This is a genomic window from Pseudomonas sp. GL-RE-29 (genome assembly GCF_019947275.1).
GTDB lineage: Bacteria > Pseudomonadota > Gammaproteobacteria > Pseudomonadales > Pseudomonadaceae > Aquipseudomonas > Aquipseudomonas fluorescens_A.
Map to the genome: position 1 here is coordinate 51,330 of NZ_JAGYGD010000005.1, position 57,671 is coordinate 109,000.

Consider the following 57,671-nt stretch of genomic DNA (forward strand, 5'->3'; position numbering starts at 1 on the left):
CGACGAAATGCTGCTGGTGATGCGCGCCTACGTCGAAAAACCCCGCACCACTGTCGGCTGGAAAGGCCTCGCCTACGATCCGCACCTGGACGGAAGCGACGACATGGCCGGCGGCCTGACCCTGTCCCGCGAGTTGATGCGCCAAATGCTAATGCTGGGCTTGCCGGTTGCGACCGAACTGCTACAGCCCATGGCTGCCGGCTACTTCGACGATCTGTTGAGCTGGGTGGCCATCGGTGCTCGCACCACCGAATCACAGATCCATCGCGAGATGGCCAGCGGCCTGAGCATGCCGGTCGGCTTCAAGAACGGCACCGATGGTGGTGTCGCTGTTGCTTGTGACGCCATGCGCTCTGCCGCCCATCCACATCGCCATTTCGGTGTCGACAGCCAGGGGCATCCCGCCATTATTCAAACTCAGGGCAATGCGGACACCCACCTGGTGCTGCGCGGTGGGCACAACGGACCGAACTACGACCGCACGAGCGTTGCCAAGGTGCATGGCGACCTGACCAGACTGAAGATCCCGGCACGAATCATGGTCGACTGCAGCCACGCCAACAGCGGTAAAGATCCGTTGCGCCAACCAGCGGTGTTCAATGACGTCCTTGAACAACGCCTGCAAGGTGACCGCTCGCTCATCGGCATGATGATCGAAAGTCATTTGTTCGAAGGTTGCCAACCGTTGAGTCAATCTCTGAAATACGGCGTGTCGATCACCGATGGTTGCCTGGGCTGGAGTGGGACGGAACATCTGCTGCGTCAGGCAGCGGAACGTCTGCGTGCGCAAGGCGGCAATTGACTTCGGATGACCTTCACCCGCCAAGCCGTCCTCATTCGGGAACGGCTTGGCAGTCAGCCATGTTAAGAACGCACCTGCACCACCGTCACATCGGATAGCTGACTGACATCATCCAGTCGCTCAACGGAATAAGAGACACGCACCGGCAAATCCCGGTGCTCCCTCCAGAATCGGTAGGGCACGATAAAGACCAGCGGCTGACCGGCCATGTCCCTGGAGATGTCCCGATCATCGCGATGACTGAAATACTCGCCATCGCATTTCAGGTAGACCAGTTCGCCCTCCTCTGTCTGCGCATCTTCGATCACCACCGTGACGCCATCCATCGCGTCTTGCAGGTCCAGCCAACCTTCGTCGGCCTCCAGCACGATAGGCGGTATAAGCGGTTCTCGTGTCAACGTCCCGATGACCAGCTGTGTCGGCTCCGAATACCGTGGAGATTGCCCTTCGTGATAGACGCAATAGCTAAGCGCCACAGTCGCGCCGAGGTTGGGAGCGATGCAGTCCGGTGGCACCCAGAATGACAGCTCACTACCCACCGCAAAGGGCTCAATCTTTAGCGTGTCATTGAAGCTCGCTTCAGGCGTCGAGCCTGCCCAGGCCAGCAGAACACGGTCCCCCGCAACCATTCGCGAATAGGGTCTGATTGAAACCAGCGTTCCCTCTGATACCCGCTCCGGGTCGAGCGTGCCGCCTACGGCATCGTTCGCAATCACTGGCAGCAGGTCTTGCTTGATATCGCCAACACTCAACTGCAAGCGCGGCGAATGCACCGGCTCAGGCCGGCCTGCACTGACCAATGTGTAATAGATCTCAAGCGAGCCGCCATCAAGCGCCGCAATGTGTACCGCCGACACGGTAAAAACCATCGCCATGCCCACCTGTGCTTCGCTGATGAAACGTGTCGCTTCGTGTCGGTAGACCAGGCCTTCGACATCCAGGCCAACCCAGGACAACCGCAATTTGTCGCCACAGGTCATGCCCGCATAAGGTTCTACCTTGATCACTGCCTTTCTATCAGAGGGGTCCAGCATGGCGTTTTCAGCCTGATCCACCACCGGCTTCGGTAGCTCGTGTTCGGTTTCATACCTGTTCATTTATAGGCTCCAGTCCTTGGAATAAATGCCGCCTGCTGGCTGGCATCAAACGAACCCTATTGAACCGCACAGGCCTGAATTCCGATGTCGGGAGATCCCTTCGCAAAGCACGGACAAATGACCTGCGCCGGGTAGGCCAATGACTGAAAACGCCCGCGACCCGCTGAAAGGATGGCGCAACATTCCGACCGGGACCTCATGCACATCTGATTTTTCACCGCTGTTCTATTCCGTTTTCGCCTGTTTACCGCGGCTTTTTCATACATCGCGCCATCGTCCGAGTGTTTTAGAGTGCAACGCAAGGCAACTCCCTGAACCCTGAAAAAGGTAAAACCCATGCAACGGAATGCAAGCACTCAACACCCAATCCTGCTGGTCCACGGGCTCTTCGGCTTCGACCGGATCGGCACCGTTGAACTCTTTCATGACGTCAAACAGGCCCTCAGAAGCGCAGGCGCGAGGGTTTTCGTCCCGCACCTGTCAGCAACCCACAGCAATGAAGCGCGGGGCGAGCAGTTGCTGGCGCAGATCGAACGAGTTCTGGAAGGCACAGGTGCGAGCAAAGTCAACCTGATCGGTCACAGTCAGGGCGCGCTGGCCGCACGATATGCGGCAGCGTTAGCGCCACACTTGGTTGCTTCGGTGACATCGGTCAGTGGGCCGAACCATGGATCGGAGCTGGCAGACTTCCTGCGCAAGGCGCTGAAGCCCGGACAATTGCCGGAGCATGTCGCCGAGGCCGTGGCGACGCTTTTCGCTAACTTCCTTTCATTAATCAGTGGCAACCCCGGCCTCCCGCAAAACGCCATTGCGGCACTGAATGCCCTGACCACAGAAGGTGTCGGCGCATTCAACGACAAATACCCTCAAGGGCTGCCGAAAACGTGGGGTGGCAAGGGCCGCGAACTGGTCAATGGCGTTCGCTACTACTCTTGGAGTGGTGTCTTGCCGGGGAATATTCTGGATGAAGGACTTCACGCGCTTGATCCGCTACACGGCTTGCTGCATGCCTTTTCCAAATACTTCGTCACCGAAGCGGAGCAGAACGATGGCATGGTCGGTCGCTACAGCTCTCATTTGGGCACAATCATTCGTTCGGACTACCCGCTGGATCATCTGGGCACCCTGCGCCAGACCACCAGTCTGCTCGCAAACAGCTTCGACCCCATCGACCTCTATGTGCAGCACGCAGAACGCCTGAAAAAAGCCGGCCTTTGATCCGCCCCCTGCCGCCCAGGCCGCATGGAACGGAACTTTGAGAAGAAATAGCTCACTGAATCCGGTAGGCTCAGCACTTTAACGAACATTGAAAAGGAGTATTTCCCATGGCTAAAGCCACTGCCCGTCACATCCTGGTTGCCAGCGAAGCCAAGTGCAACGAACTCAAGACCCAAATCGAGGGCGGCGCAGACTTCGCCGAAGTCGCCAAAGCCAACTCCACGTGCCCTTCCAGCCGCCAGGGCGGTGATCTGGGTTCGTTCGGTCCAGGCCAGATGGTCAAGGAATTCGACACCGTGGTCTTCAGCGCACCGCTCAACGTGGTACAGGGTCCGGTCAAGACCCAGTTCGGTTATCACCTGCTGGAAGTGACCAGCCGTCAGGACTGATTGTCGCCTGATCGCTCTACATAACGGCCCGCCTTTTGGTGGGCCGTTGTGCTTCGGATACGTAATTCGGCTGGCGAGGGACGCGCCGCTAGCGTACAAATTGTCGTTAACGACCACCCGGCTCTAAGGCTGACAATGCGACTGGCTTTCCCTACTTTGTTGTTCACTGCCGTGGCCCTGCTGCTGGGCGCCGCCGGTGTGAATGCCGCACCGCAACATGCGTTGACCGTCTACGGCGAACCGGCCAAGTACCCTGCCGGTTTCAGTCATTTTGCCTACACCAATCCGCAGGCACCCAAGGGGGGCACGATGCGGCGCTCGGCGATCGAAATCGGTCATTTCGATCATGTGCTGCCGTACATCGACAAAGGCATAGGCGTTACGCAGATCGACGGCCTGCTCTACTCGCCCCTGGCCCAGCGTTCGCTGGACGAGCCTTACACCGTCTATGGCCTGGTGGCGCAGAAAATGGAGCGTTCCGATGACGGCCTGTCCCTGCGCTTCTATCTGAACCCCAAGGCACGTTTTGCCGACGGCAAGTCGATCACCGCCGAAGACGTGCGCTACACCTTTGATTTGCTGATGACCCAGGGCAGCCTGCGTTATCGCACGCAATTCGCCGACGTCAAAGGCGTCGAAGTGGAGTCGCCGCTGACCGTGCGCTTCGATTTCAAGAACAACGAAAACCGCACCCTGCCGCTGGACATCGCGACCTTGCCAGTGTTTCCCGAACACTGGTGGAAAACCCGTGATTTTGCCGGCGGTGGCGGTTACGAGCCGCCGCTGGGCAGCGGGCCGTACAAGGTAGGCAAGGTCGACTCCGGGCGCAGCATCACCTTCGAGCGCAACCCCGACTGGTGGGGCAAGGATCTTCCGGTCAGCCGCGGCCTCTACAACTTCGATCATTTCAGCATCGAGTACTTCGGCGATACCGACGTGGCCCGCCAGGTCCTGCGCGGCGGTGCCTACGACTACAACCGCGAATTTTCCGCCACCGGTTACTCCATCGGCTACGAAAGCCCGGCCCTGAGTGACGGTCGCCTGCAAAAGGCGCATCTGGCAACCGAAGCCCCGCAACCAAGCCAAGGCTTTGTGTTCAACCTGCAAAAACCGATGTTTCAGGATCGCCGGGTGCGCCAGGCGCTGGCCATGCTCTGGGATTTCGAATGGAGCAACCGGCAGATGATGCGCAACATGTACATTCGCCAGCAGAGCTTCTTTTCCAACACTGACCTCTCCGCCCGACAACTGCCGGATGCAGGCGAATTGGCGATTCTCGAACCCTTGCGCGGGCAGATCCCCGACGAAGTCTTCACTAAAGTCTTCGAGCCGCCGAAAACCGATGGCAGTGGCGTCATCCGTGACAAACAGCTCCAGGCATTGGACTTGTTGGAACAGGCCGGCTGGAAACCGAAGGGAGATCAACTGGTGAACGCCGATGGTGAGCCGCTGAGCTTCACCTTCCTGGTCAGCCAGAACGGCATGGACCGCTTGCTGTTGCCGTACAAGCGCACCCTGAAACAGATCGGTATCGACCTGAACATCCGTCGCATCGACTCGTCCCAGTACGTCAATCGCTTGATGAGCCGCGATTACGACATGATCGTCACCGGCTACCCGGTCACCACCTCTCCCGGCGGTGAGCTGCTCAACTATTTCGGCTCGGCCGCGGCTACCGATCCTGGCTCGAACAACTACATGGTGCTGAAGAATCCAGCGGTGGACACCCTGCTCACCGGACTGGTGCGCGCCAATACTCAGGCGGACATGTTGCGCTACGCCCATGCGCTCGACCGGGTGCTGCAATGGAACTACTACTGGATTCCCAACTACTACCCGCCAGGTACTTCCACCGTGTGGTGGAATCGCTTCGGCATCCCGAACGTGCAAGCCAGCAATGACGAAGCCATCGAGAGCTGGTGGGAAATTAGCACCACGCCATTGACCAACCAGGAAATGACCGCCGAGCGCATTCGCCGCGGCAAACCCGGAGGACCGCATTGATGTGGGCTTACATTCTGCGGCGCCTGCTGCTGATCATCCCAACGCTGGTGATCATTCTTCTGGTCAACTTTGTGATCGTCCAGGCTGCGCCGGGCGGGCCGGTGGAACAGGCCATCGCGCATCTGCAAGGCATCGGCGGGGCCAGTGTCGGCGGCGGATCCGGCGAGACCATGAATGGCAGCTCCCGGGCCAGTCGCGGCCTCGATCCGCAACTGATCAAGGACATCGAAAAACAATACGGCTTCGACAAACCGGCCCATGAACGTCTCTGGCTGATGCTCACCAGCTACGCACGCCTGGACTTCGGCAAGAGCTTCTTTCGCGGCGCCACGGTCACCGACTTGATCCTGGAAAAAATGCCGGTGACCATTTCCCTCGGGCTCTGGGCAACATTGATTACCTATCTGGTGTCGATCCCGTTGGGCATCCGCAAGGCCATGCATCACGGCAGCCATTTCGATATCTGGAGCAGCACCGCGATCATCATTGGCTACGCCATGCCGGCGTTCCTGTTCGCCATGTTCCTGATCGTGGTGTTCGCCGGGGGGACTTCGCTGAACTGGTTCCCGGTACGCGGCCTGGTTTCGGATAACTTCGAGTCGCTGTCCACCGTGGGCAAGATCGCCGATTACTTCTGGCACCTCGTGCTGCCGGTGACGGCGCTGGTGATCGGTGGTTTTGCAACCCTGACCATCCTGACCAAAAACTCGTTCCTCAATGAAATCACCCGCCAGTACGTAGTCACCGCCCGCGCCAAGGGGCTGAGTGAACGTCGGGTGCTGTACGGCCATGTATTTCGCAACGCCATGCTCTTGGTGGTATCGGGAATTCCCCAGGCGTTTATCAGTGTGTTTTTTGCCGGTTCATTGCTTATCGAAGTGATCTTCTCCCTCGATGGCCTGGGGCGCATGAGTTACGAAGCCGCAGTTTCGCGGGACTATCCGGTAGTGTTTGGTTCGCTGTTCATCTTCACGCTGTTTGGCCTGCTGATAAAACTGGTCGGCGACCTCTGCTACACCCTGGTCGACCCGCGTATCGACTTCGCCGCGAGGAATGCCTGATGTTCAAGCTCTCGCCGCTGGGCCGTCGCCGCTTCGAACGCTTCAAGAAAAACCGCCGTGGCTGGTGGTCGCTGTGGTTGTTTATCGGTTTGTTCACGCTGACGCTGGGCGGAGAACTGATCGCCAACGACAAGCCGCTGATCGTCAGTTACCAGGGCTCGTTGTATTTTCCGGCTATCAAGCGCTACACCGAGCAGGAATTTGGTGGGCAGCTGCCATTCCAGGCCGACTACCGAAGTGAGTACGTACAGAACCTGATCAAGAAGGACGGCGGCTGGCTGCTGTTCCCGCCGATCCCCTTCAGCGATGACACGCCGAACTACGACCTGAACAAACCTGCACCGAGCCCGCCTTCGAGCGTGAACTGGCTCGGCACCGACGACCAGGCGCGCGACGTGATGGCGCGGGTGATTTTCGGCGCACGGGTGTCGATTCTGTTCGCCTTGATGCTGACCTTCGTTAGCGCACTGATCGGCATCGCTGCTGGCGCCCTGCAAGGCTATTACGGTGGTTGGGTCGATCTGCTTGGTCAGCGACTGCTGGAAGTCTGGTCCGGGTTGCCGGTGTTGTACCTGCTGATCATTTTGTCGGGGTTTGTCGAACCGAATTTCTGGTGGCTGCTGGGGATCATGGCGCTGTTTTCATGGCTGGCGCTGGTGGACGTGGTGCGTGCGGAGTTCTTGCGCGGACGCAATCTGGAATACGTCAAAGCCGCCCGGGCGCTGGGGCTCAGCGATCGCAAGGTGATTGTGCGACACATCCTGCCCAACGCCATGAACGCGACCTTGAGCTATCTGCCGTTCATTCTGACCGGGGCGATCTCGACGCTCACGGCGCTGGATTTCCTCGGTTTCGGCATGCCCGCCGGTAGTGCATCACTCGGTGAGTTGATCGGTCAGGGCAAGCAGAACCTTCAGGCGCCATGGCTGGGGCTGACGGCGTTTTTTACCCTGGCGTTGATTCTTTCTTTATTGGTATTCATTGGCGAAGCGTTACGCGACGCCTTTGATCCCCGGTCGTAAGGCGGACTGTTGACATGACCAACCTGATCGAAATCCGTGACCTCAGCGTGGCCTTCAGTGGCCAGATCGTGGTGCGCAACCTGTGCCTGGATATCCGCCCCGGCGAATGCCTGGCGCTGGTCGGCGAGTCGGGATCGGGCAAATCGGTAACTGCCCACTCGATCCTGCAACTGCTGCCCGAATGCGGGACCGAAACCAGCGGCAGCATCCGCTATCGCGGCCAGGAACTGGTCGGCGCCGATGCGAAAAAACTGCGCGAGCTTCGGGGCAACCGGATCGCGATGATTTTCCAGGAGCCAATGACGTCCCTCAATCCGTTGCACAGCATTGAAAAACAGATTGGCGAAACCTTGTTGGTGCACAAAGGCATGGCCGGCAAAGCGGCGCAGGCGCGGATTCTGGAATTGCTGCATCTGGTGGGCATTCAGAAACCCAAGGAGCGGCTCAAGGCCTACCCTCATCAATTGTCCGGCGGCCAGCGCCAACGGGTGATGATTGCCATGGCCCTCGCCTGTGAGCCCGAATTGCTGATCGCCGACGAACCCACGACCGCGCTGGACGTCACCGTGCAGCGCAAGATTCTACTGCTGCTCAAATCGCTGCAACGACGGCTGGGCATGTCGTTGCTGTTGATCAGCCACGACCTCAATCTGGTGCGCAGCATTGCCCAGCGCGTCTGCGTGATGAAGGCCGGGGAAATCGTCGAGCAGGCCACGTGCGAAACCATCTTCACCGAACCCAAGCATCCGTACAGCTGCATACTGCTGAACGCCGAGCCGGAAGGCGAAGCCTTGCCCCGGGACGAGCGCGAAAATGTGCTGGAGGTGGACAATCTGCGAGTGCAGTTCGCGGTCAGCGGCGGGCTGTTCCAGCGCAAGACTTATCTGAACGCCGTGGATGGCATCAGCCTGAATATCCAGCGCGGCAAGACGCTGGGCATTGTCGGCGAATCCGGTTCCGGCAAGTCCACCCTCGGCCAGGCGATCCTGCGCCTGCTGGATTCCGAGGGCAGTATTCGCTTCCAGGGTCAGGCGCTGGATGGCCTGACGCAGAAGCAACTACGCCCATGGCGCAAGACAATGCAGGTGGTGTTCCAGGACCCGTTTGGCAGCCTCAGTCCGCGTATGTCCGTGGCGCAGATCATCAGCGAAGGCCTGGAAGTTCACAGTCAGTTGAACCCTGAAGAATGCAATGCCGAGGTGATTCGGGCACTGCAGGAAGTCGGCCTCGACCCGCAAAGCCGCCATCGTTATCCCCACGAGTTTTCCGGCGGCCAACGCCAGCGCATCGCCATCGCTCGGGCGCTGGTGCTGAAACCAGCGCTGATCCTGCTGGACGAACCGACCTCGGCGCTGGACCGCACGGTGCAAAAGCAAGTGGTCGCCCTGCTCCGCCAGCTTCAGGAAAAACATGGCCTGACCTATCTGTTCATCAGTCATGACCTGGCGGTGGTGCGCGCTCTCGCTCACGACATGATCGTGATCAAGGACGGCAAAGTGGTGGAAAGCGGCGCCAGCCACGACGTGTTCGATTCGCCGCAGCATCCGTACACCAAAGAGCTGTTGGCGGCGGCGCAGGTAGCGCAGGCATAATTTCCCAAAAAAATCGCAGGACCGCATTCCCCTGTAGGAGCTGCCGCAGGCTGCGATCTTTTGATCCTGATTCCAAAATGGATGCACACCATGAACACCACCGAAAGCCTCAAGGACTACCAGCGCGTCCGCCTGCTGGCGATCCGTTCGCTGTTCGAGATCATCGAGCAGTCGAGTGAAGGCACGGTGATCGTCGACCGCGACGCCAATATCGTCTGGATGAACGAACGCTATGCCAAGCGCTTCGGCTTGCCATCGGCCGAAGGCGCCATTGGCAAGGCCTGCGAAAGCGTGATTCCCGGCAGTCTGCTGCGTGAGGTGGTGCGCACTGGTCGGCCGATTCTGCTCGACATGCAGGACACTCCGAAAGAGCCGCTGGTGGTCATGCGCCTGCCAATTCACGACGATGCTGGCGAGGTGATCGGCGCCATCGGCTTTGCCCTGTTCGACGAATTGCGCAGCCTGTCGCCAATGCTCAAGCGCTACATGAGCATGCAGGAAGAGCTGGCTTCCACGCGCTCGCTGCTGCGTTCGCGGCAGACCAAATACAACTTCGCGCATTTCATCGGCACCAGTGCCGCCAGCCTGGAAGTCAAACGCCGCGCCCGGCGCAGTGCCAGCACCGATTCGCCGGTGTTGCTGCTCGGCGAAACCGGAACCGGCAAGGAATTGCTCGCGCAGGCGATCCACAATGCATCGCCGCGCGCGCATAAGGCGTTTGTCAGCATCAACAGCGCAGCGATCCCCGAATCACTGCTGGAAGCCGAATTCTTCGGCACCGCCCCCGGCGCCTTTACCGGTGCGGACCGCAAGGGTCGCGCCGGCAAGTTGCAGATTGCCCAAGGCGGGACGTTGTTCCTCGATGAAATCGGCGACATGCCTCTACCGCTACAAAGCAAATTGCTGCGGGTGTTGCAGGAAAAGGAATTCGAACCGGTAGGCTCAAATGACGTGATCCAGAGCGATGTGCGGGTGATCGCCGCGACGTCTACAGACCTGGAAGCGGCAATCAAACGCGGCGAGTTCCGTGCCGATTTGTATTACCGTCTCAATGTCTTGCCGATCCAGGTGCCACCGCTGCGCGACCGTCTCGACGATCTGCCAGCCCTCAGCGAGGCGATTCTTGAAGAGTTGCGCAGCCAACACGAATTGAACAGCGAAGCGCTGGCGCTGCTGGGGCAGCATGCCTGGCCGGGGAATATTCGCGAACTGCGTAACGTGCTGGAACGGGCAGCGCTGCTCAGTGATGATTTGCGACTCACGGTTGCGGACATCCGTGCGGCGATCGGGACGTTTACGCCGGTTGAGCGTGTGGCGCCGTTGACCATCGAACCGGTGGAGCATGAGACGTTCAGCGCTGCGCGGGAGCGGTTTGACCGACAGTTAATTGAAAACACCCTGGCGCAATGCGGGGGCAAGGTGATTGAAGCGGCGGCGCGATTGGGGCTGGGGCGGTCTACTTTGTACAAGAAGATGGTGGTGCTGGGGATTGCCGAGTCTCTATAAAGAGACTTTTTTCTCTATTTATAGATAAATTTTCAAGATCAAAAGATCGCAGCCTTCGGCAGCTCCTATAGAGGTTTTCGCGTTTCCCTGTAGGAGCTGCCGAAGGCTGCGATCTTTTCGGCTCACTAAAATTCTCAAACTAGAGACATAACGAAATCGATCTTATACCGAAAACAAATTAATTCCTTATATTTCAACAACATACGTTTATGGCACAGAACTCGCTATAGGGTTTCCTTACCCAAGCTTCATCACAAAAATAACAATCCAGGAGACACACCATGAGTGTGATCATCGCTTTGGCAGCCCTCGCGCTGCTGATGCTGGCTGCTTACCGTGGCTATAGCGTTATCCTTTTTGCCCCCATTGCCGCCCTCGGCGCCGTGCTGCTCACCGATCCTTCGGCCGTTGCGCCCGCCTTCACCGGCGTGTTCATGGAGAAAATGGTCGGCTTCATCAAACTGTATTTCCCGGTGTTCCTGCTCGGTGCGGTGTTCGGCAAGCTGATCGAATTGTCGGGTTTCTCGCGCTCCATCGTCGCTGCGGCCATTCGCCTGTTGGGCACCCGCCAGGCAATGCTGGTGATCGTGCTGGTTTGCGCCCTGCTCACCTACGGCGGCGTTTCGTTGTTTGTGGTGGTGTTCGCGGTCTATCCGTTTGCCGCTGAAATGTTCCGCCAGAGCAATATCCCCAAGCGTTTGATTCCAGCAACCATCGCACTCGGCGCGTTCTCGTTCACCATGGACGCCCTGCCCGGCACCCCGCAGATCCAGAACATCATCCCCAGCACCTTCTTCAACACCACGGCCTGGGCCGCGCCATGGCTGGGTCTGATCGGCTCGATCTTCGTGGTCTGTGCCGGCATGCTGTTTCTCCAGCGCCAGCGCAACAAGGCTCAGCTTCGCGGTGAAGGCTATGGCACCGAGCTGCGCAACGAGCCGGAAACCGCTGCCGACATCAAACTCCCCAATCCGTGGATCGCACTGTCGCCGCTGTTGGCCGTCGGCATCATGAACCTGTTGTTTACCCAGTGGATTCCGCAGTGGTACGGCAAGACCCACAGCCTCGCGTTGCCGGGCATGGCTGCGCCGGTGACCACCGAAATCGCCAAGCTCACCGCGATCTGGGCAGTTCAGGCGGCGTTGCTGGTCGGCATCATCATGGTGCTGGCGTTCGGCTTCCAGGCGATTCGCGGCAAGTTGGCCGAAGGCAGCAGAAGTGCGGTCAGCGGTTCATTGCTGGCAGCGATGAACACCGCGTCGGAATACGGTTTCGGTGCGGTGATTGCGTCGTTGCCGGGCTTTCTGGTTCTGGCCGACTGGCTCAAAAGCATCCCTAACCCGCTGGTCAACGAAGCGATCACCGTAACCCTGCTGGCGGGCATCACAGGTTCGGCGTCCGGCGGCATGAGTATTGCGCTGGCGGCCATGGCCAATGACTTCATCGCAGCGGCCCACGCCGCCAACATCCCGTTGGAAGTGCTGCACCGTGTGGCCGCGATGGCCAGTGGCGGCATGGACACACTGCCGCACAACGGGGCGGTAATTACCTTGCTGGCGGTCACCGGCCTGACTCACCGCGAGGCTTACAAAGACATTTTCTGTATTACGCTGATCAAGACCCTGGCGGTTTTTGTGGTGATCGGTACTTTCTACGCCACTGGCATTGTGTGAGGTATTCATGACGACTCTTTCGGGCAAGACCGCACTGGTCACCGGTTCCACCAGTGGTATCGGCCTGGGCATCGCCCTCAGCCTGGCCAAGGCCGGGGCCAATCTGATCCTCAATGGTTTCGGCGATGCGTCCAAAGTGATTGCCGAAGTCGAGCAATTCGGCGGCAAGGTCGGCCATCACCCGGCCGACGTCAGCGATCCGGCGCAGATCGCCGACATGATCGCCTACGCCGAGCGTGAGTTCGGTGGTGTCGACATTCTGATCAACAACGCCGGCATCCAGCACGTGGCACCGGTGGACGAGTTTCCGGTGGAACGCTGGGATTCGATCATCGCCATCAATTTGTCGTCGGTGTTTCACGGCACCCGCTTGAGCCTGCCGGGCATGCGCGCCAAGGGCTGGGGCCGGGTGATCAATATTGCTTCGGTGCATGGTTTGGTTGGTTCGGTGGGCAAAGCGGCTTATGTCGCGGCCAAGCACGGGGTGATTGGCTTGACCAAAGTGGTCGCCCTGGAAACCGCTACCACCAACGTCACTTGCAATGCGATTTGCCCAGGTTGGGTGCTGACGCCGTTGGTGCAAAAGCAGATCGACGATCGCGCCGCCACCGGCATTGATCCGCAGCAGGCGCAGCATGATTTGCTGGCCGAGAAGCAGCCGTCGCTGGAGTTCGTGACACCGCCGCAATTAGGTGAACTGGTGCTGTTCCTGTGCAGCGAAGCCGGTAGCCAGGTGCGTGGCGCGGCGTGGAATATTGATGGCGGGTGGCTGGCGCAGTAATTCACCGCGTTCCCTGTGGCGAGGGAGCTTGCTCCCGCTGGGTGGCGAAGCCGCCCCAAGAGGTTCCCAGCCACAACCCGCTGCCTGCATTTGCGACTGCTGCCAGCCGAGCGGGAGCAAGCTCCGTCGCCACAACAGCGTGCTCGACCATAGCCTTGTGTCTACAAAAGAACAAAGAGGCAGACCATGTCCGACATCCTTTGGCAACCCACCGCCGAGCGAATCAGCAAAACCCGCATGGAGGCCTTTCGGCGCTTCATCAATCAGCGTCACCACCTGACTATCGACGACTACCCCGCCCTGCATCAATGGTCCATCGACCAGCGTCCGGACTTCTGGCAGGCCATCGTCGATTTCTTTGACATTCGCTTTCATCAGCAACCTGACGCGGTGCTGGTGGAAGGCCCGCAGATGCCAAGCGCCCAGTGGTTTCCAGGCGCGACCCTGAACTTCGCGGAACACCTGCTAAGCCGACGCGACGATGCCGTGGCGGTAATCGCCGTGAGCGAAAACGGTCAGCGCGAACAGCTGACCTGGGCCGAACTGGCCGAGCATATCGCCGGTTTTCAGAACGGCTTGATTGCCGCCGGTGTCGGACTCGGCGACCGCGTGGCCGCATGCATGCCCAACACTTGGCAGACCCTGGTGGCGATGCTGGCGACCACCAGCCTTGGGGCGATCTGGTCCTGTTCTTCGCCGGACTTCGGCACCCAAGGCGTGATCGACCGTTTCGGCCAGATCGAACCGAAAGTGCTGATCACCTGCGCCGGCTACCGTTATGCCGGTAAGGAAATCGACCAAACGATCAAGGTTAACGAAATTCTCGAACGCCTGCCTTCGTTGCAACAGCTGGTCATCGTGCCGTACGCACGGCCCGAAACGCACATCGAAAACTTCCACACCCAGGCCAACGTCACGCTGTGGGACGACTTTTATGTCCCCGGCGGCGAGCCGGATTTCGTCCCGGTGCCGTTCGCCCATCCGCTGTACATCCTCTATTCCAGCGGCACCACCGGCGTGCCCAAATGCATCATCCACAGCACCGGCGGTACGCTGTTGCAACACGTCAAGGAACACGGCTTGCATTCGGACCTCGGCCCCGGCGAGCGTCTGTTTTACTACACCACGTGCGGCTGGATGATGTGGAACTGGCTGGTCTCGGCCCTCGCGGTGGGCAGTGCGGTGGTGCTGTACGACGGTTCGCCGTTCCAACCCGATCCGGAGCGCTTGATCGACCTGATCGACGACGAGCGCATCAGCGTGTTCGGCACCAGCCCCAAGTACCTCGCCACGCTTGAAAGCAGCGGCGTGAAACCCAAGCAAAGTCACGACTTGAGCAGCCTGAAAACCTTGCTCTGCACCGGTTCCGCGCTATCGCCGCAAAGTTACGATTACGTTTATCGCGACCTCAAGGCTGATGTGTGCCTGGCCTCGATGTCCGGCGGCACCGATATCGTCTCCTGCTTCGTCAACGGCAACCCTATGTCGCCAGTACGTCGCGGTGAAAACATGGGCAAGAGCCTGGGCATGGCCGTCGAAGTGTGGAACGACGCGGGTCAACCGGTGATGGGTGAAAAAGGCGAATTGGTGTGCGCCCGGCACTTCCCGGCGATGCCCATTGGCCTGTGGAACGACCCTGACGGCGACAAGCTGCGGGCCTCGTATTTCAGCCAGTTTCCCGGCGTCTGGGCGCAAGGGGATTACGCCGAACAGTTGCCCCACGGCGGGATGATGATCCACGGTCGCTCTGATGCAGTGCTCAATCCCGGCGGCGTGCGCATCGGCACGGCGGAAATCTATCGTCAGGTGGAAAAAGTCCCGCAGGTGCTCGACAGCGTCGCCATCGGCCAGCAGTGGCTGGACGACGTTCGAGTGGTGCTGTTCGTGCGCTTGCGCGATGGCGTTGAACTGGATGAAGCGCTGCAACAGCAGATTCGCCAGGTCATCCGCGCCAACACCACGCCGCGCCATGTGCCGGCGAAGATCGTCCCGGTCACCGACATTCCCCGGACCATCAGCGGCAAAGTCGTCGAATTGGCGGTGCGCAATGTGGTACACGGGCAGAAGGTGAAAAATACTGATGCGCTGGCCAACCCAGAAGCGCTTGAGCAATTCCGCGACCGCCCCGAACTCAAGACTTGAAATACCCCCCCTGTAGGAGCTGCCGCAGGCTGCGATCTTTTGATCTTGCTTCTTAAAATCAACGTCAAAAGATCGCAGCCTTCGGCAGCTCCTACAGGGTTACGCTCCCCCCAGCATCACTCTCATACCTGTGGCGAGGGAGCTTGCTCCCGCTGGGCTGCGAAGCGGCCCCAAAAGATCGCAGCCTGCGGCAGCTTCTACAGGGGGTTTTGTGTCAATCCATCAGTCCCCATTCACCGGGCGATGCCTCGGTATGCAACTTCAGGCGCAAGCGCAAGTTGTTGACCGAATCCGCATGCTTCAGCGCTTCTTGCTCATCAATCGCCCCTTCCAGCACCAGCGCATACAACGCAGCATCAAACGTCTGCATCCCCAGCGCCGCCGACTTTTCCATCACCCCTTTGAGCTCGGAAAACTCGTTACGCCGGATCAGATCGCCAATGGTCGGCGTCCCCAACATCACCTCCACCGCCACCCGCCGTTGACCATCACGGGTGCGTACCAATCGCTGTGAAACGAAGGCCTTGAGGTTGTTGCCCAGATCATTGAGCAGTTGCCCCCGGCGCTCTTCGGGGAAAAAGTTGATAATGCGATCCAGCGCCTGATTGGCGTTATGGGCGTGCAGCGTGGAGATCACCAGATGCCCGGAATCGGCAAAAGCCAGTGCGTGCTCCATGGTTTCGCGGTCGCGGATTTCGCCGATCAGCACCACATCCGGCGCCTGGCGCAGGGTGTTTTTCAACGCTGCATGAAAACTGCGGGTATCGACGCCGACCTCGCACTGATTGATGATCGATTTTTTGTGCCGGTGGATGTACTCGATCGGGTCCTCAATGGTGACGATGTGCCCATGGCTTTGGCGATTGCGATAATCGATCAACGCCGCCAAAGAGGTCGACTTGCCCGAATCGGTGGCACCGACGAACAGCATCAGGCCTTGCCTTAACATCACCGTTTCAAGCAGTACTGAGGGCAACTTGAGGTCTTCGAAGCGTGGAATGTCGAGTTTGACGTTGCGCACCACCATCGACACATCGTTACGCTGTTTGAAAATATTGACCCGAAAACGGCCGATGCCCGGCAGAGAGATCGCCAGGTTCATCTCCAGTTCCCGATCGAACTCCAGCCGCTGTTCGGCGTCCATGATGGACGCGGCCATCGCCGCAATTTGCCCCGGTTCGAACGGCCGGTCGGTCAAGGGTGTGAGAACGCCGTCGAACCGCGCGCTGGGTGGCGCACCCGTAGACAGATACAAATCGGAGCCATCCTGGCTGGCCAGGCGTCTTAACAACGCATCGATTTCCATGGCAAAAAACACCTGCGAAGCATTCAATGAGAAAATGACCCGAAGCGGGTCATCCAGCGTCTACCGCTCAGCAAGCATAGTTGACGCCGTCACACCGACTTAAGTGCAGGACACCTTGATGAACGCATCACCGACCGGCAGCGATGCCCAGGCCTTGATAGCCAGACTGGACTGGGCGAGCAGTCCGCTGGGCGCTGCCAGTCACTGGCCGCAGAGCCTGCGCACGGCCGTGGACATCGTGATTCATTCGCCGATGCCCATGTTGTTGCTGTGGGGGCCAGAGCTGACGCAGATCTACAACGACGGCTTCGCCTTGCTGGCCGGCAACAAGCATCCGCATGCTTTCGGACAGCCAACGCACCTGATTTGGCCTGAGTTAAAAGACTTTACCGACCCGATTTACAGCGCCGTCCTACAAGGCCAGGTGCGAACCTACAGCGAACAGCGCTTCAGCCTGCAACGGGATGGTGAGGATTCCGACTTCTGGCTCGACCTTACCTACAGCCCCATCCGCGACGAAAACGCCGAAGTCGCCGGGATTCTGGTCACCGCCATCGAAACCAACGAGCGCCGGCGCATCGCCCTCGAACTGGAACAGCGCTCCGCCGCCAGCCTCAAGGCCCAGCAAGAAACCGAAGAACGCCTGCAACTGGCGCTCGCGGCCACCGACGCGGTCGGCACCTGGGACTGGGACATCAGTGAAGACCGCTTCATCGCCGACGCTCATTTCGCCCAATTGCACGGCGTCGAACCAACCCTCTCCGGCCAGTTGCCGATCAGCGAATACCTGCACGGCGTCCACCCCGAAGACCGCACCCTGATCGCCCGCAGCATCAAGCACTGCATCACTCACGGCACCGAATACGCCGAGGAATATCGCCTGCTGCAACCCGATGGCCAATTGCGCTGGGTGTTTGCCCGAGGCCGTTGCTACAAGGATCACCATGGCCGGCCGATCCGCTTCCTCGGCGCCGCCCTCGACCTGACCGATCGCAAAAACACCGAACAGGCCCTGCGCCAGAGCCAGACCGAGCTGCAACTGATCATCAACGCCATGCCGATCCTGATCAGCTACGTCGACCGCGAGGAACGCTTTCGCCTGAACAACGCCGCGTATCTGGACTGGTACGGCCTGACGCCCCAGGAACTGTTTGGCCGGACAATTCGCGAGGTGCTGGGCGACGAGGCCTACGCCCTGCGCGCCGAGTACATCGCCGAAGCGCTGTCCGGCAAAACCTGCTGCTTCAGCATCAGCACCCCGCACCGTGATGGCAGCCTCCGTCAGGCATTGATGAACTACCTGCCACGCCACGGTGCAGACGGTGCAGTAAACGGTTTCTACATTTTCGTGATCGATGAAACCGAGCGCAAACAGACCGAAGAAGCCCTGCGCAACCTCAACGAAACCCTTGAAGAACGCGTGAGCGCCCGCACCCGACAGCTGGCCGAGGCCAACGAAAAGTTGCTCAGCGAGATGTTCGAGCGTGAACGCGCCGAAGAGGCCTTGCGGCATGCGCAGAAGATGGAAGCGGTCGGCCAGCTCACCGGCGGCATCGCCCATGACTTCAACAATATGCTCACCGGGATCATCGGCAGTCTGGACCTGATGCAGCGCTATATTGCCGACGGCCGCGCCGCCGAAATCGCCCGGTTCACCGAAGCGGCAGTGTCCTCGGCCAACCGGGCTGCCGCCCTCACCCATCGCCTGTTGGCGTTCTCCAGGCGTCAATCGCTGGATCGCAAACCGCTGAACGCCAACGACTTGATCCACTCCCTGGAAGACTTGCTCAGCCGCACCAAGGGCGACCACATCGAACTCAAGCTGCAACTGACCGAAGACATCTGGCTGGTCAGTACCGACGTCAGTCAGTTGGAAAACGCCCTGCTCAACCTGGTGATCAACGCCCGGGACGCTATGCCCGATGGCGGCCAGTTGTGCATCGAGACCGCGAACGTGTACCTGGACGGCAGTGATATCACCACCCTGGAACCGGTCAAGGCTGGCGATTACCTGATGATCGCCGTCAGCGACAACGGCACCGGCATGACGCCCAAGGTATTGGCCAAAGCGTTTGATCCGTTCTTCACCACCAAACCCATCGGCCAGGGTACCGGGCTCGGGTTGTCGATGATCTACGGCTTTGCCCAGCAATCCGGCGGCCACGTGACCCTGTTCAGCATGCCCGGCCAGGGCACCAGCGTGCGTTTGTACCTGCCGCGGCTGTACGGATTGGAATTGGAAGATGTGCTGTCGCCCGTGATCAGTGAGGCACCGTCGGCGATTGCCGGCGAAACCGTCGTGCTGGTGGAAGACGATCCAGCGGTGCGCATGCTGGTGTTCGATCTGCTCAAGGAGCTGGGTTATCACGCCTATGAAGCCGAAGATGCGAAGGCCGCCCTGCCGTTGCTCGAATCCGATTTGCGCGTTGACCTGCTGGTCACCGATGTCGGGCTGCCGGGCATGAATGGTCGGCAACTGGCAGAGATTGCCCGGCAGCATCGCCCTGAACTGAAAGTGCTGTTCATGACCGGTTATGCGGAAAAAGCTGCCGAACGTCAGGGCTTTCTCGAAGATGGCATGGACATGGTGGCCAAACCGTTTTCCATTGATCTGTTGGCCAACAAGATTCGCACGATGATCGGCCAACCCGAGTGAGTTAAGGCATAATCGCGCGCCCCGCTGTCACCACCGTTGCAAGGTAATTACTCCATGAAAGCTCAAGCCCGCCATATCCTGGTGAAAACCTCGGAAGAAGCCGAGCAGCTCAAACAACGCATCGCCAAGGGTGAAGCGTTTGATGTGCTGGCCAAGAAGTATTCCACCTGCCCGTCCGGCAAGCGTGGCGGCGACTTGGGTGAAGTGCGGCCGGGGCAGATGGTCGGCGCAATCGATGCGGTGATTTTCAAGAAACCGCTGCGGGTGGTGCATGGGCCGATCAAGAGCAAGTTCGGGTATCACCTGGTGCAGGTGTTTTACCGGGACTGATGGGTTGGCTTTCGGTCACCATCGCTGGCAAGCCAGCTCCCACAAAGATTTGTGAACGGCCACATATTTCAGCCACACCCAAAAACCTGTGGGAGCTGGCTTGCCGGCGATCCGATGGCGCAGCCAGCGGCCATACCCCTTTTACTTGGGAATCAACGCCCCAGGCACCTGAATCACCCGACTCGCCAACTGATGCCCCGCCTGCGCCGCCTCGATCGGGCTGCCGCCCTGGAGTCGTGAAGCCAGATACGCCGCACTGAACGAATCCCCCGCCGCCGTGGTGTCTATTACTCGCTCAACCTTCTGCGCCGGCACTTCAAACGACTCGCCCGCACAACGGATCAGACACGCCTCGGCGCCACGCTTGAGCACCACTTCAGGCGTGCCGATTTGCTCGTAGGCAGCAAATACCGCCGCGCCATCCGAGAAATGAAACAGCGCCTGTTCGTCATCGACGGTCAGCAGTGCCAAGTCAACATAAGGCAGTACGCTGCGATAGGCCGCCCGCGCCTCCTCCACCGAAGCCCACAGCCGAGGCCGGTAGTTGTTGTCGAAGACGATCCGCGCATCGCGTTGTCGGGCTTCGATCAAGGTTTCCAGCAATTTTTCCCGGCCGTGCACGCCCAGTACCGCCAGGGTGATGCCGCTGAAATACAACACGTCGTAATCCGGCAATGCGGCCAGGATCGGCGCGGCGGACGCAGTGGTGAAGCAATCGCGGACCGCCGCTTCATTGCGCCAGTAGAGGAAGCGGCGTTCGCCGGCGGCGTCGGTCTGGATGCAATACAAACCCGGCAAACGACCGGGTAAACGCTGGACCATGCCCAGGCCGATGTTTTCCGCGGCCCAGCTCTGGCACATGGCATCGCTGAAACTGTCGTCGCCCAGAGCGGTGACGTAATCCACGATGCCGGCGGCGCCGAGTTCGCGGGACAGGTAGACCGCGGTGTTCAGGGTGTCGCCGCCGAAACTCTGTTGCAGGCTGCCGTCGGCGCGGTGTTGCAGCTCGATCATGCACTCGCCGATCAGGGCGATGCGCGGGGTGTTGGGGCCCAGGGTGCTGATGGTGTTCATGTTGTGGGTCTCTGGCATTTCGCTGTCGTCTTCTCGGGCCTCATCGCTGGCAAGCCAGCTCCCACAGGGATTTTTGAACACTGGAATCCTTGTGGGAGCTGGCTTGCCAGCGATGGGCTCAACGCGGTCTCAACCTTAGAAACAGGTTTCCATGGTTTCGATGACGTTCAACTGCTCATCCACCAGACACCCCGTGCGCCACTTGTCGAACGTCAGGCACGGGTGCGAAGTACCGAACGAAATGATATCGCCCACGCGCAATTCAACCCCCGGCGCCACGGTCATGAACGCATGCTGGTCCATCACCGCCGTCACCTTGCAGGCGCTCACGTCGTCGCCCTTGGCCGGCACAAAACCTGCCTTGTAACGCAGCAGCGGCACCGGCAGACCGGCGTCGTAGGCCACATCGCGTTTACCCAGGGCAATCACCGCGAAACCCGGTTCCGGCATCGACTGCACGTGCGCCCAGACTTCCAGCGCCGGACGCAATCCTTCGTGCAAATCGCTGCGACGGTCGAGCACGCAACACTGCGCTTCCTTGTAGATGCCATGGTCGTGGGCCACATAACTGCCGGGACGCAGCACACTGAGGAAACGACCGGCGGCGTTCTGCGCTTCAAACTCTTCGGCAATCAAGTCGTACCAGGCCGAACCCGAGGCCGTGATGATCGGCTTGGGAATCGCGAACGCGCCGCTGTCCTGCAACTGCACCGCCAGGCGAACCAAAGAACCGGCGAACGCGCGGATACCGCTCACCGCGTGATCGCCGTGGATCACGCCTTCATAGCCTTCGATGCCGGTCAGGGCCAGCGCCGGTTGCGCGGCGATGGCCTTGGCCAGGTCGAGCACTTCCTGCTCGCTGCGGCAACCGCAACGACCGCCGACCACGCCGTACTCGATCATCACGTTCAAGCGCACGCCACGGGACGCAAAATAAGCGCCGAGGTCGGCCACGTTGTCCGGATGATCGACCATGCAATGGAAATCGAACGTCGGGTCGGCCAGCAGGTCGGCGATCAGCGCCATGTTCGGTGTACCGACCAGTTGGTTGGCCATCAACACCCGGCGCACGCCATGGGCATACGCAGCACGGGTTTGCGTGGCGCTGGCCAGGGTAATGCCCCAGGCGCCGGCGTCCAGTTGCCGACGAAACAGCGCCGGAGTCATGCTGGTCTTGCCGTGCGGCGCGAGTTCGGCGCCGCTGTTGCTGACGAATGCCTGCATCCAGCGAATGTTGTGCTCCAGCGCTTCGCGATGCAGCACCAGCGCGGGCAAGCTGACGTCCCGGACAAGGCTGGCGCCAGTCTGGGCAAAACCCTTGTCCACGGCAGCCGTGTTTTCGGCAGTAGTCATGGTCGAACTCCTCACGTTCGCGGCCGCAAGCAGCCGCTGTTATTCGTTGATGCGACGGGCCAGGCTGTTTGCGCTTTCGATCAGCACCCGGCGGTAGTCGTTGTAATTGTTTTTGGCATCGGCCCGGGGGGCGACGATGCACAGGGTCGCGATGGCCACGCCGTTCGGATCTTTGACCGGGGCGGCGAAGCAATGGGTAAAGGTGTCGGCGACGCTATCGAAAGAGAAGAAGCCATCGATACCGGCCTGACGGATTTCCTCGAGAAACTGTTCCAGCGGCAGGCGTTCACCGTTGGGCAGGATGAAGTCGTCGTGGTCGATCAGGTCGATGATCGCCTGGTCACTCAAGTGCGCCAGCAGCAGGCGCCCGGAGGCGGTCCAGGGAATCGGCGCGTTCTCGCCGATGTCCGAGGAAATGCGGAAATGCCGCTCGCCCTCCTTCATCAACGCCACGGTGTATTTGCGCCCGTTGAGCAGGCACATCTGCGCGGTTTCACGGGTTTGGCTGACGATTTCCTGCAAGGCGTGATCGGCCTCGCGGGTCAGGTCGAAATGACGCAAGTGCGCCTGCCCGAGGAAGTACAGCTGACGGCCGAGGTAAACGTGACCGTCCTTGCCAACCGGCTCCAGAATCCGCCGCTCCAGCAACGAGGCCACCAGCTCGTAGACCGTGGACTTCGGGCTGCCGATACCGCTGGCGATGTCGTTCGGGCGCAGGGGCTGACCGATCTCCTTGAGGAAATCGAGGATATCGAACGCCCGGTCCAGACCGCGTGCCCGGCGCTTGATGGTGTCTTCGGTCATGTCAGTGATTTCCATACAAATTCACCGGGGAATTTAACCAGAGTGCTGTGGCGACCGTCAGGACGCCATCGCTGGCAAGCCTGCTCCCACAGGTTCCGTGTGCTGCAACAAATTGCAGGCAGACTATCAATCCCTGTGGGAGCTGGCTTGCCAGCGATGGGCGCACCTCGGTTCAGGCCTTTTTCTTGTACGCGATGCAGTCGATCTCGACCTTGCAGTCGACCATCATGTTCGCCTGCACGCAGGCGCGAGCCGGGGCGTGTTCGGGTTTGAAGTACTCGGAGAAGACCTTGTTGAAACTGGTGAAATCCCGCGGATCCTCCAGCCACACGCCAGCACGCACCACATCTTCCAGGCCATAACCGGCCTCTTGGAGAATCGCGATCAGGTTCTTCATGGTCTGGTGGGTCTGCTCGACAATGCCGCCCGTAATGATCTCGCCGTCCACCGCCGGCACCTGCCCGGAAACGTGCAACCAGCCATCGGCTTCAACGGCACGGGCGAACGGGCGAGGCGTGCCGCCTGCAGCAGCGCTACCGGTGCCGTAACGAGTAATGCTCATGAGTGTTTTCTCCTGATTGAAAATGGAAGGATCAAGAATGGGTGCTTCTGGAAATCTCTGCCATCCGTGGAAAATGGATGATGCAGATTCCGCTATACCGGAATCAGGTATGTAATAGCGGAATGAATGACGCAAAGTCTGCCACAGGTTGCGAAGGGAATGTGGGGGATATTGAAATTTGTTTTGAATCGGGAGGGTCTACAAAAAGCCAGAGAGAGGCGCTGCGAAGTCTGTGTCGGGTAGAAGCTACAGTTGGCAACGAGGAAGCAACGCCGAAGGGTTGCCCTCCAACCGCTGTTTTTTCACTACGCTTCAGACCGTGGGTCAGTTGATTTTCGACAACCAACGCGCGATCAAGGGTGACGATGTACAAAACCATTGAAGATGAAGTGTTGAAAAAAGCCGCGCCAGCCGAACTGAAGGCTGAATTTATCCAACATGATTTCGAACGCCTGCGCACCTTTTGCCAATTCATCTATGCCGCCAGTATCGCGGTGTGGGTGGTATTCGACCTGATCATCAGTTTCGTCGGCGGCCAACGTTTCACTTGGGTCTCACTGATGTTCATGGGGATTTTTGCGATCTTCGCGATCATCTTGACGTTCATCCGCGATGCCCGGCATTTCCATGTCTTCAATCTGCTGTTCGTCTTCTTTATCGCCCTCGGCGTGCGCCTGCTGATCGATGGCTTGCCCGCCGATTTCCGGCCCGCCTGGCAGGTGCTGGCGGCATCGAGCATGTTGTATGGCGCCTCTGTGCTGCCACTCAGTCGCTGGTCGTTCTATGGTGCGCAGATCGTTACCTGGCTGATGCTCAACCCGTTCTTCCATACCAACGTGGGGTTGTTTGATTTGCAGGGTGTGATGACCTTTTGTTACACGGGATTCTTCTGCGCGCTGACCATTTACAGCTTCCTCACTTTGCGCAAGGCCAAGCTCTACAACTTCATCATGTCCAAATTGCTGCTCGATCAAGCCTACGTCGACACGCTGACCGAGATTCCCAATCGCCGCTCGTTCATGGCTCACGCCAACCAACAGCTGGACGCCACACCGCGTGAGCACGATCACTACCTGGCGATGATCGATATCGACAACTTCAAGAAGGTCAACGACCTGTACGGGCACGACATCGGCGATGAAGTACTCAAACGCATCGCGGCGGACATTAAAACGGTGATGAGCGACTTTGAGTTCGCACGCTTGGGTGGCGAGGAGTTTGCGATCTATCTCGCGGGTGTGCGCCGCGAAGATGTCGAGTCGCTGGCGGGTGAGTTGTGTCGAGTGGTGCGCGAACAACCGACCCGGCACCCGGTGACCATCAGCATCGGCCTGACCCGGGTGCTCGATGGCGATACGCTGAACCAAGCGTTGATCAAGGCTGACAAGGCACTGTATGAGTCAAAACATACGGGGAAGGATCGGTATACCTTTCATGGTTGAGATCGCCATCGCTGGCAAGCCAGCGATGGGGCCCTCGAACCCAGCGCAAAATCACCCGCCCACGCGCGCCAGAAACACCCGCGTCACCCGCCGCTCCTCAACTTTCAAGACGGTCATCCGCCAGCCTTCCCACTCATGACTGTCGCCGATCATCGGCAGCCGATCCAGCAAACTCACCACCAATCCGGCCAGGGTCTGATAGTCGCCGGTAGGTTCCGCCGCAAACCCGGTGCGCTGGCGTACCCGAGCCAGGTTCAAGGCACCGCTGACCACAAACCCGCCTTTTTCCTCGAGCACATCCGGGCCTTCGATTTCGCTGGCATCTGGCAACTCGCCGGCAATCGATTCGAGGATGTCGGTCATGGTCAGCACGCCGACGAAATCACCGAATTCATTGACCACAAACGCGATGTGCGTCGACGCCTTGCGCATCTGCTCCAAGGCATTGAGGATCGAATAACTGTCCAGCAGGTTGATGGTCTGCCGTGCCAGGTGCGCCAGATCAACGTCGTTGCCGGCCAGGTACTCCTTCAACAATTCCTTCTTGTGCACGAACCCCAGCGGTTCATCCACCGCGCCGTCGCGAATCAGCGGCAGACGCGAGTAGGACGAGTGCATCAGTCGCGTACGAATGGTCTCGGCATCATCCGCCAGGTCGATGTGATCGACGTCCGCTCGCACGGTCATCAACGTGCGAATCGGTCGCTCGGCCAGTTGCAATACGCCGCTGATCATCACCCGTTCACGGCGGTCGAACAGTTCTTCGCTCGGCGCCTCGCCGTCATCCAGCATGTCGGCAATCTCTTCGCCGACTTCTTCCACTGCCAACTTGCGCCCGCCCAAAAGACGCATCACCGCGTGCGCAGTACGCTCACGCATCGGCCGCAGACCCTGCATCGAGCGCTTGCGCCGGGCCCGGGCGATCTGGTTGAAGACCTCGATCAGGATCGAAAAGCCGATGGCCGCATACAGGTAGCCCTTGGGAATATGGAAACCCAGGCCTTCGGCGGTCAGCGCAAAGCCGATCATCATCAAGAAGCCCAGACACAGCATGATCACCGTCGGGTGTGCATTGACGAAGCGGGTCAGCGGTTTGCTGGCCACGATCATCAGGCCGATGGAAATGATCACCGCGATCATCATCACCGCCAGTTCATCGACCATGCCCACAGCGGTAATTACCGCATCGAGGGAGAACACCGCGTCCAGCACCACGATCTGCGCCACGATTGGCCAGAACATCGCATACGTGGTGTTAGATGAGCGCTGGCCGACATGGCCTTCGAGCCGTTCGTGCAACTCCATGGTCGCCTTGAACAACAGGAACACACCACCGAAGAGCATGATCAGGTCTCGTCCGGAGAAGCTCTTGTCGAACACCTCGAACAGCGGCTGAGTCAGGGTCACCAGCCAGGAAATACTCGCCAGCAAGCCCAGGCGCATCAGCAACGCCAGGGACAAACCAATGATTCGCGCCCGATCGCGCTGATGCGGCGGCAACTTGTCCGCAAGGATCGCGATAAACACCAGGTTGTCGATGCCCAGCACCAGCTCCAGCACAATCAGCGTCAACAAGCCAAGCCAGGCGGTGGGGTCAGCTAACCATTCCATAAAAACGTCTCGATCTCTTCAGTGAATTCAGAATGCCGGGCACGGCAAGGCGCGGCGCAGAGGCCGTAGATGTGCTAGGAATTTGGCGTTCGGACGTCGGAAGACCGGGTGTTTCGCGTGCGTCAAAGCTACGCGCAGGCGCGTGGAGGAAGGATAACTGGGAGGCTCCGTGAGGGTGTTCATGCAAGTCCTGAAAGGAAAAAAGGACTTGGATCGTACAGGCGATCGCGACAATTCCTACAGTCGGAAATCATTTCAAGATCTGTAGAAGATCAAAAGATCGCACCCCGCACCAGCTCCTACAGGTCTACGCGATCCCCTGCAGGAGCTGCCGCAGGCTGCGATCTTTTGATCCATTCAACATACCGCAACACAGCCGGGGATTTCTCAAAGCGCCGATGAATCAACGCCAGCCACGACGACGCATCGCAATCATTGATCTGGCGATAAATCACATTCGGCAAACTGACATGACCGACCACCGATTCCGGCACCACCGCCACCCCTTGCCCCAGGGAAACCAAAGCGATCACCGCCACCAACCCACCCGGTTGCGCCCCGAGTTTTGGCACGAAACCGCCTTGGGCGGCGACTTGCAAAGTGCCCACGACTTGCTCAGGAAGAATGAAGTTTTCGTTCTGCAAATGCGCCGAATTGATCACTGGCAAACGGTTCAGCCACGAATCCACCGGCAGCGCCAGGACAAAGCCCTCGTCGCTCAGGTGCACACCCTCGACGCCCTCGGGCAACGCCAGCGGGCAGCGGATGTACCCCAAATCGAAGCGCCCCTCGAGGATCATGTTTGGCAGGCTGGCCATGGGGCTTTCCCGCACATTGAGGCTGACATCCGGGTATTGCGCGGCAAAACCCTGCACCTGTTTTTGCAGGAGCCCCGAATACACCGCCGAGGCGACGTAACCCAGTTCGATATGGCCGATGTCACCACGACCGGCGCGCTGCGCATTGCGCTGCGCCGACTCGAATTGCCGCACCGTGGCCTCGGCTTCGATCAGCAGCGCCGCGCCGGCCTCGGTCAGGCTGACGTCCCGCGCCTGGCGCAGAAACAGGCGTGCACCGAGTTCCGCCTCCATGTCCTGGATCTGCCGGGTCAGCGTCGGCGGCGCGATGCCCAATTGCTCGGCCGCGCGTGTGAAGTTGCGGTGGCGAGCGACTGCCAGGAAATAACGAAAATGACGGATGTCCATCGGTGCATTAGCTCAAAGGTAATGAAGTGACGATGTGCGCCTAACAAAGGGACAGCCTGCCAGCGATAAGCTGCACGAAACCTCACAGTAGAGAACCCTGGCCATGTCCGTCAAACCCAAGGTGAGTCCGCGCCTGACCTTGCTCACCGCCTCGGCCGTGTGCTCGCTGATCGTGCTCGATACCAACATCGTCGCCGTTACCTTGCCCAGCATTGCCCGTGACCTCGGGGCGAATTTCGCTGACATCGAATGGGTGGTCAGCGCCTACATGCTGGCCTTCGCCGCGCTGCTGCTGCCCGCAGGCAGCCTGGCCGACCGCTTTGGCCGGCAGAAAACCCTGATCTGGGGACTGGGCATTTTCATCCTCGCCTCCATGGGTTGCGGGGCGGCGCCGAGCGCCTTGTTCCTCGACATCGCCCGGGCCATCAAGGGCGTCGGCGCCGCGCTGTTGTTGACCTCGGCGCTGGCCTCCATCGGCCACACCTTTCACGATGAAGTAGAGCGCGCCAAAGCCTGGGCGTTCTGGGGCGGTTGCATGGGCGTGGCGATGACCGCTGCGCCGACCCTGGGCGGGTTGATTACCGAGTACATCGGCTGGCGCTGGATTTTCTATCTCAACCTGCCCGTGGGCCTGTTCCTGATGTACATGGTCTGGCGCGCGGTGCCGGAATCCCGCGATGCCCAGGCCGCGCGCCTCGATCCGTGGGGCAGCCTCGCCTTCAGCGCCAGCCTGTTGTGCCTGATCTGGGGTTTGATCGAAGCCAACCGCATCGGCTGGAACAACCCCGTGACCTACGCCCGCCTGATCGGCGGCGCCGTGCTGCTGGGGTTGTTCGTGCTGATCGAACGCTTGCAACAGCGGCCGATGATCGACCTGCAACTGTTCAAACACCCGCGCTTCATCGGCGCCCTGCTCGGTATGTTTTCTTACGCCGCGTGCGCCCAAGTGATGATGACCATGCTGCCGTTCTACTTGCAGAACGGCTTGGGCTTCACCGCCATTTCTGCGGGACTGGGCATGCTGCCGTTTGCCGTGACCATGCTGATCTTCCCGCGCATCGGCGCACGCCTGACAGGACGCGTGACGCCGGCGAACATGATGGCTCTCGGGCTGACACTGGTTGGCAGCGGTAATCTGCTCAGCGCCTGGGCGGTCAACAGCGGCGGTTACCTGTCCTTCGCCGTGGCAATTGCAGTCACTGGTGCCGGCGCGGGGTTGCTCAATGGCGATACGCAAAAGAACATCATGGCTTGCGTGCCTCGTGAACGTACCGGCATGGCGTCGGGCATGAGTACGACCATGCGCTTCAGTGCGGTGATGCTGGCCATCGGCGTGTACGGTGCCTTGCTCGCCAGCCACACCGAACAACAGTTGCATGGTGGTCTGTCGAGCCACGGCGTTGCGTTGCTCGAGCAAACACAAGGCATCGCCTCGCGGGTGGTGGCCGGTGACATGAGTGCGGCGCTGAACCTGGTGCCCGAGGCGGCTCGCGCGACGGTCGAACCGTTGGCCCGACAGGCGTTCGTCGCCGGCTTCAGCCTGTTGCTGTGGGTCGCAGGACTGGCCGGGTTGCTCGCGGCGCTGGTGGTGGGCACGCTGATGCGCAATCCGCTTCCCGCTCCGCCGCCAACCTTAGTGTTTGAATGACGCCAACACTCGTTCGGCGTTCGCATCGCAGGCCATGCCTTCAGGCTTCGCCGCGATGTTCTCGATCAAGCCCAGCAACTGCGCCTTGCTTTGCGCCAAGTGCTGTTGCATGGCTTCGATCTGATCAACCTTGCGCTCCAGACTGACGATCAATTCGTCGTGCTTGAACGCGCCCGTCACCGTGTCCGGCAACAAGCGCTTCAACTCCTCAAGGCTGAAACCGGCCTGCTGGGCGCACTGGATGATTTGCAGGGTTTGCAGCACCTGCGGCGGATAACGCCGATAACCGTTGGGCAAGCGCTCGACCTGCGGCAGCAGGCCTTGAGCCTCGTAGAAGCGGATTCGCGACGCCGACAACCCGCTCATTTGCACCAATTTACCTATCTGCATCGCGTCCTCGTTTGCCTGCTTGACATTAAAGTTAACTTTAAGCTTAGCCTCCACTCATCACTGATGAGGAGTCAAGCATGTCACCCTTCCAAGCCTTGTATTTACCCAACGGTCAGACCATCGGTAATCGTATTGCCAAAGCCGCGCTGGAAGAGAACCTCGCCGACGGTAACCAGGCGCCGGGCCAAGCATTGTTTCGCCTGTATCAGGCCTGGGCCGAAGGCGAGACCGGTCTGCTGTTGACCGGCAACGTGATGATCGACCGCCGGGCCATGACCGGTCCCGGTGGCGTCGCGCTGGAGGATGAGCGGGATCTGCAGCGCTTTCGCCAATGGGCCGACATTGGCCGCGCCGGTGGCGCGCAGTTCTGGATGCAGATCAATCATCCCGGCCGGCAGACCATGGCCAATCTCGGCCAGCAAGCCTTGGCGCCCTCTGCCGTGGCGATAGACCTGGGGTCGTTTTCAAAAATGTTCGCCGAACCCAAACCCATGACTGAGGCCAATATCGAAGAAGTGATCCAACGCTTCGCTACCACTGCTACGCTGGCAGAGAAAGCCGGATTTACCGGCGTGCAAATCCATGCTGCGCACGGTTACCTGATCAGCCAATTCCTCTCGCCGCTGACCAATCGCCGGACCGACCGCTGGGGCGGCTCGCTGGAAAATCGCGCCCGTTTGCTGCTGACGGTGGTCAGCGCCGTGCGCAACGCCGTTTCGCCAAAGTTTTGCGTGTCAGTGAAGCTCAACTCGGCGGATTTCCAGCGCGGTGGTTTTGATGCCGATGATGCCCGCCAAGTGATCGAGTGGCTTAACGATCACCCCATCGACCTGCTGGAGCTCTCCGGCGGCAGCTACGAAGCGCCGGCCATGCAAGGTGAAGCGCGCGACGGCCGGACCCTGGCGCGCGAGGCGTATTTTCTGGAAATGGCCGGTGAACTGGCCGGCGTGGCACGTATGCCGGTGATGGTGACGGGCGGGATTCGGCGCCTGGCAGTGGTCGAGCAGGTGCTCGACAGCGGCATCGCCATGGCCGGCATCGGCACGGCGCTGGCCATTGAGCCGCAGTTGGTCAATCGCTGGCGCGAAGGCCAGAACAGCCATCCGCAGCTACCGCCGATTCGCTGGAAGCGTAAAACCCTGGCGTCACTGGCGAGCATGGCGGTGGTACGGTTCCAGATGCATCGTTTGAGTCGTGGACGCAAGACATGGCCGCAAGTCTCGGCGATTTGGGCGTTGATTGTGGATCGGGTGTACGTCGCCAAGCGCACCCGGCAGTATCGGGCGGCGATGGCGAAGTGATTCAAAGTTGTTAGTGACTGGTCCACCGCTTTCGCGGGCAAGCCCGCTCCCACAGGAATCCATGGCGCTCACGAAATCCATGCAACAACCCAAAACCCTGTGGGAGCGGGCGGCGATGGCGAAGTGATTCAGAGTTGTAAGTGACTGGTACACCGCTTTCGCGGGCAAGCCCGCTCCCACAGGAATCCATGGCGCTCACGAAATCCATGCAACAACCCAAAACCCTGTGGGAGCGGGCTTGCCCGCGATGAGGCCAGCAAGCGCAACAAAGAACTCACCCCGGAAGCAGCTCATCGATATGCCGATACTCGGACCGCAACTGCGCCGCCAAAGACTTGCTGCGCCCAAGGCGAATCGGCCCGCGTTCGATGTCGATCACCAGTCCCGGACAATCGAGCGCGGGCAACGTCGGCCAGTCTTTCAAGCGGCCATCGGTCACCACCAACAACCGTTGCTGCTCCGCCGGAAAACGCTTTTGCCGCACGGCAAGCCAGCGCCCCGCTTCACTCAACGCCGCCAGCAACGGTGTGCCACCACCCGCGCCGAGCCCGTCGAGCCAATGGCGCAAACCGCTGGACGCCTTCAATCCCTGCACCTGCCACTTCGGCAGCGAACCGCTGGCGGTCAGCAATGCCAGACGCGCACGCTGTCGATAGGCGTCATCGAACAACTGCGCCAGCAAGCCTTTGGCATCGCTCAAAGCCTGATGGCGACGGGTTGAGGCCGAGGCGTCGACGATCACCAGCCACAGTTCATGGGCCGAGCGCGTACGCTGGTGGAACAACAGGTCGTCGTGTTGACGTGGCCGGCCATTGAGTAACGTACCCGGCCAATTCACCGAGCCGCTGCGGGCGGCGTGACGTTTGCCCTGTTTGCCGTGGTCCAGCCGTCCGGCGCGGGGTCTGGCATTCGCCCCCGCGTCAGATCGAGGGCGAATGCCTAGGGCTTTTTTGGCCAGCTCGGCACTTCACGTCGTGCACCGACCGGCAGCGCTTGAGCGGGCATTTCGCCCCACTGGCCCTGGCCCTGGCCCTCGCTCGGGTTTGGCTGTTGACTGGATTGCGATTGATTCTGCTGGGGGCCAGGTGGCGTGTGCTCGCGACGACGATGGCGCAAGGCGAACTCGGCGACCGCGTCGATATCTTCTTCGCTGATGGATGGCCCGCCGCGCCAGGCGGCATGGGCACGCGCCGCGCGCAACCAGACCAGGTCGGCGCGCAAACCATCGACGCCGGCGGCAAAGCAACGCTCGGTAATCTGCGCCAGCGCTTCATCGTCGAGGGGAATACTCGCCAAAAGGCTGCGCGCATTCTGGCAGCGCTCACGCAACGACTGCTGCTGGCTCTCCCACTCGGTGCAGAAACGTTGCGGGTCACTGTCGAAATCCAGACGCCGACGGATGATTTGCCCGCGTTCGGCCGGCGCGGTATGGCCACCGAGGGCGACGTTCAGGCCAAAACGATCGAGCAACTGCGGACGCAACTCGCCCTCTTCCGGGTTCATGGTGCCGATCAATACGAACTTCGCCGAATGCCGATGGGAAATGCCGTCGCGCTCAACCAGATTGGTGCCGCTGGCGGCCACATCGAGGAGCAGATCGACGAGGTGATCCGGCAGCAGATTGACTTCGTCGACGTAGAGCACACCGCCGTCAGCCTTGGCCAGGACACCGGGGGAAAATTGTGCGCGACCCTCGCTCAGGGCCGCGTCGAGATCGAGTGTGCCGACCAGGCGTTCTTCGGTGGCACCCAAGGGCAAAGTGACGAATTGACCACTGGCGAGCAGGTCAGCCAAACCACGGGCCAGGGTCGACTTGGCCATGCCGCGCGGACCTTCGATCAGTACGCCGCCGATCTTCGGGTCAATGGCGGTGAGGTACAACGCCAGCTTCAAATCGTCGGCGCCGACCACGGCGGAGAGGGGGAAATGCGGGGTATCGGTCATGTCAGGGTTCTCATCATGGTCGGTATTTACTTTGTGGCGAGGGAGCTTGCTCCCGCTGGGCTGCGCAGCAGCCCCCAACTCAAAATGCACATTTTTTCAGACACACTACATTGTCTGGTTTTCGACTGCTTCGCAGCCGAGCGGGAGCAAGCTCCATCGCCACAGGTTGTGTGTGTGTCAGCTGTCTTCTTCTATATCCAGCAACAGATTTTCCAGCGCTTCGCGATATTCGCCCGGCTCCTTCCACATGCCCCGCTGCTGCGCTTCGAGCATGCGTTCGGTCATGTCGCGCAGGGCGTGCGGATTGTGCTCGCGCACGAAATCCCGGGTGTTCGGATCAAGCAAATACGCATCCGCCAGCAACGCGTACTGATGATCGTCGATCAACTGCGTGGTGGCGTCGAAGGCGAACAGGTTGTCGACCGTCGCCGCCATTTCGAACGCACCTTTGTAGCCGTGACGCTTGACCCCGTCGATCCACTTTGGATTGGCTGCCCGCGAGCGAATGACCCGGTTCAGTTCTTCTTTCAGCGTACGTATTTTCGGTAAATCCGGTTGGCTGTGATCGCCATGGTAACTGGCCGCTGCGTCTCCGCTGAGGCTTTCCACCGCCGCGAGCATGCCGCCCTGGAACTGGTAATAGTCGTTGGAATCGAGCAGGTCGTGCTCACGGTTGTCCTGGTTTTGCAGCACCGCTTGCACCTGGCTCAGGCGCTTAGCGAATTGCTCTCGGGCCGCAGTCCCTTCGTCGGCACCGCCGTAGGCGTAACCGCCCCAGTTCAGATACACCTCGGCCAAATCCTCGCGGCTCTGCCACAGCCGACCATCAATAGCGCCCTGCACGCCCGCGCCATACGCTCCGGGCTTGGCACCGAAGATGCGCCAACCGGCCTGACGCCGGGCGGCTTCTTCATCCAGTCCCGATTGCAGCAGCGCTTCACGCTCGGCGCGCACCTTGGCTGCCAGCGGGTTCAGATCGTCCGGCTCGTCCAGCGCGGCGACCGCTTGCACGGCGGCGTCGAACAGGCGGATCAGGTTGGCAAAGGCGTCACGGAAGAAACCGGAGACACGCAACGTTACGTCTACTCGCGGACGATCAAGCAAACTCAGCGGCAGGATTTCAAAGTCATCGACGCGCTGACTGCCCGTGGCCCAGACTGGTCGCACGCCCATCAGCGCCATGGCCTGGGCAATGTCATCGCCGCCGGTGCGCATGGTCGCCGTGCCCCAGACTGACAGGCCGAGTTGGCGCAAATGATCGCCATGGTCTTGCAGGTGACGTTCGAGAATCAGGTTGGCCGACTGAAAACCGATGCGCCACGCGGTGGTGGTCGGCAGGTTGCGCACGTCCACCGAATAGAAATTGCGGCCGGTGGGCAGTACGTCCAGACGACCGCGGCTCGGTGCACCACTGGGGCCGGCCGGGACGAAACGGCCGCTGAGGGCGTCGAGCAGGCCGCGCATTTCTGCGGGGCCGCAGGCGTCCAGTCGCGGTGCAACTACTTCGCGCAAGTTGTCGAGGATGGCGTTCACTTCAGACCAACTCGCCTCCTGTGGGAGCGGGCTTGCCCGCGATGGTGTGTCAGCTACATTGATGTCGACTGACACACCATCGCGAGCAGGCTCGCTCCTACAGGAGATCAGTTGTGCGGCGAACAGTTCGAGGCGTTCGCGGGTATCGCCGGTGGTGCGCCAAGGGTCATCGCTGATCGACAACAAGGCATCCGGACGCGGTCCGCTCCACGGCTCGGCCAGCGCACAATCCAGCGGATCGAAAGCCAACTGAAACGCCTTGGCCAGCGCCCGCAGCAGACTCGATTGCGCCCCCCGGCCGTCGCCCCGGGGAATGCGCAGCAGCGCGAGCAAGGTGTCGATGCGCAAACGCCCCACCGGTGACTCGCCAAACACGTGCAGGCCATCGCGAATCTGCGACTCTTTCAAGTCACACAGGTACGTGTCCAGGCGCGGCAGCCAGATCGCCGCATCGGCATCGCTGTCGAGTTTTTCGTCCAGTTGCAATTCGCGGTCGATGTGCGTGTCGCGCACCAGTTGCAGGATGTCGCGCTGCAATTCCCGGGCACGTCGTGGGTCGAGCAATTGCGCTTCGTAATATTCGTCGGCCAGCAACTCAAGGTTGCGCAGCGGGCCGTAAGTTTCGGCGCGGGTCAGCGGCGGCATCAGGTGATCGATGATCACCGCTTGGGTGCGACGCTTGGCCTGGGCGCCCTCGCCCGGGTCGTTGACGATGAACGGATAGATATTCGGCAGCGGCCCGAGCAGCGCGTCCGGCCAGCAATTTTCGGAGAGCCCGACACCCTTGCCCGGCAGCCATTCGAGGTTGCCATGCTTGCCCACGTGGATCACGCCGTGGGCGCCGTAGGTGTTGCGCAACCAGAAATAGAACGCCAGATAGCCGTGGGGCGGAACCAGGTCCGGGTCGTGGTACACCGCGCTCGGGTCCACCTGATAGCCCCGCGCCGGCTGGATGCCGACGAAGGTCAGGCCGAAACGCAGGCCGGCAATCATCATCCGCCCGCCTCGGCACATGGGATCGCTGTCGGGCGCACCCCAGCGTTCCAGCACCGCTTGGCGGTTGGCTTCGGGTAGCGCGTTGAACATCAGCAGATAGTCGTCCATCGCCAGGCTTTGCTGGCACGGACGTTGGTCGATGGTGTCGAGGTCGTTGCTGACGCCGCCGAGCAATTGCTGGATCAACGCGGTGCCGCTTTCCGGCAGATCAGCTGGCAGCGGATAGCCTTCTTTGTACAGCGCACGCAGGATGTTCAGCGCGGCGGCCGGGGTGTCGAGACCGACGCCATTGCCAATGCGACCATCGCGGGTCGGGTAGTTGGCGAGGATCAGCGCGACGCGCTTTTGCGCATTCGGCAACCGCGCCAGATCGATCCAGCGCCGCGCCAGTTCGGCGACGAAATCCATGCGTTCCGGTTGCGGCCGGTAGCACACCACGTCGGACTGACTGCGCTCACTGCGCCAAGCCAGGTCCTTGAAACTGATCGGGCGGCTGATGATCCGCCCATCCAGTTCCGGCAACGCAATGTGCATCGCCAGATCACGCGGGCCGAGGCCCTGTTCGCTGGCACGCCAACCGGGTTCGTTGTCCTGGGCGCAAATCGCCTGGATCACCGGGATATTGCGCCGAAACGGTCGCAGATGCGGCGCCTCGGGGCTGGATTGGGCGAAACCGGTGGTGTTCAAGATCACCGAAGCTGATGTTTCATCCAGCCAATCCTCGACCACCGAAAGGCAGCCCGGCTCTTTCAAACTGGCCACGGCTATCGGCAGCGGGTTGAGGCCCGCCGCTAGCAGACGCTGGCAAAAAACATCGATGAATGCGGTGTTCGCCGCCTGTAAATGCGAACGGTAAAACAGCACCGCCGCCACTGGTTGACCGGCCTGCCATTCGGCTTGCCAATCACTCAGTTGTGCGGGGCTTTTTTGCGGGTGGTAAATCGCCGTGCGCGGCAGGGTTTGCGGCTCGGACCAGGCGTAGTCACGAGCCAACCAGCGATTGGCCAGGCAGCGAAAAAAATCGAGGGCATTGCCCATGCCACCCTGGCGCAGAAACTGCCAGAGCCGGTCGCGATCTTCGGCGACCACGGTACTGAGATCGCTGAGTTCCGGGTCCGGGCGATCATCACCCGGCACCAGAATCAGCTGCACACCGCGCTGCGACAACTCCACCAGCCGCTCGACGCCGTAACGCCAATAGGCAATGCCGCCGTGCAGCGAAATGAGGATGACCTTGGCGTGGCGCAGCACTTCGTCGACGTACAAATCGACCGACGCATGATTCTGCACCTGCATCGGGTTGGCCAGGCGCACGCTCGGGTAATCCTCGGGCAACTGCTGCGCCGCTTCGGCGAGCAGCGCCAGGCTGGAGTCGCCGCTGCACAGGATCACCAGCTCGGCGGGGGTTTGTCCAAGGTCGGCAATGTTGTCATCCGACACGAAACCGCCGGGCTGGGTCCTGAGCAGGTGCATGGCTTACACGCTGAGCGCGGCGCGCAATTGCGCTTCGAGCAACGCGGCATCCAGTGCCTGGCCGATCAACACCAGACGTGTGGTGCGTGCTTCTTCAGCGCCCCATTGACGATCAAAGTGTTTGTCGAAACGCGTGCCCACACCCTGGATCAGCAGGCGCATCGGCTTGTTCGGAATGGCGGCGAAGCCTTTGACGCGCAGGATGCCGTGCTGGACCACCAGTTGGGTCAGCGCGTCCATCAGCAGGCTTTCGTCGCAGGCCGGCAATTCGATGGAGATGGAGTCGAAGGCGTCGTGATCGTGGTCGTCATGATCGTCATCGTCGTGGTGGTGATCGTGGTGGCTGTGACGGCTGTCGATGTGTTCTTCGGAGCCGGCACCGAGACCGATCAGCACGTCCAGTGGCAGTCGACCGCTGCTGGCTTCGATGACTTTCACCGCTGGCGGCAGTTCTTCGGCGACTTCCAGACGTACGCGGGCGAGGTCTTCCGGGCTGATCAGGTCGGCCTTGTTGAGGATCACCAGGTCGGCGCTGGACAGTTGGTCGGCGAACAGTTCGTGCAGTGGCGATTCGTGGTCCAGGTTCGGGTCGAGTTTGCGCTGGGCGTCGACCTGATCCGGGAATGCGGCGAAGGTGCCGGCCGCGACAGCCGGGCTGTCGACCACGGTGATCACTGCGTCAACGGTGCAGGCGCTGCGGATTTCTGGCCACTGGAAGGCTTGGACCAGTGGTTTTGGCAGGGCCAGACCGGACGTTTCGATCAGGATGTGGTCAAGGTCGCCGCGACGGGCCACCAGTTCGCGCATCACCGGGAAGAACTCTTCCTGAACGGTGCAGCACAGGCAGCCGTTGGCCAGTTCGTACACACGGCCGTTGGCTTCTTCTTCGGTGCAACCGATCGAGCACTGCTTGAGGATTTCGCCGTCGATGCCCAGCTCGCCGAACTCGTTGACGATCACCGCGATGCGACGGCCCTGGGCGTTGTCGAGCATGTGCCGCAGCAAGGTGGTTTTGCCCGAGCCGAGGAAGCCGGTAACGATGGTGACGGGGAGTTTGGCCAGTGTTTTCATCGGATGCCCTTTGGCAAGGTGGCGGGCATACGGGACGAGAACCGGCCACGCACAAGCGCGCCAGGAGCGTTCGCCACCGGATCACCCCGCCCGGTTGTAGTGAGAATCTGTATCGAGGCAGGTCTCCTGGCTGACGGTGTGCCAGTCGCTCGACTGGCGTTTGCTGCGCCTTCCCGCGGGCTCAAGGGTTGAGCGTGCAGTGGCGTGGCAGCGAACATCACCGTTCACAGTTGCGGGGGCAGCCGCGGCATTGACCGCGTTCCCTTCTTAGCTTCGACAAACGCCGAAGAACCTCGAAAGCGCAAGGCTACGCATCGTATTGGGGCGGGTCAATGTTCATGGGAAGAATGCGATCACCTGTGGCGAGGGAGCTTGCTCCCGCTCGGCGGCGAAGCCGTCGTAATACCTGCTGACGAGGTATTCCAGAAAGAATGCCGGGGGTCGCTTCGCAACCCAGCGGGAGCAAGCTCCCTCGCCACAGGGGGTGTGGTACCTCAAACGAGAACCCTTGCCAATTGACGCCCGGCCCTCGCCCATGCTCTCCTACGCACCTTGTTACGGGTGCCCTTCACAGGGTGAAACGGGAAACCGGTGAATCATGTGCTTTACTCAAAGCCATGTCAGTCCGGTGCTGCCCCCGCAACGGTAAGCGAGCGAAGCGTCAGATCCACTGTGCCATTGCTGCATGGGAAGGTGATGCTTGCAGGTCAAGGCTAACGCCTGCGCCCCTCGTGAGCCCGGAGACCGGCCCGCAACACAAAGTGACCAACACGGTCTCTGAATCAACAAACCCGCGGTGGGCGGGCGCTGTTCGAACCTCTGCGCGCGCGGTCGTGCGGGGTTCTGCTTGCGCTCTTGTTCCCCCGCTGACAGCACAAAGGGAAGCGCCATGTCGATCATCAGCAGCACCGGCCACAGCACCACCGCCAGCACTACCACTACCCTGACTCAACGCCTGACCGCCGCCGTTTGCGCGTCGATCCTCGGCGCGTGCCTGGTGTATTTCGCCGGTTTCTCGCACATCGAAGCAGTCCACAACGCTGCTCACGATACGCGCCACAGTGCCGCGTTCCCGTGCCATTGAGACCTGCCGACATGATCAAGCGTATTGCGCAAACCGCAGGTTTCTCGGGCTTGCTGGCCGCCCTGCTGCTCACCCTGCTGCAAAGTTTCTGGGTGTCTCCGCTGATTTCGCAGGCCGAAACCTACGAAAAATCCGAACCCGCCGCCGTTGAAGTCCACGAACACGCCGCTGGCGTCGCTGCCCACACCCACGATGCCGAAGCCTGGGCGCCGGAAGACGGCTGGCAGCGCGTGCTGTCGACCACCGGCGGCAACCTGGTGGTGGCTGTCGGTTTCGCCCTGATGCTCGCCGGCCTCTACACGTTGCGCGCTCCGACCAAAACCTCTCAGGGTCTGCTCTGGGGCCTGGCCGGTTACGCCACCTTCGTGTTGGCACCGACACTTGGTCTGCCGCCTGAGCTGCCGGGCACCGCGGCTGCCGATCTGGCACAGCGGCAAATCTGGTGGATCGGCACGGCGGCCTCCACGGCGGTCGGCATTGCGTTGATCGTATTCAGCCGTCACTGGCTGATGAAGATCCTCGGCGTGGCCATCCTCGCCGTTCCCCATGTGATTGGCGCACCGCAACCGGAAGTGCACTCGATGCTCGCCCCGCAAGCCCTGGAAACTCAATTCAAAATCGCTTCGCAGTTGACCAACGTGGCGTTCTGGCTGGCCCTGGGCCTGGTCAGCGCCTGGTTGTTCCGCCGCAAAAGCGATGGTCAATACCACGCATGACAACTGTCAGCACAGCGCCGACCCTGGTGCTCGGCCTGGGTTGCCAACGGGGCTGTCCCGTCAGCACGCTGCGGGCGTTGCTCGATCAGGCGCTGCAAGCCCACCAGATCGAAATTCACCAGGTCAAAGCGCTGGCGAGTATCGATTTAAAGCGTAACGAACCCGCCCTGATCGAACTGGCCGAGCAGCTTGGATTGCAGGTGATGTATTTCAGCAGTGAGCAACTGGCCGGTTACCAAACCCAACTCAGCCATCATTCGGACATCGCGTTCGAACGCACCGGATGCTACGGCGTGGCGGAAAGTGCCGCTCTGGCCCTGGCCGAACAACTGGCCAACGCCCCGGCCAAACTGCTCATCCCGCGACAAAAATACGCGCAGGCCACCCTCGCATTGGCAGGCGCCGCGTAAAATCCCCGATAATCCCCGCACTCGATCATGAGCAACCTTCATCTGAAGCCTTGCCCAGACCCTTTTTCCCACAGGAACCGACGATGACCGTCTACTTCATTGGCGCAGGTCCCGGCGACCCGGAACTGATCACCGTCAAAGGCCAACGGCTGATTCGCAGCTGCCCGGTGATCATCTATGCCGGCTCGCTGGTGCCCGCCGCCGTGCTCGAAGGCCATCGCGCCGAACAGGTGATCAACAGCGCTGAACTGCACCTTGAACAGATCATCGAACTGATCAAGACCGCCCACGGCAACGGCCAGGACGTGGCGCGAGTACATTCCGGCGATCCGAGCCTGTATGGCGCCATCGGCGAGCAGATTCGCTACCTGCGCGAACTCGGTATTGCGTTTGAAATCATTCCCGGTGTGACCGCGACGGCGGCCTGCGCGGCGCTGTTGGGCGCGGAGCTGACGTTGCCGGACGTGTCGCAGAGCGTGATCCTGACCCGCTACGCCGACAAAACCGCGATGCCGGCAGGCGAAGAGCTAGGCAGCCTGGCGCAGCACGGGGCGACCATGGCGATTCATTTGGGGGTCAATCATCTGGAGAAAATCCTCGCCGAATTGCGGCCGCATTACGGCGCGGATTGCCCGATTGCGGTGATTCATCGGGCGACATGGCCGGATCAGGATTGGGTGGTGGGGACACTTGAGGACATTGCCGAGAAGGTTGCAGCCAAGGGGTTTCGGCGTACGGCGTTGATTCTGGTGGGTCGGGTGTTGGGCAGTGATCAGTTCAGTGAGTCATCGCTGTATCGTGCGGGGCATGCGCATCTTTATCGGCCATAGTCAGCCCTGTAGGAGCTGCCGAAGGCTGCGATCTTTTGATCTTAAAGAATCAAGATCAAAAGATCGCAGCCTTCGGCAGCTCCTACAAGGGCTAAGCGATCTCCCATAAAAAAACGGCACTCACGGGTGCCGTTTTTTTATGTTCGCAGCGAACGCCTTAGTAGTAAGCGTTTTCTTTCTGCGTGTGGTCGGTCACGTCACGTACACCCTTCAATTCGGGAATACGCTCGAGCAAGGTGCGCTCGATGCCTTCCTTCAGGGTAACGTCTGCCTGGCCGCAGCCCTGGCAACCGCCGCCGAACTGCAGAACGGCAATGCCGTCTTCGACCACATCGATCAGGCTGACCTGACCGCCGTGGCTGGCCAGCCCCGGATTGATCTCGGTTTGCAGGTAGTAGTTGATGCGCTCGTTGACCGGGCTGTCGGCGTTGACCATCGGCACTTTTGCGTTTGGCGCCTTGATGGTCAGCTGGCCGCCCATGCGGTCGGTGGCGTAGTCGACGACCGCGTCATCCAGGAAAGCTTCGCTGAAATGGTCGATGTACGCGGTGAAGCTTTTAAGCCCCAGCGCGGTGTCTTCAGGTTTCTCTTCGCCCGGCTTGCAATAGGCAATGCAGGTTTCGGCGTACTGGGTGCCAGGCTGGGTGATGAAGACGCGGATGCCGATGCCCGGGGTGTTCTGCTTGGAGAGCAGATCAGCCAGGTAATCGTGGGCGGCGTCGGTAATGGTAATAGCGGTCATGGAAACTCCTCGCAGGCTTGGGCGCAGTTTACGCCAATCATCGCCGCGGACAAAGTCCTAGTATTTTTGTCGGGAAAGATTCCGACGATCCCCTTGTAGGAGCTGCCGCAGGCTGCGATCTTTTGATCTTGTTTTTTAAGATCAAAAGATCGCAGCCTGCGGCAGCTCCTACAGGGGTAGCGTGATTAGAGGTTCTCGTAGCGATTCATGTCGAGCACGCCCTCTTCCACCGGATCGGTTTCGTGGATATAGCGGCTCAGGTCATGGAAATACTGCCAGAACTGCGGATGGCTGCGCCGGACGCCCCAGCGTTCGACGATTTTCTCGAAACGGTTCGCATCCTTGGCGTTTTCCATCGCGTCGACAAAATCAGGCACTTGATCGGCGGGGATATTGAACATGAAGTTCGGGTAACTGCTGAGAACCCCAGGGAAAATGGTGACCGTATCGAGGCCCGGCTGATACCGCATCGACTCGCCGACCAGGAACGCCACATTGCTGTGCGCGCGATTGCGCAACAGGCTGTAGACCACACGCTTGCCGCTCGCGGTTTCTATGCGCAGCATGGTCGCTTCCGGCAATTGATCGATGACCTTGAGTCCAGCCGCCGGACGCGACGTCAGGCGGCTCAAGGCCTGTTCGGCTGCTTGCAAGTCCGGGTCGATGTTCGGACGCGAGCAATAGGCGCCGTCGCAGCGGTTGATCGGATCAGGCTTGGCGTTCAGGTCGCCGTAACGCGCCAGCAGCTGCAGGGCGAAGTCGCGCTTGGGGTCCTTTTCATTGAGCTTCAGCGCGGTCGGCGTGTCGTCGTCGATGGACTCGTAGTCCAGCCACATCTTGAATTTTCCGCCGTCCTGGTACCAGTCATCCAGGTAACCCTCGCGAGAATCCGCCGGCATCAGGCGCAGGAAGTTCTGCTCGGCGCCGTTGCGGATCAGGTCGAAATACAAGCGCGTCTGGGCCTGATGGGAAACGTTGCCGAACACATCAAAGTTGACCGCCAATTGGTAATACGTACGTTCCAGCAGAGGGAAGTCGAACAGCCACATCGTTTGCGGCACGTCGCCGATCAGACCCTTGGTCACGACGGCGCTGTCGAAATGCCTGAAGATGCTCAGCAGTGCGTTGTCGTTACCGGCCCACAGGCTCGACCAACTCGGTGGCGGCAAATCGGCGTAGCTGTCCCGACGCAGGGCTTCGTATTCGTTACGTTTGTCGCGGTAGTCGTGCCACAGGGTCAGGACACTGCCAACGTCGTCGTTCTGCCCCGGCATCGCCAGCAATGGCGTGGCCTGGCCGCGATAGTTCGGGTCGGTGATGTAAAGGTCATGCTCCGGCGCCTGGAACAGCGCCCAGAAGTTATCGCGAATCACGTCGGTGGCGATCTGCCCCCGGCAAACCGGGCCGCGAATAAAGGTGCGCACGAAATATTCGGCATTATCGAGCATGAACTGGTAACGCGCCTGGGCCGGAATCGCTTCGAAGGTGGTGAATGGATTGGCCCGGCGTTCCGGACCGTAGCCCGGCAAGGCGTCGACCTGCCAGTTGCCGCTGTAAAAGAGGCTCTTGACCCGGGCCATCTTCGCCGCGCTCAGCGGGTAAGTAATGTGGGTCTTGTGCACGATCACGCCCTGCACTGGCCACAAGCGGTAATACACCTGAGTGCCGGGGTCGTCATTCGGCCGACGGGTGTTGATCAAGTCGATGGGTTGACCGGTCGGGGTTCGCGATCGTACCCACTGGAAAAAATGCCCCGGCTCACCGTCCTTGAAATAGACGTGCGCGAGAAACCAGTGCTCGAACAGCCAGCGCCCTACCAGACTCTCTCGGGCGCCCGGTGCGTTGAGCAGGTTTTCCCACTGCACCACTTGCAACGCTTCCTTCGCGCTCGGCACCAAGCCCTGCTCATCGATCGGCGCACCGGAAGCCAGCCAGCGTTGCAGCGTCTGGTATTGCTGATCCGTCAGGCCGGTGACCGCCAGCGGCATGCCTTGTTTCGGGTGAGAACTGGCGTAGCCGTCGAACTCCGCCGGCATGGCGCACATGTTTTCGCGGTTCAGGCCCAGCACGATGTCTTCGGGCAATTTGGCATTGGGTTGCAGCGGAGTTTGATGACCCAGTTCCAGCATGCGCGCCATCAACGCGGCTTGGCTGCCCTGGGCATCGAGCACTGAGTAAAAGCCCTTCTGCTGCCAGGCGCGTTTGCCGAAAGCGTCATAAAACAACCGGGTCGGCGCGCCGGCCTTGCGTCGATCGCCGTCGTAGACCGGGGTTTTGCTGGCACCACGCGCTGCCCCTTCGCCACTGCCCAAATTGAGCTGACAGGCGGAGTCATAGCAGGCGTGGCAGGCCACGCACTTTTCGGTGAAGATCGGTTGAATGTCGCGGGTGTAGGAAATAGCAGGAGAAATCTCAGGGGTTTGCGCACCCGCGCCCCAGCTTAATAACAGCAACACGCTGCTGATGACGACGCGATACGACATATCCCTGATCCTGATCCTTGAAAAAACGCCGCGATTCTACCGTTCCGCACGCCCCACCAACATGAGCGATATTCATGCAAAAGGCGAACATGCTCTAAAAGCGCACAGGTTTGCTATTATCCCGGCCCTTCGTCATGGCCTTACCGAGTAGTCCAAATGTCCGATCGCAGCGTTCGCCTTCAAGCTCTCAAGCACGCCCTCAAAGAGCGCATCCTGATTCTCGATGGCGGCATGGGCACGATGATCCAGAGCTATAAGCTCGAAGAGCAGGATTACCGTGGCAAACGCTTCGCCGACTGGCCGAGCGATGTCAAAGGCAACAACGACCTGTTGGTGCTGACGCGCCCGGATGTGATTGGTGGTATCGAGAAAGCCTATCTGGATGCCGGCGCCGACATTCTGGAAACCAACACCTTCAACGCTACTCGTATTTCCATGGCCGATTACGGCATGGAAGAACTGGCCTACGAACTGAACGTAGAAGGCGCTCGCCTGGCGCGCAAGGTCGCCGATGCGAAAACCCTCGAGAACCCGGACAAGCCGCGCTTCGTCGCCGGCGTGCTCGGCCCTACCAGCCGCACCTGCTCGCTGTCCCCGGACGTGAACAACCCCGGCTACCGCAACGTGACCTTTGATGAGCTGGTGGAGAACTACACCGAGGCCACCAAAGGCCTGATCGAAGGCGGCGCCGACCTGATCCTGATCGAAACCATTTTCGATACCCTGAACGCCAAAGCCGCGATCTTCGCCGTGCAAGGCGTGTTCGAAGAACTGGGCATCGAATTGCCGATCATGATTTCCGGCACCATCACCGACGCCTCCGGCCGCACCCTGTCCGGCCAGACCACCGAAGCCTTCTGGAACTCCGTGGCCCACGCCAAGCCGATCTCGGTCGGTCTGAACTGCGCCCTCGGCGCCAGCGAACTGCGCCCGTACCTGGAAGAGCTGTCGAACAAGGCCAGCACCCACGTCTCTGCGCACCCGAACGCCGGTCTGCCGAACGAATTCGGCGAGTACGACGAACTGCCGGCGCAAACCGCCAAAGTCATCGAAGAATTCGCCCAAAGCGGCTTCCTCAACATCGTCGGCGGTTGCTGCGGTACGACGCCGGGCCACATCGAAGCCATCGCCAAAGCCGTGGCCGGTTATGCGCCGCGCGAAATCCCGGAAATCCCGAAGGCCTGCCGCCTCTCGGGTCTGGAACCGTTCACCATCGATCGCAACTCGTTGTTCGTCAACGTCGGCGAGCGCACCAACATCACCGGCTCGGCCAAATTCGCCCGGCTGATCCGTGAAGACAACTACACCGAAGCCCTGGAAGTCGCCCTGCAGCAGGTCGAAGCCGGCGCCCAGGTGATCGACATCAACATGGACGAAGGGATGCTCGATTCGAAGAAGGCCATGGTGACCTTCCTCAATCTGATTGCCGGTGAACCGGACATCTCCCGCGTACCGATCATGATCGACTCCTCGAAATGGGAAGTGATCGAAGCCGGCCTGAAATGCATTCAGGGCAAGGGCATCGTCAACTCGATCAGCATGAAGGAAGGCGTCGAGCAGTTCATTCATCACGCCAAACTGTGCAAGCGCTACGGCGCCGCCGTGGTGGTCATGGCGTTCGACGAAGCCGGCCAGGCCGACACCGAAGCGCGCAAGAAAGAAATCTGCAAACGCTCCTACGACATTCTGGTCAACGACGTCGGCTTCCCACCGGAAGACATCATCTTCGACCCGAACATCTTCGCCGTGGCCACCGGTATCGAAGAACACAACAACTACGCTGTGGACTTCATCAACGCCTGTGCCTACATCCGCGACGAACTGCCGTACGCCCTGACGTCGGGCGGCGTGTCCAACGTGTCGTTTTCGTTCCGTGGTAACAACCCGGTGCGCGAGGCGATCCACTCGGTGTTCCTGCTGTACGCAATCCGCGCCGGCCTGACCATGGGCATCGTCAACGCCGGGCAACTGGAGATCTACGACCAGATCCCGGTGGAACTGCGCGACGCCGTGGAAGACGTGATCCTCAACCGCACCCCGGAAGGCACCGACGCCCTCCTCGCCATCGCCGACAAGTACAAGGGCGACGGCAGCGTCAAGGAAGCCGAGACCGAAGAGTGGCGCAGCTGGGACGTCAACAAGCGTCTGGAACATGCGCTGGTCAAGGGCATCACCACCCACATCGTTGAAGACACAGAAGAGTCCCGCCAATCTTTCGCCCGCCCGATCGAAGTGATCGAAGGCCCGCTGATGTCCGGCATGAACATCGTCGGCGACCTGTTCGGCGCTGGCAAAATGTTCCTGCCGCAGGTGGTGAAATCCGCCCGCGTCATGAAGCAGGCCGTGGCCCACTTGATCCCGTTCATTGAACTGGAAAAAGGCGACAAACCGGAAGCCAAGGGCAAGATCCTCATGGCCACGGTAAAAGGCGACGTGCACGACATCGGCAAGAACATCGTCGGCGTGGTGCTGGGTTGCAACGGCTACGACATCGTCGATCTCGGTGTGATGGTGCCGGCGGAGAAAATCCTTCAGGTCGCCAAGGATGAAAAGTGCGACATCATTGGTCTGTCGGGCCTGATCACGCCGTCGCTGGATGAAATGGTCCATGTCGCTCGCGAGATGCAGCGTCAGGATTTCCACCTGCCTTTGATGATCGGTGGCGCGACCACTTCCAAAGCGCACACAGCGGTGAAGATCGAGCCCAAGTACAGCCACGACGCGGTGGTGTATGTCACTGACGCTTCCCGTGCTGTCGGCGTGGCCACGCAGTTGCTGTCCAAGGAACTGAAGGCCGGTTTCGTCGAGAGAACCCGCGAGGAATACGTCGAAGTCCGCGAGCGCACCGCCAACCGCAGCGCCCGTACCGAACGCCTGAGCTACGCTGCCTCCATTGCGAAAAAGCCGCAGTTCGACTGGAGCACCTACGAGCCGGTCAAGCCGACGTTCACCGGCAGCAAAGTGCTGGATAACATCGACCTCAAAGTGCTGGCCGAGTACATCGACTGGACGCCGTTTTTCATCTCCTGGGACCTGGCCGGCAAGTTCCCGCGCATCCTTCAGGACGAAGTGGTCGGTGAAGCCGCCACGGCGCTGTACGCCGATGCCCAGGAAATGCTCGCCAAGCTGATCGACGAGAAACTGATCAGCGCCCGTGCAGTGTTCGGGTTCTGGCCGGCCAACCAGGTGCGTGACGATGACATCGAACTGTACGGCGATGACGGCAAGCCACTGGCCAAGCTGCATCACCTGCGTCAGCAGAACATCAAGACTGACGGCAAGCCGAACTTCTCCCTGGCCGACTTTGTCGCGCCCAAGGACAGCGAACTCACCGACTACGTGGGTGGTTTTATCACCACCGCCGGCATCGGCGCCGAAGAAGTGGCCAAGGCCTATCAGGACGCTGGCGACGACTACAACTCGATCATGGTCAAAGCCCTGGCTGACCGCTTGGCCGAGGCTTGCGCCGAGTGGCTGCACCAGCAGGTGCGTAAAGACTACTGGGGTTATGCCAAGGATGAAGTGCTGGATAACGAAGCACTGATCAAGGAACAGTACAGCGGTATCCGCCCTGCTCCGGGCTACCCGGCCTGTCCGGATCACACCGAGAAAGCCCAGCTGTTTGCCCTGCTCGATCCAGAAGCCGAGGAAATGCGCGCCGGCCGTAGCGGCGTGTTCCTCACCGAGCACTACGCGATGTTCCCGGCGGCAGCGGTCAGCGGCTGGTACTTCGCTCACCCGCAGGCGCAATACTTCGCCGTGGGCAAGATCGACAAGGATCAGGTGCAGAGCTACACGTCGCGTAAAGGTCAGGAATTGAGCGTGACCGAGCGCTGGCTGGCGCCGAACCTGGGTTACGACAACTGACCTGGCGCCAGCAAGCCGGCTCCTGCAGAAACACGCATGTGGCCTGTAGGAGCTGCCGCAGGCTGCGATCTTTTGATCTTGAGCCACCGTAAAAGGATCACGGAGGCGAACTAACGCTGATCTCGTTCTCAGGCACCGTACGCATTCCCTCTGTAGGAGCCGGCTTGCTGGCGATGGACTCAAATGCACCGCGTTTCAGTCAGTCCTTGCTCGATATCGTTAACGACCATCGCCAGCAAACCGGCTCCTACAGAAAATACGCATGTGGCCTGTAGGAGCTGCCGCAGGCTGCGATCTTTTGATCTTGGCTTTTTAAAAATCAACGTCAAAAGATCGCAGCCTGCGGCAGCTCCTACAGGGACCTTGGCCGCTTAGCGCCGGGGATAGCTTTACGTCGTCATGGATGGGCCGGCGGCACTGGCTGTCGACTCAATCTCCGCAACCTCTTTTCGAGACAGCTCGATCAACTTCTCATTGCGCGCTACTTGGTTATTGACCAGCCGATTTACATATACCGGATCATCGGCACTCATCGTTTCATCTTCAATCGTCTCTCCAGCCTCCGCTTCATCAAGCGCTCTGAACACGTCAGGGTATTTCTCCTCGAGGTAGTCCTTCCAGTAGTCACGCTGGATCAAGTCCTCAAAAAAACCATCGCCACGCTCCGCATTGATTACTGCCAGACGCACTTCGTCCAGCTGCGTGTGAGTGACACCCGAGGCATAGGTCATGTGTTTAGGTTGGCCGGGCAGTTCCAGACCGTCGCTCCATCCCCCCGTCAGACCGATTCGATAACCCAGCCGCACCTCCGCCTGATCCTGACCGGCATGACGAGCGGCTTTTATTGCCAGCTCATCCACTTTGTCCAGCCGAAAAAGTTGCCTGGACAATTTCAAAAGTGGCGCGCCCTTGACGGACAGCCGCCCGGCAGGAACATCGAGCAAGGCATTGTGTAGGAACACTTTGCTTTCCAGGCCGCTGAAGGTGAGGATTCGACCATCGACACAAGTGCCATGGGAACTGGAGCTATCAAACAGGATTTTTCTTAGCTCACTGTTGCTGGCAGCAGCGTCCAACACCATCCACACGCGGCGAGTCAGATCGGCATTCGCCACCCTGAACTCCTGCGTGTCCTGAAGGCGCGAAAGCAGATGAAAAAATGCAGTATTGTCCGGTTCAGCCGCCAGTTGATTCCAGATTCGCGTTTTACTGGCCAACTCCTCGGAAGAGTCATTGGCCAACCACGGTGCCAGCTCTTCAGGACCGACCTCTGCTTCAGGCAGCACTTCATCAGGCTCGATGCTGGAGCTTTCGCTTTCGCCCTCACCATTAGCCTCTTCGATCAAGTCATCAAGGTCGGAGCGCGAAAGCCCCAGTACCGTTTCGCTCGCTGAACTCTCGCGGTAGTCCCTGAGGCGTTCAAGACTTTCACGGGACAGGTTGTAGTTGTCGCTCAGGTCAGTGCCGGCCAATAGCACATCGTGACTGCCATCGAAAGCCAGAGGTGGAATGGACGAGATGTCATTACCGCTCAGATTCATCGTTCTCAGCTGGGAAGCGTCCAGTACACCTTCCGGCCACTCAGTCAGGTTGTTGTTGCGCAGATCCAGCGTCTCAAGCCGCTCGAAAATGGCGATATCAAAGGCGTCCAGGTCGTTGTACCCCAGATCCAGCCAGGTCAATCGCTCCAGCCGGTTCAATGAGGCAAATCGGTGCTCGGCGTCGCTCAGGCGGTTGGCGGAGAGTTCCAGCCGCTCAAGTTTGTCCATGTACAGGACAGGCTCCGGCACTGTCTCCAGGTCATTGCCATTGAGCTCCAGCCTTTTCACCTGGGTAAACGCCTTGAGGAACCCGTCGGAGCCGTGCGGGGAAATCCTTATACCGGTCAGGTTCAAGGTACCCACATGGGAAAACTCCAATGGCAGCTCGGGGAGATCACCGAGTTGCAGGCCATTGAGATTCAACACCGAGTCCGTGACGCCATCTGCGACGGTCAGGCCTTCGCGCCAGCATTCGAGAATTCGCAGGGCTCCCAACCGGCGGCTTTCGGACGACATTACCCAGCCAGCTCCGCGCGATTGTCGCGTAAACAGCCATCCATTCAATCGCCGCGTCATCGATTCGAAGGTGTGCTCCCATCCAGCCAGCCGTGCGTTGATTTGCAGGTCAGTCGCCCCGCTCCCACGTATCTGCTCGATCACCTGTAAGGCATCATCGTCGGCAAGCGACGGGTTCAAACGCTGCAAACGTTGTGAAAAATTCCCCGCCCCCTCGCCCGCAGGGACTTGCGACAGCGGCAGCAAATGACGAGCGATCGAATAGCCGCTTTCCGCCGGAGGAAAAGCCGAAGGCACCGGCTCGAGAGCGAACGTTTCAAGGGTTCCGGCGGGCAGCCCTTTAGCGATTTCGATACGTTGCCGAGCCGCTTTGAGTGCTGACACAGCTTGCGGCGTCAATGGCGTGCCGGTCAGATCAACCTTGGTCAGCACATCGTTCTCAAGCACCGCTTCCGGCAAGGCGGAAATCTTGCTGTTACGCAAGTCCAGCCAGTTCAGCTGCGGCAGATCTTGTGCCCCTGCCGGCCACTCATGTAGCCCCGTCGCCTGCAAATTCAGGGCCTGGAGACGCTCCATACCACGGACGTCCAGCGAGTTCAGGGGGTTATGGCTCAAGTCCAGAGACTCAAGAGCGCTCAAACCGTAGAACGCCTGTTGCACGCCAGGGCTGACAACGATTTGATTACCGGAGAGATCCAGACGGGTCAACTTCGCAAGATCGCCAGGCGCTATCGGCACTTCGGTCAACCCGTTGCCACTCAAGTCCAGCGTCTGCAGCTCGGTAAATCCGCGAACAAAACCTTGCAGCTCTTCCGCAGTCGCTCGCGTCCCGGTCAAATACAACGTCTTCACATGGTTGAAAGCGCCAGCGGACAATTCCGGAAGCGCTCGAAGTTGAAGTTTCGGCAGTTCCAGCACCGAAACATCCGCCATCGAGGTGTAACGTTTGAATGCGCCGTTTCGCCAACTGGTTCGAATAGCAATCGTCGCCATTGATCGTTTGATCACCTCATCAAAATCCAATCCCGCCTGAATCCCCTGCCCTGTCCACCGATTCAACTGGAGATCAAGCAGGCGATGCTGCTCGCTCAAGGCTTCCACCGCCTCGAACCTGGCCTGCGCTCCCTGCCATTGCGCAAAAAAACTGTCTGGCACCGCGTGGAACGCTCCGCCTACGCCCTCGGCCAGTCGCGCCAGTTCAGCTTCGGAATAGCCCCTGACCATTTCCTCCAGGTCGACAAGGTGCTCTGGATGATTCTTGACGTACTCATAGGCGGGTTTGAATTCTTCGCGGGAAAAGTTCGACCATTCCAGGGACAATCCTGACCACAGTGGTTCATGCCCTTCGATCAGGGCGCGGGGCAATGAACTGATTCCAGTGCCTTTCAAATCCAATCGCACAAGGTTCGGTAAGTCGATCACTCCGACCGGCCACTCCAGCAGCCCCTTGGCCGTAATCCCAAGCCTGCGCAGATTGCGCATACGGCTCAGATCGAGTGCCATCGGCGTGAAACCCGGCGTGTAAACGTTGAGCTCTTCGAGGTTCGTCAACTGACTCAACTGCGTTGGCATCTGCTCGGCGAAGGGTTCGGCCGAATACAGGCTCAACTTGGTGAGGCGCGGCATCGCACCCAGTTTCTGTGGCACGTTAGTGAATCCACTACCGGTCGCATTGACCCCCAGCCCTTCGAGTTCGGGAAAATAGCCAAGCAAGGCATCGATACTGGCATCGTTGATGAATCGCCCTCTGAGACTCAACTCGCGGACGTGAGAAAAATCCGCAGACAGCGGCGGTAACGGGTCGTCACAGGTCAAGTCGAGCCACCGGAAGCGCAGTTGCTCCCCGGCCAGCGGAGCATTGCGCCAGCACTCCTTGATATTACGTGCAACTGAAGGCCTGCCGCCCAGCATGGATTGCAAAACAGATTCCGGCGCGGACTCGCCAACCCATTGATCGAGCGTCGACTCCAGCAGCTCCCATTCACGCAGGCGAGATTGCAACAAGCCAAAAATCTGGGCGTCGGTTTTTCCTGCCCGTAACTGATTCAGGATAAAGCCGTGGGCTTGTTGATCGGTGAGCCCCGGATAAACATCCTGCACGCGAGTCACCAGCGAAGGATGCAAGCCCTGGCCACGCCCACTGGCGTAGTAACCCACCGTACGCTCTGTAACGCGTACGGGCGGCTTGAACGCCTTGTTACCGCTGAATCGCTGCTCCAGTCGTTGCGCCAGTTCAGCTCGATGTTCAACAGCCGAGTCGATGACCGCCCTTTGCAGATCGCCACTTTGCCCAACGTGTGGAAGGCCCAGCGTCTGGCGAGACTCATCCGGTAACGCATGCATGATAGAGGAGAAAAAGTTATCGCCATTTCTCGGCACACTGTTGAGCGCCTCTCCACGCTCGTCAAACGCTTGGTAGGCAGGGCCATTCTTGACCAGGTACTTGCGACTGGCCGCAGTCTCGCTACCAATGGCATCGATCAGCGGCCCTTCAACGTGCCCGTCACGGATTTCCAGACGTACTTCATCGGACCAGCCCGGCAGTTCTTCCAGCGCATGCAGCGCCAGCCATTTGCTGTCAGCTGAAACCATTCGATGTGTTTGCAGATCGACGAAAGCACGACTCTGACGGCCCCGTTGCGCGTACCAGCGGGCTTGCTCGAGCATCCGCAAGGGAGTCCTGCGCGTAGTTTTCAGCCGCGCCAGTTCTTCGACATTGGCATCGAGCAGGACCCTCTGCGCGGCGAATCTGCTCAGCCCGGGACACTCTCTTTGCAATCTGTCGATGGCTTGCCGGCTAGCGGCGTGCTCAATGATTTGAGCCCCCTCTGGATCCGCCGCGAACAGCCCCAGAGCATCCGCCAGTTCGGGCGGTGGAGGTAAATGGTCCACGTGCATTTTGCGCAAGGCATTGTCGTCGACAGCGCAGCCATCGGCGATCTTGAGCAGTTGCTCGTCGGTCAACGCGTCCGTCGAATGGCCTATACGCCGCAACAACGTCAGCCGATCCCACTGCAACGGACGCTCGTAAGTATGACGCCACGCGCCATGCCCGTTGTGCTCGAGAATCGGCTGCCAGGCGTGCGCATCGGTGGGATGTTTGATGCGCCATTTCTTCAGCGATCCATCGTAGGCTTTTTCGTAGACCTTGCCCGATTGGCGAATGTACGTTTTGCCCTTTACCCGAAAGCGGCCCTGTGCGTCGGGAATGGTGTCGCGACTCAGAACCACATCGCTTTCATAGGCCTTGAGATCCGGTTTCCACAGTCGATTGTCACCATTGGACCGCTTGATCGGTTCCAGGCCTTCGATTACAGGCTCAGGCTTGACCGCCGCCAGTTTGCCGAAACCGTGGCCCACACCTGCCATCACCGCGATCAATGCCAGGTTTTCCGCGACGTCGACTAAATGCGCCTTGGCCGCGATGCGGTCGCCTTCACTCCATTCGATCGCTCCTTCGAAGGATTCGTAGAGCAGTTGAGCGGCCATGACCGTCATCATGATCTCGCCCAGCACCGGTACGAACATCGACACCATGTTCAAACCGAGCATGCCGATTTCCAGCAGGTGATTGAGCTTTTCCACGCGAACCTTCGCATCCACGTCAGCCGTGGGGGCTGCGTGGCTACGCGCATCGGCGATTACCTTGTCGCGATTCTGTTCGTAGAGATAAGCCCAAAGATCGACGTTGTCAGCCCAGATACCTGCAGACCCTTTGTGAAGAATCTCAACGGGATTGAGATATGGGTTGTCTTCCGGCTCCCGTTTGCCTTGGCGCTCGGGTGGCAGCTCTTTGATACGACTGACGTTAGAGACCAGGGGAATGAGCTGAGCGACTTTCACCCATATAGAGCGCAACGGGTCAGTCGGAGCGTCCACGGTTTCGCGGGTGAACTGGCTGAAGTAGTAAGGACGGTCGGCGTAGGCGACGAACTGGCTGAAAAACCGCTGATGCCCACTCGGCGCGGCTGCCTCGGGTAGCGACTTATCCCGTACCGTAAACTGACGTTTGAACTCTTCACGCATCTGTGCAGGCGTGTAACGCTTGAGTGGATGTTCCGGATCATGGGGAACGTAAACAATGAATTCATCGGTGTAGCGATATTTCTCACAGATACCGAATACGACACAGCCGGTCATCCTGCGCTTCATCAAACTCAGATCACGAAACCAGACTTGCTTGTTGCCCTGCCTGGGATGATTTTCTCCATTGATAACCGACAGGATCATCTCGTGATCCTTGGGTTCGATATCCTTTTTCAACACTGCAATGTCGGCGGCTGACCTCAATGCGGCTTTCTGACTGGCAATGAACTGCTGGCGAAGCGTGTCCTCAGCCTTGGCATCCGCTGATTGGAAAAACGTTTTTAAGTAAGTTTGATACTGCTGGCCAATGTCGAGGGTGCGACAGAGCGTAAGGAGCTGCCTGACCGTCACATTGACAGCGACCGCCTCAAATACGCCTGGGGTCGACGTTTCAACGACAAACCCGGATTGGGCATGATAGGCACCCTGCTCACATTCGGACGCTTCGAAGTTGTGCAGCGCCGCCTGTAACAACGAGAGTTTCATGACCTCGAACGTCGAAACCTCGATTTCAAGGTCGCCAATTGCCAGAGGCCGTCGCAGACACACATAGGTTTTGTTGACGTCTGCTTCGACTCCGAACCGGTCCTTCAGGGCCTTGATCAGTAACGGCGCGGCAAAGGTGTCGATGTCTTGCAGCGTCGACATCGTTTTGTCCAGCCGGGTCTGGGCGGTAAAACTGGCGTGAAAGCTGTCTCTAAGTGCTGTCTGTTGCTTAATGGATGCACTCCGATACCAGTCCGGCAGGCGGATGCTGGATGCTTTCAACGCAGAGCGCCTTGCCGGCGTGGCCTCAATCAGCCAAGCAGGCGTTAGCTGCTCCAGAAGCTCGCCATGAATGCTGCTTTTTCCTGCAGCCAATACTTGTGTGGACATACTGTCTCTCCTGACACGTGGAGCGACAGAACATCATTTCAACGGGCCGCAGCTGCGGTACATAGTTATCGCATCAAGGAGGGTGAGTTACCAATTGCTTCAGCTCCGGTCACGGCGCGAACCATCGGATTGGCTATGCTCTGTAGACCAACTTTGAGACGGGGGATTTATGGACGATCCAGTCGACAACAAGCCGCCGAGCTTCTGGCAAATGCTGCACAGCGTCATGGCGGCGGCGTTCGGTGTGCAGAGCGGGAAGAACCGCGCGCGGGATTTCACCCACGGCAAGCCCAGTCATTTCGTTATTCTGGGGATTCTGTTCACGGCGATATTCGCGCTGACGCTGTTCGGCATCGTCAAACTGGTGTTGATGCTGGCCGGGCTCTGAAACGAGTCAATGCATCAGGGTTTGCAGGTTGAACGGGTAGCGATACGACACTGGCCGACCCTTGGCGGAAAGCTTGTGAAAGTCCACGCCGAAGTCCTGTGCCGCTCCCATCGCCAGCAGGCGCTTGGCCTGTGCCCGATCAATCAGTTGCAACAACGGTATCTGCCGGTCACGCCCGCCGTACTGGCTGACGTCGACACCCTGGTCGTAGTCATGCAATTGCACCAACGCCCAGCCGCCCAGACTGAAATGCCCACCCAGCAGCACGCTCAGTCGGTTTTCCAGCAAGGCGTGCAAGGCATCGGGTGAATTGTTGATGGTGCCGAACAGCGCATCCTTACCGGGTTTGCCACCGGTTTCTTCGTAGGCCTGCATGACGCCGAAGCTCATTTCGTCATTGGCCGTCCAGACCAGCGAGGTCTGCGGGTAGCGTTTGAACAGCAATTTGGCCTGTTCATAGGCGCGCTCCCGGGTCCAGCCGCCGTACACCAATTGCCGCAAGCGCACCTCGGGGTGTTCGGCCAACGCGCGACGCATGCCCTTCTCTCGCAACTGCGCGGACGGGGTGACTTTCAATCCCGAGAAGGCCACCAGGTCAATCATCTGTCCGGGGGCGACGGGGGGATGGAGCCGAATCAGCTCCTTGAGCATCAGGTACCCGCCCTCTTCATCGTTGGGCACCAGGCTGCCCACCCAATCAGGGTATTTGTCCGGGCGTGCGCCAAGCAGGTGCATCTGGTCCACGGTCAGGGCGTTGTTGACCAGAAACAGCTTCACACCGCTGCCCTTTGCCAGACGCAGGATTTCCGGAGCGATGTACTGCTCGTTGACGAACACCAGATAGTCGGGTCGGTTTGGCCCCAGCAGGGCTTCGCGTGCCTGCTTGATGGTGATATCGGAGGTGCGATCGGAATACTGGATGCGCAGGTCGACGTTCAGGTCCTTGGCCGCGGCCTGCATGAACTGCGAGTAACTGACCCAAAAAGCTTCCCTGGTGGTTCCCGGATTCAGGAACAACACTGATTCCGCCTGGGCGCAAGGCCCCGCGACCGTACCCAGCGCCAGTAATGCACCACACAGAAACTTCAACATTTGTCGCCCGAGCCCCGGAAATTCGCCGCGCATTATAGCCAGCGAACCTTCGCAAAACGGTGTTTATTCCGGTTTTTGTCCGACAATCGTCAGAACGAGGCCCGGACGGGGTCGTTTATTGGTGACTGACCCAAAATACGGCTGTACCAACGACCAGAATGATCAGGAACAGAATCGCCCAGGCATCGACCGTGCTATCGCTTTTTGTCGCTTTGGTTGGGTTGCTCATTGCATCGCCTCTTGTCGGTTTTATCGGTGATTGCATAAAGACTCGACCACAGTAAAGACGACGATTGCCCGCACCACAAACAGGGTCTTTGCAACAACGATTCTCATTAGGCGATTTGGTTCTTTACATATACTCAAACATCACTTTTGCGCATAACTGCAAACTGGTATCTTGCCCCGGCTCCGTAGGGAGTGCGCGGCCGTGCGCGCAGAATTGCAGAGGTTCCATCGGACTCAAGCAAGCACAAAAACGCAGCTGTATCCGAGCGACCCAAGCCTGAGAACAGGACTTATATGTACGTATACGACGAGTACGATCAGCGGATCATCGAGGACCGCGTCAAGCAGTTCCGTGATCAGACCCGACGCTATCTGGCAGGTGAGCTGAGCGAAGAAGAATTCCGCCCCCTGCGCCTGCAAAACGGGCTTTATATCCAGCGATTCGCACCGATGTTGCGGGTTGCGGTGCCGTACGGCCAACTGACTTCGCGCCAGATGCGAATGATGGCCAAGATTGCCCGTGACTACGACAAGGGCTATGCGCACATCAGCACCCGGCAGAACGTGCAGTTCAACTGGCCGGCAGTGGAAGACATCCCGGACATCCTGGCTGAGCTGGCCACCGTGCAGATGCACGCGATCCAGACCAGCGGCAACTGCCTGCGCAACGTCACCACCGACCAGTTCGCCGGTGTTGCCGCCGACGAGCTGATCGATCCGCGCCCGTGGTGCGAAATCGTTCGTCAGTGGACGACTTTCCACCCGGAATTCGCCTACTTGCCGCGCAAGTTCAAGATCGCCGTCAACGGTTCGACCTCCGACCGTG

At 59.9% G+C, this 57,671-nt stretch carries 40 protein-coding genes and 2 riboswitches (2 of these 42 cut by a window edge); of the genes, 23 read left to right on the plus strand and 17 right to left on the minus strand.

From position 1 onward, the window contains the following. On the plus strand, positions 1 to 802 hold the 3' portion of the coding sequence (locus KGB21_RS06415) for a 3-deoxy-7-phosphoheptulonate synthase (protein WP_223504304.1). The gene continues 275 nt to the left of window position 1, outside the view; the window shows 802 of its 1,077 coding nt (coding positions 276-1,077); its start codon lies off the left edge, out of view; the stop codon is at positions 800 to 802. A gap of 62 nt (positions 803 to 864) precedes the next feature. Here the strand turns inward: KGB21_RS06415 and KGB21_RS06420 are convergent, their stop codons facing one another. Next, positions 865 to 1,899: a hypothetical protein gene (locus KGB21_RS06420; protein ID WP_223504306.1), complete on the minus strand. Its 1,035-nt coding sequence runs from the start codon at positions 1,897 to 1,899 to the stop codon at positions 865 to 867. A gap of 336 nt (positions 1,900 to 2,235) precedes the next feature. On the opposite strand from KGB21_RS06420, the gene KGB21_RS06425 reads away from it, so the two are divergent. The 10 genes from KGB21_RS06425 to KGB21_RS06470 all read left to right on the plus strand — a co-directional run bounded on the left by KGB21_RS06425 (position 2,236) and on the right by KGB21_RS06470 (position 15,287). After that, positions 2,236 to 3,117, plus strand: coding sequence for an esterase/lipase family protein (locus KGB21_RS06425; RefSeq protein ID WP_223504308.1), 882 nt, complete (start codon positions 2,236 to 2,238; stop codon positions 3,115 to 3,117). 107 nt (positions 3,118 to 3,224) lie between these two features. Continuing rightward, positions 3,225 to 3,506, plus strand: a complete 282-nt coding sequence (locus tag KGB21_RS06430; RefSeq protein ID WP_034147149.1) for a peptidylprolyl isomerase — start codon at positions 3,225 to 3,227, stop codon at positions 3,504 to 3,506. A 135-nt stretch (positions 3,507 to 3,641) separates the two neighbouring features. Further along, the gene (locus tag KGB21_RS06435; RefSeq protein ID WP_223504310.1) at positions 3,642 to 5,510 is read left to right on the plus strand and encodes an extracellular solute-binding protein; all 1,869 of its coding nucleotides are present in this window, start codon (positions 3,642 to 3,644) and stop codon (positions 5,508 to 5,510) included. Next, complete coding sequence (locus tag KGB21_RS06440; protein ID WP_223504312.1) at positions 5,510 to 6,571, plus strand: microcin C ABC transporter permease YejB; 1,062 nt, start codon at positions 5,510 to 5,512, stop codon at positions 6,569 to 6,571. Before KGB21_RS06435 ends, KGB21_RS06440 begins: the two co-directional genes overlap by 1 nt. Beyond that, entirely contained in the window at positions 6,571 to 7,593 is a 1,023-nt protein-coding gene (locus KGB21_RS06445; protein ID WP_223504314.1) for an ABC transporter permease, read from the plus strand. Before KGB21_RS06440 ends, KGB21_RS06445 begins: the two co-directional genes overlap by 1 nt. Before the next feature lie 14 nt (positions 7,594 to 7,607). After that, on the plus strand, positions 7,608 to 9,185 hold the full coding sequence (locus KGB21_RS06450; protein ID WP_223504316.1) for an ABC transporter ATP-binding protein: 1,578 nt from the start codon (positions 7,608 to 7,610) through the stop codon (positions 9,183 to 9,185). 90 nt (positions 9,186 to 9,275) lie between these two features. Continuing rightward, positions 9,276 to 10,691 (plus strand): sigma-54 interaction domain-containing protein, encoded by a 1,416-nt coding sequence (locus KGB21_RS06455; protein WP_223504318.1) that lies wholly within the window; start codon positions 9,276 to 9,278, stop codon positions 10,689 to 10,691. A gap of 281 nt (positions 10,692 to 10,972) precedes the next feature. Then, positions 10,973 to 12,364, plus strand: a complete 1,392-nt coding sequence (locus KGB21_RS06460) for a GntP family permease (RefSeq protein WP_034147155.1) — start codon at positions 10,973 to 10,975, stop codon at positions 12,362 to 12,364. A gap of 7 nt (positions 12,365 to 12,371) precedes the next feature. Then, a complete protein-coding gene (gene hbdH, locus KGB21_RS06465) occupies positions 12,372 to 13,145 on the plus strand; it encodes a 3-hydroxybutyrate dehydrogenase (RefSeq protein ID WP_223504319.1) in 774 nt (257 codons plus the stop codon). A gap of 186 nt (positions 13,146 to 13,331) precedes the next feature. Next, positions 13,332 to 15,287 (plus strand): acetoacetate--CoA ligase, encoded by a 1,956-nt coding sequence (locus tag KGB21_RS06470; RefSeq protein WP_223504321.1) that lies wholly within the window; start codon positions 13,332 to 13,334, stop codon positions 15,285 to 15,287. A gap of 214 nt (positions 15,288 to 15,501) precedes the next feature. Here the strand turns inward: KGB21_RS06470 and KGB21_RS06475 are convergent, their stop codons facing one another. Continuing rightward, on the minus strand, positions 15,502 to 16,593 hold the full coding sequence (locus KGB21_RS06475; protein ID WP_223504322.1) for a PilT/PilU family type 4a pilus ATPase: 1,092 nt from the start codon (positions 16,591 to 16,593) through the stop codon (positions 15,502 to 15,504). A gap of 118 nt (positions 16,594 to 16,711) precedes the next feature. On the opposite strand from KGB21_RS06475, the gene KGB21_RS06480 reads away from it, so the two are divergent. Together KGB21_RS06480 and KGB21_RS06485 are read left to right on the plus strand one after the other, a co-directional pair. Continuing rightward, positions 16,712 to 19,249 carry a PAS domain-containing sensor histidine kinase gene (locus tag KGB21_RS06480; RefSeq protein ID WP_223504324.1) on the plus strand — a complete coding sequence of 846 codons (2,538 nt, stop codon included), beginning with the start codon at positions 16,712 to 16,714 and terminating at the stop codon, positions 19,247 to 19,249. 54 nt (positions 19,250 to 19,303) lie between these two features. Continuing rightward, positions 19,304 to 19,579, plus strand: a complete 276-nt coding sequence (locus KGB21_RS06485) for a peptidylprolyl isomerase (protein WP_007933743.1) — start codon at positions 19,304 to 19,306, stop codon at positions 19,577 to 19,579. Positions 19,580 to 19,720: 141 nt separating this feature from the next. Here the strand turns inward: KGB21_RS06485 and KGB21_RS06490 are convergent, their stop codons facing one another. From KGB21_RS06490 to KGB21_RS06505, 4 genes are all read right to left on the minus strand, one after another. Continuing rightward, positions 19,721 to 20,653, minus strand: a complete 933-nt coding sequence (locus KGB21_RS06490) for a sugar kinase (RefSeq protein ID WP_223504326.1) — start codon at positions 20,651 to 20,653, stop codon at positions 19,721 to 19,723. Positions 20,654 to 20,788: 135 nt separating this feature from the next. Continuing rightward, positions 20,789 to 22,006 (minus strand): amino acid deaminase, encoded by a 1,218-nt coding sequence (locus KGB21_RS06495; RefSeq protein ID WP_223504328.1) that lies wholly within the window; start codon positions 22,004 to 22,006, stop codon positions 20,789 to 20,791. A 39-nt stretch (positions 22,007 to 22,045) separates the two neighbouring features. Next, positions 22,046 to 22,810 (minus strand): IclR family transcriptional regulator, encoded by a 765-nt coding sequence (locus KGB21_RS06500; RefSeq protein ID WP_034147237.1) that lies wholly within the window; start codon positions 22,808 to 22,810, stop codon positions 22,046 to 22,048. Between the two features lie 172 nt (positions 22,811 to 22,982). Next, a complete protein-coding gene (locus KGB21_RS06505) occupies positions 22,983 to 23,372 on the minus strand; it encodes a RidA family protein (RefSeq protein WP_034147161.1) in 390 nt (129 codons plus the stop codon). A 365-nt stretch (positions 23,373 to 23,737) separates the two neighbouring features. Between KGB21_RS06505 and KGB21_RS06510 the strand changes: the two genes are divergently transcribed. After that, a complete protein-coding gene (locus KGB21_RS06510; protein ID WP_034147162.1) occupies positions 23,738 to 24,814 on the plus strand; it encodes a sensor domain-containing diguanylate cyclase in 1,077 nt (358 codons plus the stop codon). Positions 24,815 to 24,865: 51 nt separating this feature from the next. Here KGB21_RS06510 and KGB21_RS06515 read toward each other — a convergent pair whose 3' ends face one another. Together KGB21_RS06515 and KGB21_RS06520 are read right to left on the minus strand one after the other, a co-directional pair. Then, the gene (locus tag KGB21_RS06515) at positions 24,866 to 26,425 is read right to left on the minus strand and encodes a TerC family protein (protein WP_223504330.1); all 1,560 of its coding nucleotides are present in this window, start codon (positions 26,423 to 26,425) and stop codon (positions 24,866 to 24,868) included. A 299-nt stretch (positions 26,426 to 26,724) separates the two neighbouring features. Beyond that, positions 26,725 to 27,630 carry a LysR family transcriptional regulator gene (locus KGB21_RS06520; RefSeq protein ID WP_223504332.1) on the minus strand — a complete coding sequence of 302 codons (906 nt, stop codon included), beginning with the start codon at positions 27,628 to 27,630 and terminating at the stop codon, positions 26,725 to 26,727. Between the two features lie 103 nt (positions 27,631 to 27,733). On the opposite strand from KGB21_RS06520, the gene KGB21_RS06525 reads away from it, so the two are divergent. Next, positions 27,734 to 29,278 (plus strand): MFS transporter, encoded by a 1,545-nt coding sequence (locus KGB21_RS06525; protein ID WP_223504334.1) that lies wholly within the window; start codon positions 27,734 to 27,736, stop codon positions 29,276 to 29,278. On the opposite strand, the gene KGB21_RS06530 is transcribed toward KGB21_RS06525, so the two are convergent. Next, positions 29,264 to 29,668 (minus strand): MerR family transcriptional regulator, encoded by a 405-nt coding sequence (locus tag KGB21_RS06530; RefSeq protein WP_034147166.1) that lies wholly within the window; start codon positions 29,666 to 29,668, stop codon positions 29,264 to 29,266. The genes KGB21_RS06525 and KGB21_RS06530 overlap by 15 nt on opposite strands. Before the next feature lie 77 nt (positions 29,669 to 29,745). Between KGB21_RS06530 and KGB21_RS06535 the strand changes: the two genes are divergently transcribed. After that, entirely contained in the window at positions 29,746 to 30,969 is a 1,224-nt protein-coding gene (locus KGB21_RS06535) for an NADH:flavin oxidoreductase/NADH oxidase family protein (protein WP_223504336.1), read from the plus strand. A gap of 274 nt (positions 30,970 to 31,243) precedes the next feature. Here KGB21_RS06535 and KGB21_RS06540 read toward each other — a convergent pair whose 3' ends face one another. The 4 genes from KGB21_RS06540 to cobW all read right to left on the minus strand — a co-directional run bounded on the left by KGB21_RS06540 (position 31,244) and on the right by cobW (position 37,986). Further along, positions 31,244 to 31,855: a vWA domain-containing protein gene (locus tag KGB21_RS06540; protein ID WP_034147168.1), complete on the minus strand. Its 612-nt coding sequence runs from the start codon at positions 31,853 to 31,855 to the stop codon at positions 31,244 to 31,246. 53 nt (positions 31,856 to 31,908) lie between these two features. After that, positions 31,909 to 32,913 (minus strand): ATP-binding protein, encoded by a 1,005-nt coding sequence (locus KGB21_RS06545; protein WP_223504338.1) that lies wholly within the window; start codon positions 32,911 to 32,913, stop codon positions 31,909 to 31,911. A gap of 177 nt (positions 32,914 to 33,090) precedes the next feature. Then, complete coding sequence (cobN, locus tag KGB21_RS06550) at positions 33,091 to 36,915, minus strand: cobaltochelatase subunit CobN (protein WP_223504340.1); 3,825 nt, start codon at positions 36,913 to 36,915, stop codon at positions 33,091 to 33,093. Between the two features lie 3 nt (positions 36,916 to 36,918). Continuing rightward, positions 36,919 to 37,986: a cobalamin biosynthesis protein CobW gene (cobW, locus tag KGB21_RS06555; RefSeq protein ID WP_317846711.1), complete on the minus strand. Its 1,068-nt coding sequence runs from the start codon at positions 37,984 to 37,986 to the stop codon at positions 36,919 to 36,921. 98 nt (positions 37,987 to 38,084) lie between these two features. Next, positions 38,085 to 38,297, minus strand: a riboswitch (cobalamin riboswitch). A 231-nt stretch (positions 38,298 to 38,528) separates the two neighbouring features. Beyond that, positions 38,529 to 38,754: riboswitch (cobalamin riboswitch) on the plus strand. A 121-nt stretch (positions 38,755 to 38,875) separates the two neighbouring features. On the opposite strand from cobW, the gene KGB21_RS06560 reads away from it, so the two are divergent. The 4 genes from KGB21_RS06560 (at position 38,876) to cobM (ending at position 41,026) form a co-directional block, all read left to right on the plus strand. Beyond that, positions 38,876 to 39,070: a CbtB domain-containing protein gene (locus KGB21_RS06560; protein ID WP_034147172.1), complete on the plus strand. Its 195-nt coding sequence runs from the start codon at positions 38,876 to 38,878 to the stop codon at positions 39,068 to 39,070. An 11-nt stretch (positions 39,071 to 39,081) separates the two neighbouring features. Beyond that, positions 39,082 to 39,786: a CbtA family protein gene (locus tag KGB21_RS06565; protein WP_223504342.1), complete on the plus strand. Its 705-nt coding sequence runs from the start codon at positions 39,082 to 39,084 to the stop codon at positions 39,784 to 39,786. Continuing rightward, the gene (locus KGB21_RS06570) at positions 39,783 to 40,196 is read left to right on the plus strand and encodes a cobalamin biosynthesis protein (protein WP_223504343.1); all 414 of its coding nucleotides are present in this window, start codon (positions 39,783 to 39,785) and stop codon (positions 40,194 to 40,196) included. The genes KGB21_RS06565 and KGB21_RS06570 overlap by 4 nt, the downstream gene beginning before the upstream one ends. Before the next feature lie 83 nt (positions 40,197 to 40,279). Then, positions 40,280 to 41,026, plus strand: a complete 747-nt coding sequence (gene cobM, locus KGB21_RS06575; RefSeq protein WP_223504345.1) for a precorrin-4 C(11)-methyltransferase — start codon at positions 40,280 to 40,282, stop codon at positions 41,024 to 41,026. A gap of 157 nt (positions 41,027 to 41,183) precedes the next feature. Here the strand turns inward: cobM and nfuA are convergent, their stop codons facing one another. Next, entirely contained in the window at positions 41,184 to 41,768 is a 585-nt protein-coding gene (nfuA, locus tag KGB21_RS06580; RefSeq protein WP_007912592.1) for a Fe-S biogenesis protein NfuA, read from the minus strand. A 185-nt stretch (positions 41,769 to 41,953) separates the two neighbouring features. Beyond that, complete coding sequence (locus KGB21_RS06585; protein WP_223504347.1) at positions 41,954 to 44,251, minus strand: fatty acid cis/trans isomerase; 2,298 nt, start codon at positions 44,249 to 44,251, stop codon at positions 41,954 to 41,956. 156 nt (positions 44,252 to 44,407) lie between these two features. On the opposite strand from KGB21_RS06585, the gene metH reads away from it, so the two are divergent. Then, on the plus strand, positions 44,408 to 48,118 hold the full coding sequence (gene metH / locus KGB21_RS06590) for a methionine synthase (protein WP_223504348.1): 3,711 nt from the start codon (positions 44,408 to 44,410) through the stop codon (positions 48,116 to 48,118). Positions 48,119 to 48,507: 389 nt separating this feature from the next. Here the strand turns inward: metH and KGB21_RS06595 are convergent, their stop codons facing one another. Continuing rightward, positions 48,508 to 55,137 carry an NEL-type E3 ubiquitin ligase domain-containing protein gene (locus tag KGB21_RS06595; protein ID WP_223504350.1) on the minus strand — a complete coding sequence of 2,210 codons (6,630 nt, stop codon included), beginning with the start codon at positions 55,135 to 55,137 and terminating at the stop codon, positions 48,508 to 48,510. 169 nt (positions 55,138 to 55,306) lie between these two features. Here KGB21_RS06595 and KGB21_RS06600 point away from each other — a divergent pair, with 169 nt between their 5' ends. Beyond that, entirely contained in the window at positions 55,307 to 55,525 is a 219-nt protein-coding gene (locus KGB21_RS06600; RefSeq protein WP_034147179.1) for a DUF2970 domain-containing protein, read from the plus strand. Positions 55,526 to 55,531: 6 nt separating this feature from the next. On the opposite strand, the gene KGB21_RS06605 is transcribed toward KGB21_RS06600, so the two are convergent. Then, positions 55,532 to 56,617, minus strand: coding sequence for an ABC transporter substrate-binding protein (locus KGB21_RS06605; protein WP_223504352.1), 1,086 nt, complete (start codon positions 56,615 to 56,617; stop codon positions 55,532 to 55,534). 522 nt (positions 56,618 to 57,139) lie between these two features. On the opposite strand from KGB21_RS06605, the gene KGB21_RS06610 reads away from it, so the two are divergent. After that, positions 57,140 to 57,671, plus strand: the beginning of a protein-coding gene (locus KGB21_RS06610) for a nitrite/sulfite reductase (RefSeq protein ID WP_223504353.1). Its footprint extends 1,127 nt past the window's final position; the window shows 532 of its 1,659 coding nt (coding positions 1-532); it begins with the start codon at positions 57,140 to 57,142; the stop codon falls past the right edge of the window.

Excerpts from the sequence above, each read along its gene's own strand:
- KGB21_RS06420 (WP_223504306.1), bottom strand. The coding sequence starts at position 1,899 with ATGAACAGGTATGAAACCGAACACGAGCTACCGAAGCCGGTGGTGGAT.
- KGB21_RS06425 (WP_223504308.1), top strand. The coding sequence starts at position 2,236 with ATGCAACGGAATGCAAGCACTCAACACCCAATCCTGCTGGTCCACGGG.
- KGB21_RS06430 (WP_034147149.1), top strand. The coding sequence starts at position 3,225 with ATGGCTAAAGCCACTGCCCGTCACATCCTGGTTGCCAGCGAAGCCAAG.
- KGB21_RS06435 (WP_223504310.1), top strand. The coding sequence starts at position 3,642 with ATGCGACTGGCTTTCCCTACTTTGTTGTTCACTGCCGTGGCCCTGCTG.
- KGB21_RS06440 (WP_223504312.1), top strand. The coding sequence starts at position 5,510 with ATGTGGGCTTACATTCTGCGGCGCCTGCTGCTGATCATCCCAACGCTG.
- KGB21_RS06445 (WP_223504314.1), top strand. The coding sequence starts at position 6,571 with ATGTTCAAGCTCTCGCCGCTGGGCCGTCGCCGCTTCGAACGCTTCAAG.
- KGB21_RS06450 (WP_223504316.1), top strand. The coding sequence starts at position 7,608 with ATGACCAACCTGATCGAAATCCGTGACCTCAGCGTGGCCTTCAGTGGC.
- KGB21_RS06455 (WP_223504318.1), top strand. The coding sequence starts at position 9,276 with ATGAACACCACCGAAAGCCTCAAGGACTACCAGCGCGTCCGCCTGCTG.
- KGB21_RS06460 (WP_034147155.1), top strand. The coding sequence starts at position 10,973 with ATGAGTGTGATCATCGCTTTGGCAGCCCTCGCGCTGCTGATGCTGGCT.
- hbdH (WP_223504319.1), top strand. The coding sequence starts at position 12,372 with ATGACGACTCTTTCGGGCAAGACCGCACTGGTCACCGGTTCCACCAGT.
- KGB21_RS06470 (WP_223504321.1), top strand. The coding sequence starts at position 13,332 with ATGTCCGACATCCTTTGGCAACCCACCGCCGAGCGAATCAGCAAAACC.
- KGB21_RS06475 (WP_223504322.1), bottom strand. The coding sequence starts at position 16,593 with ATGGAAATCGATGCGTTGTTAAGACGCCTGGCCAGCCAGGATGGCTCC.
- KGB21_RS06480 (WP_223504324.1), top strand. The coding sequence starts at position 16,712 with ATGAACGCATCACCGACCGGCAGCGATGCCCAGGCCTTGATAGCCAGA.
- KGB21_RS06485 (WP_007933743.1), top strand. The coding sequence starts at position 19,304 with ATGAAAGCTCAAGCCCGCCATATCCTGGTGAAAACCTCGGAAGAAGCC.
- KGB21_RS06490 (WP_223504326.1), bottom strand. The coding sequence starts at position 20,653 with ATGAACACCATCAGCACCCTGGGCCCCAACACCCCGCGCATCGCCCTG.
- KGB21_RS06495 (WP_223504328.1), bottom strand. The coding sequence starts at position 22,006 with ATGACTACTGCCGAAAACACGGCTGCCGTGGACAAGGGTTTTGCCCAG.
- KGB21_RS06500 (WP_034147237.1), bottom strand. The coding sequence starts at position 22,810 with ATGACCGAAGACACCATCAAGCGCCGGGCACGCGGTCTGGACCGGGCG.
- KGB21_RS06505 (WP_034147161.1), bottom strand. The coding sequence starts at position 23,372 with ATGAGCATTACTCGTTACGGCACCGGTAGCGCTGCTGCAGGCGGCACG.
- KGB21_RS06510 (WP_034147162.1), top strand. The coding sequence starts at position 23,738 with ATGTACAAAACCATTGAAGATGAAGTGTTGAAAAAAGCCGCGCCAGCC.
- KGB21_RS06515 (WP_223504330.1), bottom strand. The coding sequence starts at position 26,425 with ATGGAATGGTTAGCTGACCCCACCGCCTGGCTTGGCTTGTTGACGCTG.
- KGB21_RS06520 (WP_223504332.1), bottom strand. The coding sequence starts at position 27,630 with ATGGACATCCGTCATTTTCGTTATTTCCTGGCAGTCGCTCGCCACCGC.
- KGB21_RS06525 (WP_223504334.1), top strand. The coding sequence starts at position 27,734 with ATGTCCGTCAAACCCAAGGTGAGTCCGCGCCTGACCTTGCTCACCGCC.
- KGB21_RS06530 (WP_034147166.1), bottom strand. The coding sequence starts at position 29,668 with ATGCAGATAGGTAAATTGGTGCAAATGAGCGGGTTGTCGGCGTCGCGA.
- KGB21_RS06535 (WP_223504336.1), top strand. The coding sequence starts at position 29,746 with ATGTCACCCTTCCAAGCCTTGTATTTACCCAACGGTCAGACCATCGGT.
- KGB21_RS06545 (WP_223504338.1), bottom strand. The coding sequence starts at position 32,913 with ATGACCGATACCCCGCATTTCCCCCTCTCCGCCGTGGTCGGCGCCGAC.
- cobN (WP_223504340.1), bottom strand. The coding sequence starts at position 36,915 with ATGCACCTGCTCAGGACCCAGCCCGGCGGTTTCGTGTCGGATGACAAC.
- cobW (WP_317846711.1), bottom strand. The coding sequence starts at position 37,986 with ATGAAAACACTGGCCAAACTCCCCGTCACCATCGTTACCGGCTTCCTC.
- KGB21_RS06560 (WP_034147172.1), top strand. The coding sequence starts at position 38,876 with ATGTCGATCATCAGCAGCACCGGCCACAGCACCACCGCCAGCACTACC.
- KGB21_RS06565 (WP_223504342.1), top strand. The coding sequence starts at position 39,082 with ATGATCAAGCGTATTGCGCAAACCGCAGGTTTCTCGGGCTTGCTGGCC.
- KGB21_RS06570 (WP_223504343.1), top strand. The coding sequence starts at position 39,783 with ATGACAACTGTCAGCACAGCGCCGACCCTGGTGCTCGGCCTGGGTTGC.
- cobM (WP_223504345.1), top strand. The coding sequence starts at position 40,280 with ATGACCGTCTACTTCATTGGCGCAGGTCCCGGCGACCCGGAACTGATC.
- nfuA (WP_007912592.1), bottom strand. The coding sequence starts at position 41,768 with ATGACCGCTATTACCATTACCGACGCCGCCCACGATTACCTGGCTGAT.
- KGB21_RS06585 (WP_223504347.1), bottom strand. The coding sequence starts at position 44,251 with ATGTCGTATCGCGTCGTCATCAGCAGCGTGTTGCTGTTATTAAGCTGG.
- metH (WP_223504348.1), top strand. The coding sequence starts at position 44,408 with ATGTCCGATCGCAGCGTTCGCCTTCAAGCTCTCAAGCACGCCCTCAAA.
- KGB21_RS06595 (WP_223504350.1), bottom strand. The coding sequence starts at position 55,137 with ATGTCCACACAAGTATTGGCTGCAGGAAAAAGCAGCATTCATGGCGAG.
- KGB21_RS06600 (WP_034147179.1), top strand. The coding sequence starts at position 55,307 with ATGGACGATCCAGTCGACAACAAGCCGCCGAGCTTCTGGCAAATGCTG.
- KGB21_RS06605 (WP_223504352.1), bottom strand. The coding sequence starts at position 56,617 with ATGTTGAAGTTTCTGTGTGGTGCATTACTGGCGCTGGGTACGGTCGCG.